71 protein-coding genes and 1 other annotated feature (1 of these 72 cut by a window edge) are annotated in these 54,244 nt (G+C 54.5%); of the genes, 68 read left to right on the top strand and 3 right to left on the bottom strand.

Annotated features, from left to right (window positions below):
* From radA to pssA, 3 genes are all read left to right on the top strand, one after another.
* Nucleotides 1-338, top strand: the end of a protein-coding gene (radA, locus tag ACI5FR_RS31550) for a DNA repair protein RadA (RefSeq protein ID WP_405461944.1). It extends 1,069 nt beyond the left edge of the window; the window shows 338 of its 1,407 coding nt (coding positions 1,070-1,407); its start codon lies off the left edge, out of view; its stop codon occupies nt 336-338.
* 103 nt (nt 339-441) lie between these two features.
* On the top strand, nt 442-1,521 hold the full coding sequence (gene disA / locus ACI5FR_RS31545; RefSeq protein ID WP_405461942.1) for a DNA integrity scanning diadenylate cyclase DisA: 1,080 nt from the start codon (nt 442-444) through the stop codon (nt 1,519-1,521).
* A gap of 114 nt (nt 1,522-1,635) precedes the next feature.
* Complete coding sequence (gene pssA, locus ACI5FR_RS31540) at nt 1,636-2,391, top strand: CDP-diacylglycerol--serine O-phosphatidyltransferase (protein WP_405461941.1); 756 nt, start codon at nt 1,636-1,638, stop codon at nt 2,389-2,391.
* 105 nt (nt 2,392-2,496) lie between these two features.
* Here the strand turns inward: pssA and ACI5FR_RS31535 are convergent, their stop codons facing one another.
* Nucleotides 2,497-2,892, bottom strand: coding sequence for a DUF1573 domain-containing protein (locus tag ACI5FR_RS31535; RefSeq protein ID WP_405461939.1), 396 nt, complete (start codon nt 2,890-2,892; stop codon nt 2,497-2,499).
* A 234-nt stretch (nt 2,893-3,126) separates the two neighbouring features.
* Here ACI5FR_RS31535 and ACI5FR_RS31530 point away from each other — a divergent pair, with 234 nt between their 5' ends.
* The 62 genes from ACI5FR_RS31530 (at nt 3,127) to ACI5FR_RS31225 (ending at nt 50,519) form a co-directional block, all read left to right on the top strand.
* Complete coding sequence (locus tag ACI5FR_RS31530; protein ID WP_405461936.1) at nt 3,127-4,212, top strand: PIN/TRAM domain-containing protein; 1,086 nt, start codon at nt 3,127-3,129, stop codon at nt 4,210-4,212.
* 99 nt (nt 4,213-4,311) lie between these two features.
* Nucleotides 4,312-4,968, top strand: a complete 657-nt coding sequence (ispD, locus tag ACI5FR_RS31525) for a 2-C-methyl-D-erythritol 4-phosphate cytidylyltransferase (protein ID WP_405461954.1) — start codon at nt 4,312-4,314, stop codon at nt 4,966-4,968.
* Entirely contained in the window at nt 4,965-5,447 is a 483-nt protein-coding gene (ispF, locus tag ACI5FR_RS31520) for a 2-C-methyl-D-erythritol 2,4-cyclodiphosphate synthase (RefSeq protein ID WP_405461934.1), read from the top strand. Before ispD ends, ispF begins: the two co-directional genes overlap by 4 nt.
* Before the next feature lie 54 nt (nt 5,448-5,501).
* Nucleotides 5,502-6,965 (top strand): glutamate--tRNA ligase, encoded by a 1,464-nt coding sequence (gltX, locus tag ACI5FR_RS31515; protein WP_405461932.1) that lies wholly within the window; start codon nt 5,502-5,504, stop codon nt 6,963-6,965.
* 495 nt (nt 6,966-7,460) lie between these two features.
* On the top strand, nt 7,461-8,156 hold the full coding sequence (gene epsC / locus ACI5FR_RS31510; protein ID WP_405461930.1) for a serine O-acetyltransferase EpsC: 696 nt from the start codon (nt 7,461-7,463) through the stop codon (nt 8,154-8,156).
* On the top strand, nt 8,128-9,543 hold the full coding sequence (gene cysS / locus ACI5FR_RS31505; protein WP_405461929.1) for a cysteine--tRNA ligase: 1,416 nt from the start codon (nt 8,128-8,130) through the stop codon (nt 9,541-9,543). Before epsC ends, cysS begins: the two co-directional genes overlap by 29 nt.
* Complete coding sequence (locus ACI5FR_RS31500; RefSeq protein ID WP_405461926.1) at nt 9,540-10,046, top strand: Mini-ribonuclease 3; 507 nt, start codon at nt 9,540-9,542, stop codon at nt 10,044-10,046. The genes cysS and ACI5FR_RS31500 overlap by 4 nt, the downstream gene beginning before the upstream one ends.
* Nucleotides 10,047-10,077: 31 nt before the next feature.
* Nucleotides 10,078-10,821, top strand: a complete 744-nt coding sequence (gene rlmB / locus ACI5FR_RS31495; RefSeq protein WP_405461924.1) for a 23S rRNA (guanosine(2251)-2'-O)-methyltransferase RlmB — start codon at nt 10,078-10,080, stop codon at nt 10,819-10,821.
* 19 nt (nt 10,822-10,840) lie between these two features.
* Nucleotides 10,841-11,365, top strand: a complete 525-nt coding sequence (locus ACI5FR_RS31490) for an NYN domain-containing protein (RefSeq protein ID WP_405461922.1) — start codon at nt 10,841-10,843, stop codon at nt 11,363-11,365.
* A 91-nt stretch (nt 11,366-11,456) separates the two neighbouring features.
* Nucleotides 11,457-12,101, top strand: coding sequence for an RNA polymerase sporulation sigma factor SigH (gene sigH / locus ACI5FR_RS31485; RefSeq protein WP_405461919.1), 645 nt, complete (start codon nt 11,457-11,459; stop codon nt 12,099-12,101).
* A 329-nt stretch (nt 12,102-12,430) separates the two neighbouring features.
* Nucleotides 12,431-12,643 carry a preprotein translocase subunit SecE gene (gene secE / locus ACI5FR_RS31480; RefSeq protein ID WP_405461918.1) on the top strand — a complete coding sequence of 71 codons (213 nt, stop codon included), beginning with the start codon at nt 12,431-12,433 and terminating at the stop codon, nt 12,641-12,643.
* Nucleotides 12,644-12,663: 20 nt separating this feature from the next.
* Nucleotides 12,664-13,197, top strand: a complete 534-nt coding sequence (gene nusG, locus ACI5FR_RS31475) for a transcription termination/antitermination protein NusG (RefSeq protein WP_405461915.1) — start codon at nt 12,664-12,666, stop codon at nt 13,195-13,197.
* A gap of 133 nt (nt 13,198-13,330) precedes the next feature.
* Complete coding sequence (gene rplK, locus ACI5FR_RS31470) at nt 13,331-13,756, top strand: 50S ribosomal protein L11 (protein WP_405461913.1); 426 nt, start codon at nt 13,331-13,333, stop codon at nt 13,754-13,756.
* A gap of 71 nt (nt 13,757-13,827) precedes the next feature.
* A complete protein-coding gene (rplA, locus tag ACI5FR_RS31465) occupies nt 13,828-14,520 on the top strand; it encodes a 50S ribosomal protein L1 (protein ID WP_405461910.1) in 693 nt (230 codons plus the stop codon).
* Nucleotides 14,521-14,582: 62 nt separating this feature from the next.
* Nucleotides 14,583-14,711: a sequence feature (ribosomal protein L10 leader region), on the top strand.
* Nucleotides 14,712-14,777: 66 nt separating this feature from the next.
* Complete coding sequence (gene rplJ / locus ACI5FR_RS31460; protein ID WP_405461907.1) at nt 14,778-15,284, top strand: 50S ribosomal protein L10; 507 nt, start codon at nt 14,778-14,780, stop codon at nt 15,282-15,284.
* Nucleotides 15,285-15,367: 83 nt separating this feature from the next.
* Nucleotides 15,368-15,733, top strand: a complete 366-nt coding sequence (gene rplL / locus ACI5FR_RS31455) for a 50S ribosomal protein L7/L12 (protein WP_405461905.1) — start codon at nt 15,368-15,370, stop codon at nt 15,731-15,733.
* Nucleotides 15,734-15,827: 94 nt separating this feature from the next.
* Nucleotides 15,828-16,424: a class I SAM-dependent methyltransferase gene (locus ACI5FR_RS31450; RefSeq protein WP_405461903.1), complete on the top strand. Its 597-nt coding sequence runs from the start codon at nt 15,828-15,830 to the stop codon at nt 16,422-16,424.
* Between the two features lie 331 nt (nt 16,425-16,755).
* Complete coding sequence (gene rpoB, locus ACI5FR_RS31445; RefSeq protein ID WP_405461900.1) at nt 16,756-20,292, top strand: DNA-directed RNA polymerase subunit beta; 3,537 nt, start codon at nt 16,756-16,758, stop codon at nt 20,290-20,292.
* Between the two features lie 76 nt (nt 20,293-20,368).
* A complete protein-coding gene (rpoC, locus tag ACI5FR_RS31440; protein WP_405461899.1) occupies nt 20,369-23,989 on the top strand; it encodes a DNA-directed RNA polymerase subunit beta' in 3,621 nt (1,206 codons plus the stop codon).
* Nucleotides 23,990-24,118: 129 nt separating this feature from the next.
* Nucleotides 24,119-24,370, top strand: a complete 252-nt coding sequence (locus ACI5FR_RS31435; protein ID WP_405461896.1) for a ribosomal L7Ae/L30e/S12e/Gadd45 family protein — start codon at nt 24,119-24,121, stop codon at nt 24,368-24,370.
* A gap of 151 nt (nt 24,371-24,521) precedes the next feature.
* Nucleotides 24,522-24,941, top strand: coding sequence for a 30S ribosomal protein S12 (gene rpsL / locus ACI5FR_RS31430; protein WP_405461894.1), 420 nt, complete (start codon nt 24,522-24,524; stop codon nt 24,939-24,941).
* Nucleotides 24,942-24,992: 51 nt separating this feature from the next.
* Entirely contained in the window at nt 24,993-25,463 is a 471-nt protein-coding gene (rpsG, locus tag ACI5FR_RS31425; protein ID WP_405461892.1) for a 30S ribosomal protein S7, read from the top strand.
* 136 nt (nt 25,464-25,599) lie between these two features.
* Nucleotides 25,600-27,675: an elongation factor G gene (gene fusA / locus ACI5FR_RS31420; protein ID WP_405461890.1), complete on the top strand. Its 2,076-nt coding sequence runs from the start codon at nt 25,600-25,602 to the stop codon at nt 27,673-27,675.
* Nucleotides 27,676-27,714: 39 nt separating this feature from the next.
* Nucleotides 27,715-28,905 (top strand): elongation factor Tu, encoded by a 1,191-nt coding sequence (tuf, locus tag ACI5FR_RS31415; RefSeq protein ID WP_405461887.1) that lies wholly within the window; start codon nt 27,715-27,717, stop codon nt 28,903-28,905.
* A 287-nt stretch (nt 28,906-29,192) separates the two neighbouring features.
* Nucleotides 29,193-29,501 (top strand): 30S ribosomal protein S10, encoded by a 309-nt coding sequence (gene rpsJ / locus ACI5FR_RS31410; protein ID WP_009589214.1) that lies wholly within the window; start codon nt 29,193-29,195, stop codon nt 29,499-29,501.
* Between the two features lie 56 nt (nt 29,502-29,557).
* On the top strand, nt 29,558-30,184 hold the full coding sequence (gene rplC / locus ACI5FR_RS31405; protein WP_405461883.1) for a 50S ribosomal protein L3: 627 nt from the start codon (nt 29,558-29,560) through the stop codon (nt 30,182-30,184).
* 25 nt (nt 30,185-30,209) lie between these two features.
* Nucleotides 30,210-30,836: a 50S ribosomal protein L4 gene (gene rplD, locus ACI5FR_RS31400; protein ID WP_405461881.1), complete on the top strand. Its 627-nt coding sequence runs from the start codon at nt 30,210-30,212 to the stop codon at nt 30,834-30,836.
* Nucleotides 30,833-31,123, top strand: coding sequence for a 50S ribosomal protein L23 (gene rplW, locus ACI5FR_RS31395; protein ID WP_405461878.1), 291 nt, complete (start codon nt 30,833-30,835; stop codon nt 31,121-31,123). The genes rplD and rplW overlap by 4 nt, the downstream gene beginning before the upstream one ends.
* 26 nt (nt 31,124-31,149) lie before the next feature.
* Nucleotides 31,150-31,980: a 50S ribosomal protein L2 gene (rplB, locus tag ACI5FR_RS31390; RefSeq protein ID WP_405461876.1), complete on the top strand. Its 831-nt coding sequence runs from the start codon at nt 31,150-31,152 to the stop codon at nt 31,978-31,980.
* Between the two features lie 39 nt (nt 31,981-32,019).
* On the top strand, nt 32,020-32,298 hold the full coding sequence (gene rpsS / locus ACI5FR_RS31385; RefSeq protein ID WP_405461873.1) for a 30S ribosomal protein S19: 279 nt from the start codon (nt 32,020-32,022) through the stop codon (nt 32,296-32,298).
* 44 nt (nt 32,299-32,342) lie between these two features.
* Nucleotides 32,343-32,678, top strand: coding sequence for a 50S ribosomal protein L22 (rplV, locus tag ACI5FR_RS31380; RefSeq protein ID WP_405461871.1), 336 nt, complete (start codon nt 32,343-32,345; stop codon nt 32,676-32,678).
* Between the two features lie 13 nt (nt 32,679-32,691).
* On the top strand, nt 32,692-33,354 hold the full coding sequence (gene rpsC, locus ACI5FR_RS31375) for a 30S ribosomal protein S3 (protein WP_405461869.1): 663 nt from the start codon (nt 32,692-32,694) through the stop codon (nt 33,352-33,354).
* Nucleotides 33,355-33,356: 2 nt separating this feature from the next.
* A complete protein-coding gene (gene rplP / locus ACI5FR_RS31370; RefSeq protein ID WP_405461866.1) occupies nt 33,357-33,794 on the top strand; it encodes a 50S ribosomal protein L16 in 438 nt (145 codons plus the stop codon).
* Nucleotides 33,781-33,978, top strand: a complete 198-nt coding sequence (gene rpmC, locus ACI5FR_RS31365; protein ID WP_405461865.1) for a 50S ribosomal protein L29 — start codon at nt 33,781-33,783, stop codon at nt 33,976-33,978. Before rplP ends, rpmC begins: the two co-directional genes overlap by 14 nt.
* A gap of 24 nt (nt 33,979-34,002) precedes the next feature.
* On the top strand, nt 34,003-34,266 hold the full coding sequence (rpsQ, locus tag ACI5FR_RS31360; RefSeq protein WP_405461862.1) for a 30S ribosomal protein S17: 264 nt from the start codon (nt 34,003-34,005) through the stop codon (nt 34,264-34,266).
* Nucleotides 34,267-34,302: 36 nt separating this feature from the next.
* Nucleotides 34,303-34,671 (top strand): 50S ribosomal protein L14, encoded by a 369-nt coding sequence (gene rplN, locus ACI5FR_RS31355; protein WP_405461859.1) that lies wholly within the window; start codon nt 34,303-34,305, stop codon nt 34,669-34,671.
* A gap of 47 nt (nt 34,672-34,718) precedes the next feature.
* Nucleotides 34,719-35,072: a 50S ribosomal protein L24 gene (rplX, locus tag ACI5FR_RS31350; protein WP_405461857.1), complete on the top strand. Its 354-nt coding sequence runs from the start codon at nt 34,719-34,721 to the stop codon at nt 35,070-35,072.
* A 31-nt stretch (nt 35,073-35,103) separates the two neighbouring features.
* Nucleotides 35,104-35,646, top strand: coding sequence for a 50S ribosomal protein L5 (gene rplE, locus ACI5FR_RS31345; RefSeq protein ID WP_405461855.1), 543 nt, complete (start codon nt 35,104-35,106; stop codon nt 35,644-35,646).
* Nucleotides 35,647-35,739: 93 nt separating this feature from the next.
* Nucleotides 35,740-35,925 carry a type Z 30S ribosomal protein S14 gene (locus ACI5FR_RS31340; RefSeq protein WP_405461854.1) on the top strand — a complete coding sequence of 62 codons (186 nt, stop codon included), beginning with the start codon at nt 35,740-35,742 and terminating at the stop codon, nt 35,923-35,925.
* 30 nt (nt 35,926-35,955) lie between these two features.
* Nucleotides 35,956-36,354, top strand: a complete 399-nt coding sequence (rpsH, locus tag ACI5FR_RS31335) for a 30S ribosomal protein S8 (protein WP_405461853.1) — start codon at nt 35,956-35,958, stop codon at nt 36,352-36,354.
* Between the two features lie 30 nt (nt 36,355-36,384).
* Nucleotides 36,385-36,927 (top strand): 50S ribosomal protein L6, encoded by a 543-nt coding sequence (gene rplF / locus ACI5FR_RS31330; RefSeq protein WP_405461851.1) that lies wholly within the window; start codon nt 36,385-36,387, stop codon nt 36,925-36,927.
* Between the two features lie 52 nt (nt 36,928-36,979).
* Nucleotides 36,980-37,345, top strand: coding sequence for a 50S ribosomal protein L18 (rplR, locus tag ACI5FR_RS31325; protein WP_405461849.1), 366 nt, complete (start codon nt 36,980-36,982; stop codon nt 37,343-37,345).
* Nucleotides 37,346-37,372: 27 nt separating this feature from the next.
* Entirely contained in the window at nt 37,373-37,870 is a 498-nt protein-coding gene (rpsE, locus tag ACI5FR_RS31320; protein ID WP_405461847.1) for a 30S ribosomal protein S5, read from the top strand.
* 12 nt (nt 37,871-37,882) lie between these two features.
* The gene (rpmD, locus tag ACI5FR_RS31315) at nt 37,883-38,065 is read left to right on the top strand and encodes a 50S ribosomal protein L30 (RefSeq protein WP_405461845.1); all 183 of its coding nucleotides are present in this window, start codon (nt 37,883-37,885) and stop codon (nt 38,063-38,065) included.
* A gap of 69 nt (nt 38,066-38,134) precedes the next feature.
* Complete coding sequence (gene rplO / locus ACI5FR_RS31310) at nt 38,135-38,575, top strand: 50S ribosomal protein L15 (protein ID WP_405461843.1); 441 nt, start codon at nt 38,135-38,137, stop codon at nt 38,573-38,575.
* Nucleotides 38,575-39,882 carry a preprotein translocase subunit SecY gene (secY, locus tag ACI5FR_RS31305; RefSeq protein ID WP_405461840.1) on the top strand — a complete coding sequence of 436 codons (1,308 nt, stop codon included), beginning with the start codon at nt 38,575-38,577 and terminating at the stop codon, nt 39,880-39,882. Before rplO ends, secY begins: the two co-directional genes overlap by 1 nt.
* A gap of 100 nt (nt 39,883-39,982) precedes the next feature.
* Nucleotides 39,983-40,636: an adenylate kinase gene (locus ACI5FR_RS31300; RefSeq protein WP_405461838.1), complete on the top strand. Its 654-nt coding sequence runs from the start codon at nt 39,983-39,985 to the stop codon at nt 40,634-40,636.
* Entirely contained in the window at nt 40,633-41,394 is a 762-nt protein-coding gene (gene map, locus ACI5FR_RS31295; RefSeq protein ID WP_405461836.1) for a type I methionyl aminopeptidase, read from the top strand. The genes ACI5FR_RS31300 and map overlap by 4 nt, the downstream gene beginning before the upstream one ends.
* A complete protein-coding gene (locus ACI5FR_RS31290; RefSeq protein WP_405461834.1) occupies nt 41,391-41,705 on the top strand; it encodes a hypothetical protein in 315 nt (104 codons plus the stop codon). Before map ends, ACI5FR_RS31290 begins: the two co-directional genes overlap by 4 nt.
* 2 nt (nt 41,706-41,707) lie before the next feature.
* Entirely contained in the window at nt 41,708-41,926 is a 219-nt protein-coding gene (gene infA, locus ACI5FR_RS31285; RefSeq protein ID WP_127583972.1) for a translation initiation factor IF-1, read from the top strand.
* 98 nt (nt 41,927-42,024) lie between these two features.
* Nucleotides 42,025-42,138 (top strand): 50S ribosomal protein L36, encoded by a 114-nt coding sequence (gene rpmJ / locus ACI5FR_RS31280; RefSeq protein WP_022738894.1) that lies wholly within the window; start codon nt 42,025-42,027, stop codon nt 42,136-42,138.
* Between the two features lie 17 nt (nt 42,139-42,155).
* Nucleotides 42,156-42,524 carry a 30S ribosomal protein S13 gene (gene rpsM, locus ACI5FR_RS31275; protein ID WP_405461829.1) on the top strand — a complete coding sequence of 123 codons (369 nt, stop codon included), beginning with the start codon at nt 42,156-42,158 and terminating at the stop codon, nt 42,522-42,524.
* Between the two features lie 18 nt (nt 42,525-42,542).
* Nucleotides 42,543-42,941 (top strand): 30S ribosomal protein S11, encoded by a 399-nt coding sequence (gene rpsK, locus ACI5FR_RS31270; RefSeq protein ID WP_405461826.1) that lies wholly within the window; start codon nt 42,543-42,545, stop codon nt 42,939-42,941.
* Nucleotides 42,942-43,073: 132 nt separating this feature from the next.
* A complete protein-coding gene (locus tag ACI5FR_RS31265) occupies nt 43,074-44,018 on the top strand; it encodes a DNA-directed RNA polymerase subunit alpha (protein WP_405461822.1) in 945 nt (314 codons plus the stop codon).
* 21 nt (nt 44,019-44,039) lie between these two features.
* Entirely contained in the window at nt 44,040-44,408 is a 369-nt protein-coding gene (gene rplQ / locus ACI5FR_RS31260) for a 50S ribosomal protein L17 (RefSeq protein ID WP_405461819.1), read from the top strand.
* Between the two features lie 240 nt (nt 44,409-44,648).
* Nucleotides 44,649-45,404 (top strand): tRNA pseudouridine(38-40) synthase TruA, encoded by a 756-nt coding sequence (gene truA / locus ACI5FR_RS31255; protein WP_405461817.1) that lies wholly within the window; start codon nt 44,649-44,651, stop codon nt 45,402-45,404.
* A gap of 155 nt (nt 45,405-45,559) precedes the next feature.
* Entirely contained in the window at nt 45,560-45,997 is a 438-nt protein-coding gene (rplM, locus tag ACI5FR_RS31250; protein ID WP_405461814.1) for a 50S ribosomal protein L13, read from the top strand.
* 20 nt (nt 45,998-46,017) lie between these two features.
* On the top strand, nt 46,018-46,410 hold the full coding sequence (rpsI, locus tag ACI5FR_RS31245) for a 30S ribosomal protein S9 (RefSeq protein ID WP_405461813.1): 393 nt from the start codon (nt 46,018-46,020) through the stop codon (nt 46,408-46,410).
* 219 nt (nt 46,411-46,629) lie between these two features.
* Nucleotides 46,630-47,322 (top strand): phosphoadenylyl-sulfate reductase, encoded by a 693-nt coding sequence (locus ACI5FR_RS31240; RefSeq protein ID WP_405461811.1) that lies wholly within the window; start codon nt 46,630-46,632, stop codon nt 47,320-47,322.
* Nucleotides 47,323-47,334: 12 nt separating this feature from the next.
* Nucleotides 47,335-48,519, top strand: a complete 1,185-nt coding sequence (gene sat, locus ACI5FR_RS31235) for a sulfate adenylyltransferase (protein WP_405461809.1) — start codon at nt 47,335-47,337, stop codon at nt 48,517-48,519.
* An 86-nt stretch (nt 48,520-48,605) separates the two neighbouring features.
* Nucleotides 48,606-49,352 carry an N-acetylmuramoyl-L-alanine amidase CwlD gene (cwlD, locus tag ACI5FR_RS31230; protein WP_405461808.1) on the top strand — a complete coding sequence of 249 codons (747 nt, stop codon included), beginning with the start codon at nt 48,606-48,608 and terminating at the stop codon, nt 49,350-49,352.
* A gap of 75 nt (nt 49,353-49,427) precedes the next feature.
* Nucleotides 49,428-50,519 (top strand): Mrp/NBP35 family ATP-binding protein, encoded by a 1,092-nt coding sequence (locus tag ACI5FR_RS31225; protein WP_405461806.1) that lies wholly within the window; start codon nt 49,428-49,430, stop codon nt 50,517-50,519.
* An 80-nt stretch (nt 50,520-50,599) separates the two neighbouring features.
* Here the strand turns inward: ACI5FR_RS31225 and gerD are convergent, their stop codons facing one another.
* Nucleotides 50,600-51,265, bottom strand: coding sequence for a spore germination lipoprotein GerD (gene gerD, locus ACI5FR_RS31220; RefSeq protein ID WP_405461804.1), 666 nt, complete (start codon nt 51,263-51,265; stop codon nt 50,600-50,602).
* A gap of 204 nt (nt 51,266-51,469) precedes the next feature.
* Between gerD and ACI5FR_RS31215 the strand changes: the two genes are divergently transcribed.
* Complete coding sequence (locus ACI5FR_RS31215; RefSeq protein ID WP_405461802.1) at nt 51,470-52,069, top strand: KinB-signaling pathway activation protein; 600 nt, start codon at nt 51,470-51,472, stop codon at nt 52,067-52,069.
* A gap of 54 nt (nt 52,070-52,123) precedes the next feature.
* Here ACI5FR_RS31215 and pdaB read toward each other — a convergent pair whose 3' ends face one another.
* Nucleotides 52,124-52,903, bottom strand: a complete 780-nt coding sequence (gene pdaB, locus ACI5FR_RS31210) for a polysaccharide deacetylase family sporulation protein PdaB (RefSeq protein WP_405461801.1) — start codon at nt 52,901-52,903, stop codon at nt 52,124-52,126.
* Between the two features lie 139 nt (nt 52,904-53,042).
* Between pdaB and ACI5FR_RS31205 the strand changes: the two genes are divergently transcribed.
* Complete coding sequence (locus ACI5FR_RS31205) at nt 53,043-53,657, top strand: stage II sporulation protein M (RefSeq protein ID WP_405461799.1); 615 nt, start codon at nt 53,043-53,045, stop codon at nt 53,655-53,657.
* 112 nt (nt 53,658-53,769) lie between these two features.
* Entirely contained in the window at nt 53,770-54,003 is a 234-nt protein-coding gene (locus ACI5FR_RS31200) for a hypothetical protein (RefSeq protein WP_405461797.1), read from the top strand.
* Nucleotides 54,004-54,244: the final 241 nt, after the last annotated feature.

Here is a 54,244-nt window from a genome sequence, read left to right as displayed (position 1 = left end):
ACGTAGCCGGCGGGGTGAAGCTGGATGAGCCTGCGGTCGACCTGGCCGTCGCCGTCGCCATCGCTTCGAGCTTCAAGGATACTCCGGTCAATCCATACGACGTGTATATCGGCGAGGTCGGGCTGACTGGGGAAGTGCGAGGCGTATCGCGTCTCGACGCGAGGGTCAAGGAGGCGCAGAAGCTCGGCTTCAAGCGGGTCATCTTACCGGCGAAGAGCGTGAAAGGCTGGACGCCGCCCAAAGGCGTCGAAGTGATCGAAGTGAACACGGTCGCCGAGGCGCTTAAGGCTGCCCTGAAGGAAGACACATTCCGTCCGAAGAAGCGGGATCAGGCATAGATGTATTTTGCTCCTGGGGTACACTACTGGGGTCCCCGCAAAGTACTAGGAATACGCTCCAGAGCCCTACTTCACTTTGTGGGGTATAAGTTAGGAGGCACACTTGGTGAAAGAAGAAGCAACACGCGATAAAATGAGTCAAATCCTTCAGCTGGTGGCCCCGGGTACGGCGTTCCGCGAAGGGTTGGAAAACGTGCTCCGCGCGAAGACGGGAGCGCTGCTGGTGGTCGGGTACAGCCCCGAAGTGATGGAGCTTGTGGACGGGGGCTTCTCGATCAACTGCGATTTCTCGCCCAACTACTTGTACGAGCTGGCCAAGATGGACGGGGCAATCATTCTCAGCGAGGACATCAAGCGGATTTTATTCGCCAATACCCAGCTCATCCCGGATTCGTCCATCAGCTCGATCGAGACCGGGATTCGGCACCGCACGGCGGAGCGGGTCGCCAAGCAGACCGGCAAGCTCGTCGTATCGATCTCCCAGCGCCGGAACGTGATCACGGTGTATCAGGGCAACCTCCGGTATTCCCTGAAGGATATCGGGGTCATTCTGGCCAAGGCGAATCAGGCGATTCAGACTCTGGAGAAATATAAATCGGTTCTCGACCAATCGCTCACGAATCTGGGTGCCTCCGAATTCGAGGAGCTCGTCACCCTTCAGGAGGTGACGGGTGTCATCCAGCGGTTCGAGATGGTGCTGCGCGTGAAGACCGAGATCAAGCGCTATATCAACGAGCTGGGCACCGAGGGCCGGCTGATCCGGATGCAACTGGATGAGCTCGTGGCCACGACGGATTACGAAGCGCTGCTGCTCGTGAAGGATTATTGCAAAGATCCGGCCGAGGAGAAGATCAAAGAGGTGCTCGCAGGGCTGAAGAAGCTGAGCAACGACGAGCTGCTCGATCATCAGCATTTGGTCCGGCTGCTCGGCTATCCATCGTCCAACTCGATGCTGGAAGAGCCGGTCTCGCCGCGCGGCTATCGGATGCTGAACAAGCTGCCTCGTCTGCCGTCCATGATCATCCACAACTTGGTCGAGCGATTCGCCCATCTGCCCCATATGGTCATGGCGACCATCGAGGAATTGGACGAAGTCGACGGCATCGGCGAAGTCCGGGCCCGGGCGATCAAGGAGGGCCTGAAGCGAATCCAAGAGCAATTGTTCATTGACAGACATATTTAAAACGCATACAATCATAAAATAGATTTGATTGCGTTGCTTGATGCTGCCTCTTCCATGATACAGCAACATGGATAGTTGTGATTCGGGGCAAAGTACATGAAGAGGTGGAGCGGTATGATTAAGAATTCCATTCCCAGCATGTTTACGGTAGGTAACTTGTTCTTGGGGATTGTCGCTATAATTCTGGCCTTCAATTCCAATATCGATAATACGAACGCAGAGCTCGCGGCGATCTTCGTGATCGTCGCGATGCTGCTCGACGGATTGGACGGGAGAGTCGCCCGCGCCTTGAACGCGCAGAGCGAATTCGGCAAGGAACTCGATTCCTTGTCCGACGTGATCTCCTTCGGGGTCGCGCCGGCGTTCATCATGTATGTCGTGGCGTTCCAAGAGATGCAGACGTCCGCGCTCGCCTGGATCGTAACCGCGATCTTCCCGATCTGCGGCGCACTTCGTCTCGCTCGGTTCAATGTGATTACGGGAGCGCCCGGTTATTTCATCGGGCTGCCGATTCCGGCGGCCGGCAGCGTCCTCAGTACACTCGCGCTGTTCCACGAGGAGATATCGACCCCCATCTTGCTCGCCAGCACGCTCGTGTTGTCGTTCTTGATGGTCAGCACGGTCCGCTATCCGAATTTCAAGAAGGTGGGCATCCCTAAGGCGGCGATCTGGGTTACGCCGATCATTATCGTCGTTGTTGTCGTACTCGCTGTGGTGTACAAGAGCATTCTGACGAAGCTGCTGTTCATCCCGCTGGTGATCTACGCCTTGTATGGCTTGAATGGCTTAAAAAAAAACGTTAGGGTTATCTCCCGGAAAAGAAGCCGCAATCAGTCGGGCTACGATGAACCGGAGAAAAAACACGGGTAATCCGCTTGGACTGCGCATAGCCATCTGACCGAAAATAAAAAGCATTTATTTTCCCTTAACCGGAAAATAAATGCTTTTTTTTGTTGAATCCGAAGCTGTGAAGACCTAAGACAAGTTGAAAATCCCGAGGGTGGAACACTTCTGGGATTCCTTCTCCAGAATGTCGTCCAAGTTCAATTCGAGCAAGTTGCAGAGGGCCGACATGTAGAACAAATTTTTCCCGAGCTGGACGGAGATGGCGTCTATGCAGTTCTCGCACAACTGACCGTTCACGTGGGTTTGGGCCAAAGATTTGGCGGCTTCGAGGGACAGTTCGGCGGGAGTAGGCTGCTTGTTCGCTTGCAGGCTGATACAGCCGCATTCGGTGATGGCTTTGATCACGCTGCGGTTCACGGAAGCACTCGATTGCTGCGTCTTGGACAGCACATCCAGCAAGCTGCGGTGACGGAGCAGCAGTTCGGACACTTGTTCTTGAAACTGTTTCAAGGTTAAGTCGCTCATTCTTCCATTCACCTCAAGTCATTATCCTCGTGCCTCAATTATAAAAGAAATGGAAGCATTATTCAATTTGTAAATCCCCACCGTGGAATATGCAAAAAAGTTCATCCCTTGAGATTAGTAGACGCGAAATTGGACCATAATTGGAAATAGAGACATATTCCCGGATTGGTTGCAAGCTGAATTAAGGCGAGTACGCCTGCGCGGGATGGTCCGTTATATGGAGGTGAAGAATAGATGGCACTACGGTATACAAGACTGCTGATGGCACTCATCGGCGGCATGATCGGATACCAGGGGAATGAAGCGATAGGGCAATTGTTCTTATTCTTGGCGAATCTGTTCGTAGAAGTAGACTCGTGGGCAACGCAAGCTTACTGGTGTACGGGACTGATGGCGCTTTTGTTCTACGGCATGACGACCGGACTGATTCGGATGGGGCAGCGGAGGCTGTCCGATTGGGAAGAGCGGGTGGCGCGCATCCCTTCTCCCGAGCTGTTCGCGGGTACCGCGGGCATGATCGTGGGGCTCGTCATCTCGGCGCTGCTGTCGCCGGTGTTGTCGAAGGCCGGATGGCTGGGAAGCGCGGTAGCGGTGGCCCTGACGGTATTGCTGGGCTATACCGGGCTGCGGCTCGGACACAAACGCAAGGACGACGTGATGGAGCTGCTGGCCTCACGCGGCGACAGACCGAAGCGGAGCGGGGCTTCCGCGGATATTCACAAAATTTTGGACACGAGCGTTATCATCGATGGGCGTATCGCCGACATTTGCAAGACCGGGTTCATCGAAGGCATCCTCGTCATTCCCGAATTCGTGCTGGAGGAGCTGCAGCATATCGCCGATTCCTCGGACCTGCTGAAGCGGAACCGGGGACGTCGGGGGCTCGATATTCTGAACAAAATTCAGAAGGAGCTTGACGTGAAGGTGCTGATCTACGAAGGCGACTTCGAGGAAATCTCCGAGGTCGACAGCAAGCTGGTGCGGCTCGCCAAGGTGCTGCAGGGCAAAGTGATCACGAACGATTTCAATCTGAATAAAGTGTGCGAGCTGCAAGGCGTCTCGGTGCTGAACATCAACGATCTCGCCAATGCCGTGAAGCCGGTCGTGCTGCCGGGAGAAGAGATCCTGGTGCAGGTCATCAAGGACGGCAAGGAGCATGGCCAAGGCGTCGCCTATCTCGATGACGGCACGATGATCGTCGTGGAGGGCGGCCGGGAGTACATAGGCGCTACGATCGAAGTGCTCGTGACGAGCGTGCTGCAAACGTCCGCGGGGCGCATGATTTTCGCCAAGCCGAAACTATTGGAAAAAGCGCAGTGAAACGGTTAAGATAGAAGACATGGAATCGTTTTACGGCGGGAGTGGTCAGGCGTGGGAGGAACAGGCGTCATCGTAGTTGCGGCCGGCACCGGCTCGCGTATGAAAACGCCGGAGAGCAAGCAGTACTTGATGCTAGGCGACAAGCCGATTCTGGCGCATACGCTGGAGCGGTTCCAGGCAATGGCATGCGTCGACGCGATCGTGCTGGTCGTCGGAGCGGGCGATGTCGCCCGCGGGGAAGCGTATGTGAGCCGCTACGGGCTCACGAAGGTGGCGGCCGTCACTGCAGGCGGCGCCGAACGGCAAGCCTCGGTGCGGGAAGGCCTCCGGGCTCTGCCGGAAGGCACGGCCTGGGTCGCGGTCCACGACGGCGTGAGGCCCTTCATCGGCGAAGCGCTCGTCCGGCGCTGTCTGCAGGAAGCGAGACAGACGGGCGCGGCGGTGCTCGCGGTACCGGTGAAGGATACGATCAAGGTGGCCGACTCGAACGGAGTCATTCAATCTACGCCAGACCGGCGAAGCTTGTGGGCGATCCAGACCCCGCAGGCTTTTCGTCTTGATTTGCTGCGCGATGCGCATGAGCGGGCGGTCCGGGACGGATTCACGGGCACGGACGATTCCATGCTCGTGGAACGCCTGGGAGTCGACGTGCGGATCGCCGAGGGAGCGTACACGAACATTAAAATTACGACGCCGGAGGACCTGCTCTGGGCGGAGACGATTGCAACACGGTATGGGGGAGAGGGACTCACATGATACGAGTAGGACAAGGCTTCGACGTACATCAGTTGGTAGAAGGGCGCAAGTGCATCATCGGAGGTGTGGACATTCCGTTCGAGTTAGGGCTGCTGGGCCACTCGGATGCGGACGTGCTGCTTCACGCGATCAGCGACGCCATTCTGGGCGCACTGGGGCTAGGCGACATCGGCAAGCACTTTCCCGACACGGATGCGGCGTTCAAGGACGCGGACAGCTTGAAGCTGCTGGAGCGAGTCTGGGCACTTGCCCGGGAGAGAGGCTACAAGCTCGGTAATGTGGATTCGACGATTATTGCCCAACGGCCGAAGATGGCGCCGTATATTCCTCAGATGACGGCGATTATCGCGCAGGCGCTGGAGGCGGAGCCGGAGCAAGTGAACGTGAAGGCGACAACAACGGAGCAGCTCGGCTTCACCGGGCGGGGCGAAGGCATTGCCGCACAATCGGTTGTCTGTTTGGTGCGGGATGTGCTATGATAGCAACTAATATTTTTTAGCGATGACGATCGTACGCTGGAGAGGGGTAGTCTCATGAGCAAGGAAATCCGCGTCCGCTATGCGCCCAGCCCGACCGGGCACCTGCATATCGGGAATGCGCGCACGGCGCTGTTCAACTATTTGTTCGCCCGCCATCATAAGGGAGCTTTCATCATTCGGATCGAGGATACGGACGTGAAGCGCAACGTCGCCGGCGGCGAGGAGAGCCAGCTCAAATATTTGAAATGGCTCGGCATCGACTGGGAAGAGAGCGTGGACGTCGGGGGACCGTACGGACCTTATCGCCAGACCGAACGCCTCGACATCTATAAAACGTACTGGCAACAGCTGCTCGATTCCGGCCGCGCCTATTTGTGCTACTGCACGGAGGAAGAGCTGGAGCAGGAGCGGGAAGAACAGACGGCGCGCGGCGAGATGCCTCGCTACTCGGGCAAGCATCGGAACTTGTCGGCGGAGCAGCGGGCCGCCTACGAGGCGGAGGGCCGCATCCCGAGCGTGCGCTTCCGGGTGCCGGAAGGCCGAACGATCGCCTTCACCGATATGGTGAAGGGCGACATCGCCTTCGAGTCGGACGGCATCGGCGATTTCGTCATCGTGAAGAAAGACGGGATCCCGACCTACAATTTCGCCGTCGTCATCGACGATTATTTGATGAAAATCAGTCACGTGCTGCGCGGGGAAGACCACATTTCCAACACGCCCCGCCAGCTGTTGATCTATGAAGCGCTGGGCTGGGAAGCTCCGGCATTCGCGCACATGACCTTGATCGTGAACGAGCAGCGGAAGAAGCTCAGCAAGCGCGACGAGTCGATCGTACAGTTCATCGAGCAGTACGACAAGCTCGGCTACTTGCCGGAGTCGCTGTTCAACTTCATCGCGCTTCTGGGCTGGTCCCCGGAAGGCGAGAACGAGATGCTGACCCACGACGAGCTGATCGCGGCGTTCGACGAAGAGCGCCTGTCCCGCAGCCCGGCCGTGTTCGATACGGATAAGCTCAAGTGGATGAACAACTATTACATCAAGAAGGCTGACCTGGGCCGTCTCACGGAGCTGGCCATTCCGTTCCTGCAGCAGGCGGGGCGCATTCCGGCCGAATTGGACGACGCCGCTAGGGCATGGGTAACGGCACTCGTAGGCCTCTATCAGGAGCAGCTGAACGCGGTCTCGGAGATCGTGGAGCTGTCGGAGATGTTCTTCACCGAGACCCTGACGGTGGAAGCGGAGGCCGAGGCCGTGCTTCAGGAGGAGCAGGTGCCGACGGTGGTGGGGCATTTCCTGAAGCTGATCGAGCCGCTGGCCGAATCCGAGCTTACGCCGGACATCGTTCAGCAAATGCTGAAGACCGTGCAGAAGGAGACCGGCTTCAAGGGCAAGGCGCTCTTCATGCCGATTCGCGTCGCCCTGACCGGGCAGATGCACGGCCGCGACTTGAACCAGACGGTCGTCCTGCTCGGCAAACGCAAAATTGTCGAACGGCTCAGCCGGTTGTTGTCATAAGCGAGTCCTATGATGTATACTAATCAATAATTTAGTTGACACAAAAGCATCGATCAGGAGAGTACGTGTCAATCGGGTTTTCAGAGAGGATCCCGCTTGCTGCCCCATCGGGACGGCAGGCTGCTGGAAGGGTTCCATTCCCGCTGATTCGGAAATGCGCCTGTGAGCTGCGCGACTGATACGGAAGTTCGGATCGCAGAGCGGATTGCATAAGTCCGCTGCGCCCCGCACCCCGTCTAGGCCGCGCCGGATCGTCCGCGTTAAGGACGCCTAAGAGGGGGAGTCGGCCGCCACCGTGTTTTGAGAATGACAGGCACCGGCAAGGCAGGACGACAACCCAAGCAGAGTGGAACCGCGATTCGACGTCTCTGCAGCTTCGGCTGCAGGGGCGTTTTTTGTTGATAGGCAAGTTATTTCTGGGGTCCCCGCAAAGTAATCGGAGTAAGCTACGAAGGGCTCGCTTCACTTTGTGGGGTTCAGATAGGGGGGATTGAAATGTTCAGCCGTATGAGATCCGATATAGCCACGGTATTTGAAAATGATCCGGCCGCGAGAAGCTTGTTCGAAGTGGTTTTTACGTATTCGGGGCTTCATGCGATCTGGGCGCATCGCATCGCACATCGGTTCTATAAGCGTAAATGGTTCACTGTGGCGAGAGTCATCTCCCAGATCAGCCGGTTCTTCACCGGGATTGAGATCCACCCGGGCGCGCGAATCGGCGACCGGTTGTTCATCGACCACGGGATGGGCGTCGTAATCGGGGAGACGTGCGAGATCGGCGACGATGTGGTGCTGTATCAGGGAGTCACGCTCGGAGGCACCGGCAAAGAGAAGGGCAAGCGACACCCGACCATTGGCAACAATGTCGTCATCTCGGCCGGAGCCAAAGTATTAGGCTCGTTCACCGTGGGCGATAATTCGAAAATAGGGACCAATGCCAACGTGGTGCAGGAGGTGCCGCCGAACAGCACGGTAGTCGGATTCAAAGCCCGGATCGTAAAAAGGGACGGCGTCAGCGTGAACCGGCTCGATCACGACAAAGTCCCCGATCCGCTGCTTGATATTTTCCAGAAGATGGAGAAGAAAATTGCAGAGTTGAAGCAAGAGGTGCACCTGCTGAAGCAGCAGGGCGAACGCCAACGAGTGGATGGAGGTCCGAAGCATGCGCAAGAACAATCTGAGATTGTATAACACCCTGACCCGAACGAAGGAAGGGTTCGAGCCGCTCACGCCAGGGAAGGTCAATATGTACGTGTGCGGACCGACGGTCTACGATTATATTCATATCGGCAACGCCCGTCCGGCGATCTTCTTCGACGTCGTACGCCGCTACTTAACCTGGCTGCAGTACGAAGTGAAGTATGTCGTGAATTTCACAGACGTCGACGACAAGCTGATCCGCAAAGCCGAGCAATCCGGCGACACCGTCCCCGAGATCGCGGAGCGGTTCATCGCGGCGTACTTCGAGGACGTGGAGGCGCTCGGCATTGAGCGGGCTACGGCTCACCCTCGGGTGACGGAGAATATGCCGGAGATCATCGCCTTCATCGAAGAGCTCGTTCAGGGCGGATACGCCTATGAGAGCGGGGGCGACGTCTACTTCCGGACGGCGAAATTCCCCGAGTACGGCAAGCTGTCGCATCAGAATCTGGAGGAGCTGCAGTTCGGCATCCGGGTTGAGGTCGACGAGCGGAAGGAGAACCCGCAGGACTTCGTCCTGTGGAAGGCGGCCAAGCCGGGCGAGATTTTCTGGAACAGTCCATGGGGGGATGGGCGTCCGGGCTGGCATATCGAGTGCTCGGCCATGGTGCGCAAGTATGTGGGCGAGACGCTCGACATACACGGCGGCGGCCAGGATTTGCAATTCCCGCACCATGAGTGCGAGGTGGCCCAATCCGAATGCGTAACCGGCAAGCCGCTCGCGAAGTACTGGATGCACAACGGCTACATCCACATCAACGACCAGAAGATGTCGAAATCGCTGGGCAACGGGGTGAATGTGAAAGAGCTGCTGAAGGAGATCGAGCCCGAGACGCTTCGTTACTTCATGTTGTCGACCCATTACCGCAACCCGGTCAACTTCAACGATGAAGCGATCGAGCAGGCGAAGAACGGATTGACGCGGCTGAATAACAGTGTAGGCAACTTGAAGCATAGGTTGGCCGATCTGCCGGAAGTCGAAGGAGAGCGGGCGGATACGTCCATCGTGACGCCGGTCACCCTCGTCTATGACAACTTCCAATCCAGCATGGACGACGATTTCAATACGGCGGATGCGATTACGGCGATGTTCGAGCTCGCGACGCTGGCCAATCAGTATTTGGCCCGGCCGGAGATCGACCGGTCGACGGTGCAATTCTTGCTTCAGACGTTCAAAGATTTGGACAGCGTCCTGGGCATACTAGCGGAAGAGCGGAACGAGCTGCTCGATGCGGACATCGAGCGTCTGATCGTAGAACGGACAGAAGCAAGAAAGGCCAAAAACTGGGCGCGGGCTGATGAAATTCGGGATTTGTTGACCGAGCAGGGTATTTTCCTGGAAGACACCCCGCAAGGCATTCGCTGGCGCCGCAAGTGAAGGAGGGAACGGCGACGTTTACCGAAACGAACGCAGGAAGCGATCGGAACGAGCAACCGGGGGTAACGGAAGGCTTGTTCACGATCGCTCCCTCCAAGCCTTATAAGCAGTTGAGCCCCCTGGTGCTCGCCTACCTGGGCGATGCCGTCTATGAAGCCTATGTACGGCAATTCGTCATCGCCCAGCCGAATCACCGGCCTCACCACATGCACCGCGAGTCGGTGAAGTACGTGTCCAACCGCGCGCAGGCGAAAGCGCTCGAGACGTGGGTGCCGCTCCTCACGGAGGAGGAGGTGGACGTCGTGAAGCGGGGACGGAATGCCAAGTCCGGTACCGTCCCCCGCAATGCGGACGTGCTCGATTACCGGCACAGCACCGCGTTCGAATGCCTGGTAGGCTACTTGTACTACCAGGGAAGCTACGCCAGATTGCAGATGCTGATGGATCTGGCGTTGAAAACCTTAAGCGGCGGGGACACAGAGCGGGAGCGCAAGAAGCCGTAGGAACGATGGAACGAAAGGAGTCGAATGGACGATGGAAGAATATATTGGCGGGCGGCATTCGGTGCAGGAGGCGCTCCGGTCCGGCCGTACGATCCACAAGCTGTTCGTCGCCGAGCAGGCGCAGAAGCAGCAGCTCTCGCCGGTCTTCAGTGAAGCGAAGAAGATGGGCATCGTCATTCAAGTGGTGGACAAGCGCAAGCTGGACCAGCTCATGCCGAACGTGCCCCACCAGGGCGTAGTCGCTCAAGTGACGGCCTATGAATATATGGAGCTCGAAGACATGATCGCCCAAGCGCAGAATAGCGGACAGCCGCCGTTCCTGCTCATCCTGGACGAGATTGAGGATCCTCACAACCTCGGCTCGATTCTGCGTACGGCCGATTGCGCCGGCGTGCACGGCGTGATCATCCCGAAGCGCCGTTCGGTCGGCTTGACGGCCACCGTCTCCAAGACGTCGGCCGGCGCCATTGAATACGTACCGGTCGCACGGGTGACGAACTTGGCGCAGACGATCGAAGAACTGAAGGAAGCGGGCATCTGGATAGCGGGCGCGGACGTATCGGGAGCGCAAAGCGTGTATCAGACTGACTTCCGAATGCCGATCGCGATCGTCATCGGCAATGAAGGCAAGGGCATCGGCCGGCTGATCAAGGAGAAGTGCGATTTCCTCGTCACCCTGCCGATGCATGGGCAGATCAATTCGCTGAACGCCTCGGTAGCCGCCTCGGTGCTGATGTACGAAGTCGTCCGGCAGCGCTCGATTCCCGTTTCCTGATGCGGGAGTCGCGCGTTTCATGAAGCAGATTATTATCGTCGACGGCTATAACATCATCGGAGCGTGGCCCGAGCTGAGCAAGCTGAAGGAGATCAGCCTGGAGGAAGCGCGCGACAAGCTGATCGGCCTGCTCGCCGAGCATCAATCCTACTCCGGGAAGCGGATCATCGTCGTCTTCGATGCCTACCAGGTGCCGGGGATCGGCGGCAAGTACTGGCAGAGCGCGCTCGAGGTGCAGTATACGAAGGAGAAGGAAACGGCCGACGCGCTCATCGAGCGTCTCGTAGGCGAGCTCAGCAGCCGGCGCACCCAAGTCTACGTAGCGACTTCCGACTTCGTCGAGCAGAGCGTGACGTTCGGACAGGGCGCCCTGCGGCTGCCTGCACGGGAGCTGCTGTACAGCGTGCGGCAGAGCGTGAAGGAGATGAAGCACCGGATGGAGGAGCAAGCCTCGTCCCGAATCCGCAACTCCTTCGACAGCAAGCTGACGCAAGAGCAGCTGGACATGCTCGAAAGATGGCGCCGCGGCAACGGTCCCCGTTGACGATCTTCCATGCGGTCATGTATACTAAGGCTAACTTTATCAAGCTAAATGGGTTTTGCGTAGCCTTGCAGGCAAGCCGGAGGGATTGTTGGTGAGCATCGACCTCAAAGAAATGAGAATGCGCGACTTTGACCTCAAGACAGATGAAGAGAACGTCGAATCGGTCCGCGATGGCAGCAGCGAGGCGCTGGAATATTTGATCAACAAATACAAGAACTTCGTTCGGGCCAAGGCTCGTTCTTATTTCCTCATCGGAGCCGACCGCGAAGATATTGTGCAAGAAGGCATGATCGGCTTGTACAAGTCCATCCGGGACTTCAAAGAGGACAAGCTGTCAACGTTCAAAGCCTTCGCCGAGCTGTGCATCACCCGCCAGATCATTACGGCCATCAAGACCGCAACCCGCCAGAAGCATATTCCGCTTAACTCCTATGTTTCCCTGGACAAGCCTATCTATGACGAAGATTCCGACCGGACGCTACTCGATGTCATCTGCGGTTCCCGCATGACCGACCCGGAGGAACTCATTATCAACCAAGAAGAGTTCAGCGGCCAGGAAGACAAAATGGGCGAGATTCTGAGCGACCTGGAGCGCAAGGTGCTCATGCTTTATTTGGACGGGCGCTCCTACCAGGAGATTGCCGTCGATCTGGATCGGCATGTGAAGTCCATCGACAACGCGCTGCAGCGGGTGAAGCGGAAGCTGGAACGGTATTTGGAAGTACGAGATTTGTGAGAGCATTCTTCTTTGGCTAACGGCAGAGAGGAATGTTTTCTAATTTTGTCCGTTTTGACAACCCTCATTTCCTCTAGATTTCTATTACTGTTGCCTCCCCTCGATCTTCCATTGTTTCTCGCTCTTCCTTTTCATAGGTTTAGGTCCCCGGTCCGCTGGCAACACTAGAAGGCAGGCAGGTTGACCCAAGAGATGGCAGGCCGCGCGGCGGCGGGGTTTGTTGACACGTCCGGTACTCTGTGATAAAGTAGTTCAGGTAGCCCTACGCTTTCGGGGGTTTTTGGTGTTCCCGAATTTGGGACTCGGGCTCCATTTTTGGAGGTGTAGTTGTGTCGTATTTGCAAAGAGTGAAGCAAGGGTTCGGGTCCATGACTGGATTCTTCACCGACAGCTGGTCGGAGCTCAAGAAGGTCAAGTGGCCGACCCGCAAAGAATTGACCAGTTATACGATCGTTGTACTTGTGACCGTCGTGTTCGCTACCATCTACTTTTGGGTCATCGACCTTGGGCTAACCGAATTGCTGCGCTTTTTCAAAGTATAAGGAAAACCAGGTGACGGATGATGGAGAAACGTTGGTACGTCGTACATACCTATTCCGGGTATGAAAACAAAGTAAAAGCCAATCTCGAGAAACGCGTCGAGTCCATGAACATGGCCGACAAGATCTTCCGCGTGCTTGTGCCGATGGAAGAAGAGATTGTGAACAAAGACGGCAAGCGCAAGAGCGTGATGCGCAAAGTGTATCCGGGCTATGTGCTAGTAGAGATGATTCAGACGGACGATTCCTGGTATGTGGTTCGCAATACGCCGGGGGTAACCGGCTTTGTCGGATCGACCGGTTCGGGCTCCAAGCCTACGCCGCTATTGCCGGAAGAGGTCGACAGCATTCTCAAGCATATGGGCATGGAAGAGCCGAAGCCGAAGATCGACTTTACTCTGAAGGAGACGGTGCGCGTCAAGGTCGGGCCATTCGCCAACTTTGTCGGCACGGTGGAAGACATCCTGATGGAGAAAGCGAAGCTGAAGGTGCACGTCAACATGTTCGGTAGGGAAACCCCGCTGGAGTTGGAATATACTCAGGTGGAAAAAATATAAAATCGATCGGTGCTTCTATCGGTCTGATTTCGTAAATGGTTTCTAGCGGCCTTACTCGGTGCAGAGTGGGGCTCGCGCAAGTGGGAGGGAAACATCCCGTTCTTACCACATTATGGGCAAGGAGGTGTGTCACATGGCTAAAAAGGTTATCAAAATGGTGAAGCTGCAAGTTCCGGCAGGCAAAGCGAATCCGGCTCCTCCGATCGGTCCAGCACTCGGTCAGGCAGGGGTCAACATTATGGCTTTCTGTAAGGAATTTAACGCGCGCACAGCCGATCAAGCCGGTCTGATCATTCCGGTTGTGATTACGGTGTTCGAGGATCGTTCGTTTACGTTCGAGACCAAGACTCCTCCGGCTGCTGTATTGCTTCGCGTCGCGGCTAACGTACCGAAAGGTTCCGGCGAACCGAACAAGAAGAAGGTTGCAACTGTGAAACGTTCCAAAGTTCGTGAAATCGCGGAGCAAAAAATGCCTGACCTGAACGCGGCGTCTGTAGAAGCTGCTATGCGGATGGTAGAAGGTACGGCTCGCTCGATGGGCATCGTCATCGAAGACTAATCGCAAGACCGCGGCCTCGCGTGCCGCACAGTGGGAGGATATTCCGCTAATACCACAAAGGAGGATGGAACATGGCAAAGCACGGAAAGAAATGGCAAGAAGTTGCGAAGCTGGTTAATCCAGAGTCCAGCTACGAGCCGGCTGAAGCGATGGAGCTTGTGAAGAAAATGGCTCCGGCTAAGTTTGATGAAACCGTGGAAGTCGCTGTTCGCCTGGGCGTAGACCCGCGCAAACAGGACCAAGCCGTACGCGGTGTGGTCGTGCTTCCGAACGGAACAGGGAAAAGCAAGCGAGTTCTCGTATTCGCCAAAGGCGACAAAGCCAAAGAAGCCGAAGCCGCTGGCGCGGACTTCGTAGGCGATGCAGACATGATCAACAAAATCCAACAAGGATGGTTTGATTTCGACGTCTGCGTAGCTACGCCGGATATGATGAGCGAAGTTGGTAAATTGGGTCGTCTGCTCGGGGGTAAAGGTCTTATGCCGAACCCGAAAGCCGGCACCGTCACGTTCGATGTTACGAAGGCCGTTCAAGAAATCAAAGCCGGTAAAATTGAATTCCGTCTGGACAAAGCCGGACAAATTCATGCTCCGATCGGCAAAGTTTCTTTCGACGCCGACAAGCTGGGCGAGAACTTCAAGGCGTTGGTCGATGCTCTGAACCGGGCGAAGCCAGCCGCTGCGAAAGGCGTCTACTTGCGCAACATCGCCGTATCTTCGACTATGGGTCCTAGCGTACGGGTGAACCTGCAATCCTTCCGTTAATCCGATTTTCCTGACATTGCACTTTGCATTTTTCGGGAATCCGTGATAAGCTGTTGAAGGTTAACAAACGAATATGCGAACCGTAGACAGTAGGTGCCGCTTGCGGCTTAATTTCCTACCGAGGTGTTGTGATACATGTAACGTAATCATGCCCCCGTCTGTCTATGGACGGGGGCTTTTTTCGTACAACTGCAGAACAACATCCAACCCTGGGTGATTCAAGTCTGGAAGCGACCAATCATATAGGAGGTGTGAACATGGCAAACGCGAAAGTACTGCAAGAGAAACAGCAAGCGGTTGAGGAAGTATCGGCGAAGCTGCGCGAGAACAGCTGCTCGATCGTAGCCGACTACCGCGGCCTGAACGTGGCGCAAGTGACCGATCTTCGGAAGAAGCTGCGCGAAGCGGGTGTCGAGTTCCAAGTAATCAAGAATACGATCGCTCGTCGCGCGACGGCTGCAGCTGATCTGAGCGCGTTGGATTCGGCACTGACCGGACCGACGGTTATCGCCTTCAGCAAAGACCCGGTAGCGGGTGCGAAGATTCTGACCGAATTCGCTAAGAAAAACGACAAGCTGCAAGTGAAAGCCGGCGTGGTAGAAGGTAAAGTCGTAGACTCCGCCCAAATCAAAGCCCTGGCCGAACTGCCTTCCCGCGAAGGCATGCTGTCGATGTTGCTCAGCGTGCTTCAAGCTCCGATCCGGAACTTCGCCCTTGCGGTTAAAGCCGTCGCCGAGAAGCAAGAAGGCGGCGCACAAGCGTAAGCAAGCCGGGTTTTCTTACAAGCAAGAATCATTCGATCGGCATAATGCCGAACCACTAATATACCTTAATGGAGGGTTATCAAATGAGCACAGCGCAAATTTTGGAAGCGATCAAAGGCATGACGATCTTGGAACTGAACGACCTCGTAAAAGCAATCGAAGAAGAGTTCGGCGTAACCGCAGCAGCTCCGGTAGCAGTAGTAGCCGGCGGCGGCGCAGCGGCTGAAGTGGAAGAGCAAACCGAATTCGACGTGATCCTGATGAACGCAGGCGCTTCGAAGATCAACGTCATCAAAGTCGTTCGCGAAATCACAGGCCTCGGCTTGAAAGAAGCAAAAGACCTGGTTGACGGCGCACCGAAGCCGATCAAAGAGCGCGTCTCCAAGGACGATGCAGCTGCAGTAAAAGCGAAGCTCGAAGAAGCAGGCGCAACGGTAGAAGTGAAGTAATCTCGATTGGCAAGCAATCGAGCCGATCTCGAATCAAATCCCCTTTTGAAGCGGTCGCTTCAAAGGGGGTTTGTTCATATACGGAGGGTGCGGCGTGGCGGATCATTATTACACGGAAAAACCTACGGCGGAAAGCGATCGGGGAGTAGTGGAAGCGAACCTGCGCGGGAAGGCTTTTACCTTCGTCACCGATGCGGGCGTGTTCTCGAAGCGGGGACTCGACTTCGGCAGCCGCCTCTTGATCGAGACGATGGCGATCGCGCCGGATGACCGGGTGCTGGATGTCGGCTGCGGCTACGGTCCGATCGGACTGACCGCCGCCTGGCTGGCCAAGCAGGGAGAGGCCGTCTTGGTCGACATCAATGAAAGGGCGATCGGGTTGGCGAAGGAGAATCGGCGACGCAACGGCATCGTCAATGCGGAAGTGCTGCAGAGCGACCGGCTGCTAGCCGTTCAGGACCGGAGCTTCACGAAGATCTTGACCAATCCGCCGATCCGGGCCGGCAAGCAAGTCGTGCACTCGATTTTCGAGCAGGCACATGAACGTCTAGTGGAAGGCGGCGAGCTGTGGGTCGTCATTCAAAAAAAGCAGGGGGCGCCTTCGGCTTGGACAAAGCTCGAGGAAATGTTCCGCGGCGTGGAACTGGTTGAGAAGGACAAAGGCTACTGGATCATTAAAGCAGTGAAATAAAGTGTCAAAGTCTATGAAAATATTTTGAAAACAATTTGACTACGATATCCTGGTGTGGTATCATTATAAAATGTCAGTATTAGGATGGGCGATGTGTCTTTACTTCGCTAAAATGTCAAGAACATTTTTTCTAACATGCCATGCATAAATTTTTGCCGAATGACGTATAATGTTTACATTTTGGGAAAATCTACATGGTATGAACTCTGGCAACTGCTACCATGCTTCCTTATGAAAAAGGTCTCACTGCAACGCCCTTACGGCGATCAACCGAGGCTTTTCTTCTTTTTGTTTCACGGATTTCCGAGTCAATGTGAGGGGTGAATGAAAGTTGGCGGGTCATAACGTTCAATACGGTCGGCGACAACGCCGGACTTATGCACGAATTAATGAGGTGCTGGAGGTCCCTAACCTGATTGAGATCCAGCAGAAATCGTATCAGTGGTTTCTGGATGAAGGATTGCGCGAGATGTTCCAGGATATCTCCCCGATCCAGGATTTCACGGGCAACTTGGTCCTGGAGTTCATCGATTACAGCTTGGGCGAACCGAAGTATTCGGTCGACGAGTCCAAAGAACGCGATGTAACGTATGCGGCCCCATTAAGAGTCAAAGTTCGTTTAATTAATAAAGAGACGGGCGAAGTGAAAGAGCAGGAAGTGTTTATGGGAGATTTCCCGCTCATGACCGAGACCGGTACCTTTATTATTAACGGTGCGGAACGGGTTATCGTCAGTCAGCTAGTTCGTTCCCCTAGCGTTTATTTTAGCACAAAAGTCGACAAAAACGGCAAGAAAAGTTACACGGCTACCGTGATTCCGAACCGCGGCGCCTGGCTCGAGCTGGAGACGGATGCGAAGGACATCATCTATGTCCGGATTGACCGCACCCGGAAGATCCCGGTTACGGTGCTGCTGCGTGCGCTGGGCTTCGGCACGGACGCCGAGATTATTGACTTGCTTGGCGATGACGAATATATTCGCAATACGCTAGATAAGGATAACACCGACTCTACGGAGAAGGCGCTGATCGAGATTTACGAGCGTCTGCGTCCGGGCGAGCCGCCTACGCTGGATAACGCCAAGAGCTTGCTCATCGCGCGGTTCTTCGATCCGAAGCGGTACGATCTAGCGAATGTTGGACGGTACAAGATTAATAAGAAGCTTCATATTAAGAACCGGTTATTCAACCAACGTCTGGCTGAGACGCTCGTGAACTTGACGACCGGCGAAATCCTGGCGGAAGCCGGGCAAATGCTCGATCGCCGTGTTCTCGATGAGCTGCTGCCGCACTTGGAGGAGGGCGTGGGCTACGCCGAGTATGGCGTTAGCAACGGCGTGCTGGACGCGGATCGCATTCCGCTTCAGACGGTCAAAGTATTCTCCCCGCTGGAAGACGGCAAGGTCGTGAAGCTGATCGCCAATAGGAATATCGATAAATCGGTCAAGAACATTACGCCGGCCGATATCATTTCGTCCATCAACTACTTCATTAACTTGCTGCACGGCATCGGCAGCACGGACGATATCGACCACTTGGGCAACCGGAGACTGCGTTCCGTCGGCGAGCTGCTGCAGAACCAGTTCCGGATCGGTCTGTCCCGGATGGAGCGCGTCGTGCGCGAGCGGATGTCGATTCAGGACGCCAACGTCATTACGCCGCAGGCGCTCATCAACATTCGTCCTGTTATCGCGTCCATCAAAGAGTTCTTCGGCAGCTCCCAGCTGTCGCAGTTCATGGACCAGACGAACCCGCTGGCGGAGCTGACGCACAAGCGTCGTCTGTCGGCCCTCGGTCCAGGCGGTCTGACTCGTGAGCGCGCGGGCTTCGAAGTCCGCGACGTGCATCACTCTCACTATGGCCGGATGTGCCCGATCGAGACGCCGGAAGGTCCGAACATCGGTCTCATCAACTCATTGTCCAGCTTCGCGCGGATCAATGAGTACGGTTTTATCGAAGCGCCGTATCGCTGGGTCGATCCGAAGACGGGCGTGGTTACCGATCAAATCGCCTACTTAACGGCGGATGAAGAGGATAACTACGTTATCGCTCAGGCGAACGCCAAGCTAGACGAAGCCGGCGCGTTGGCGGAAGAAGCGGTTATCGTCCGGTTCAAGGACGACAACTTGATCATGCCGCGCGAGCGCGTCGACTATATGGACGTCTCGCCGAAGCAAGTCGTGTCCGTGGCAACCGCGCTGATCCCGTTCCTCGAGAACGACGACTCCAACCGCGCGCTCATGGGCTCGAACATGCAGCGGCAAGCGGTACCGCTCCTCATTCCGAAGTCTCCGCTCGTCGGAACCGGCATGGAGCACAAGTCGGCGAAGGACTCCGGGGTCTGCATTGTGAGCAAGCACCACGGCGTAGTGGAGCGCGTCTCCGCGAACGAAGTGTGGGTGCGCCGCCAAGAGATGGTGGACGGCAAGATGGTCAAGGGCGACTTGATCAAGCACAAGCTGCACAAGTTCATGCGCTCGAACCAAGGCACGTGCATCAACCAACGGCCAATCGTGAAGTACGGCGAAGTGATCAAGCCCGGGGACATCCTGGCGGACGGTCCGTCGACCGAACAAGGCGAGCTGGCGTTGGGACGCAACGTCGTCGTAGCGTTCATGACCTGGGAAGGGTACAACTACGAGGATGCGATTCTCTTAAGCGAGAAGCTGGTCAAAGAGGACGTCTACACCTCGATTCATATTGAAGAATACGAGTCCGAAGCCCGCGATACGAAGCTGGGACCCGAAGAAATCACCCGCGACATCCCGAACGTCGGCGAGGACGCGCTCCGCAACCTCGACGAGCGCGGCATTATCCGCGTCGGTGCGGAGATCGGTGCAGGCGACATTCTCGTCGGGAAGGTTACGCCGAAGGGCGTGACCGAGCTGACCGCGGAAGAGCGACTGCTCCATGCCATCTTCGGGGAGAAGGCGCGCGAAGTGCGCGATACGTCGCTCCGCGTCCCTCACGGCACCGACGGGATCGTCGTTGACGTGAAGGTGTTCACCCGCGAGAACGGCGACGAGCTGCCTCCGGGCGTGAACCAGCTGGTGCGCGTCTACATCGCGCAAAAGCGGAAGATCTCCGAGGGCGACAAGATGGCCGGACGCCACGGGAACAAAGGGGTTATCGCCCGCATCCTGCCTGAGGAAGATATGCCGTTCCTGCCGAACGGTACTCCGGTCGAAGTCGTGCTTAATCCGCTTGGCGTTCCTTCCCGGATGAACATCGGCCAGGTACTGGAGGTTCACTTGGGCATGGCAGCCAAGCTGCTGGGTATCCACACCGCTACGCCGGTATTCGACGGCGCGAATGAGTATGACGTGTTCGACACGATGGAGGAAGCCGGCATGCAGCGGAACGGCAAGACCGTTCTGTACGACGGCCGTACCGGCGAACCGTTCGAGCGTGAAGTCACCGTCGGCGTCATGTACATGATCAAGCTGGCGCACATGGTCGACGACAAGATCCACGCCCGTTCGACCGGGCCGTACTCGCTCGTGACACAGCAGCCACTGGGCGGTAAAGCCCAATTCGGCGGCCAGCGCTTCGGGGAGATGGAAGTGTGGGCGCTCGAAGCTTATGGCGCGGCCTATACGCTCCAAGAAATTCTTACCGTCAAGTCCGACGACGTGGTCGGCCGCGTGAAGACGTACGAATCGATCGTCAAAGGCGAGAACGTGCCGGAGCCTGGCGTTCCGGAGTCGTTCAAGGTTTTGATCAAGGAGCTTCAGAGCTTGGGCATGGACGTGAAGATCCTGGCGGAAGACGAGCAAGAGATCGAAATGAAAGAACTGGATGACGAAGATGACGTCGCCGGCGACAAGTTGAATCTCAATCTAGAAGGCAGCGAGGTCGGAGTCGAGTAATCGACCCGGCCCGGCCTGTTCATTGGCACGATAGATTCCTACAGTACAACAGTACAATCTAGAGGAGGGTTGCTCCTTGTTGGACGTAAACAATTTCGAGTACATGAAGATTGGTCTCGCATCCCCGGACAAGATTCGTTCCTGGTCCCGCGGGGAAGTGAAGAAGCCGGAGACGATCAACTACCGTACCCTGAAGCCCGAGAAGGAAGGGCTGTTCTGCGAGAAAATTTTCGGTCCTACGAAAGACTGGGAATGTCATTGCGGCAAGTACAAGCGCGTTCGCTACAAAGGCGTCGTGTGCGATCGATGCGGCGTTGAGGTAACTCGCGCCAAAGTTCGCCGCGAGCGGATGGGCCATATCGAGCTGGCCGCGCCGGTATCGCATATTTGGTATTTCAAAGGCATCCCGAGCCGAATGGGCTTGGCGCTCGACATGTCTCCGAGATCGCTCGAGGAGATCATTTATTTCGCTTCCTATGTTGTGACGGATCCGGGCGACACGCCGCTGGAGAAGAAGCAACTGCTGTCCGAAAAGGAATACCGCAGCTACCGCGAGAAATACGGCTATGCATTCCAAGCCGGCATGGGTGCGGAAGCCGTGAAGAAGCTCCTGCAGGATATCGATATCGACAAAGAAGTTGAGATGCTGAAGGAAGAGCTCCGCACGGCCCAAGGCCAACGCCGCAACCGCGCGATCAAGCGTCTGGAAGTGATGGAAGCGTTCCGTCATTCCGGCAACGAACCGGAGTGGATGGTCCTGGACGTGCTGCCGGTCATCCCGCCGGAGCTGCGTCCGATGGTGCAGTTGGACGGCGGCCGGTTCGCCACGTCCGACCTGAACGACCTGTACCGCCGCGTCATCAACCGGAACAACCGGTTGAAGCGTCTGCTCGACCTGGGCGCGCCGGACATCATCGTACAAAACGAGAAGCGGATGCTCCAGGAAGCCGTCGACGCTCTGATCGACAACGGCCGCCGCGGCCGTCCGGTTACCGGCCCGGGCAACCGCCCGCTCAAATCCCTCAGCCATATGCTGAAAGGGAAGCAAGGCCGCTTCCGTCAAAACCTGCTCGGGAAGCGTGTAGACTACTCCGGCCGTTCCGTTATCGTCGTCGGGCCTAGCCTGAAGATGTACCAATGCGGATTGCCGAAGGAAATGGCGCTCGAATTGTTCAAGCCTTTCGTCATGAAAGAGCTTGTGAATAAAGGGCTCGCCCACAACATCAAGAGTGCGAAGCGCAAGGTTGAACGCGTCAGCCCGGAAGTGTGGGACGTGCTCGAGGAAGTCATCAAGGAGCATCCGGTTCTGTTGAACCGTGCCCCCACGCTTCACCGTCTCGGGATCCAGGCGTTCGAGCCGATCCTCGTGGAAGGCCGCGCGATCAAGCTGCATCCGCTCGTCTGTACGGCGTACAACGCCGACTTCGACGGCGACCAGATGGCCGTGCACGTGCCGCTGTCGGCGGAAGCCCAAGCCGAAGCCCGCATCCTGATGCTGGCATCGGGCAACATCCTGAACCCGAAGGACGGCAAGCCTGTCGTTACTCCTTCTCAGGACATGGTCCTCGGCAGCTTCTATTTGACGATGGAGAACATGGACGCGCCCGGTACCGGCATGCTGCTTCGCAATGTGCATGAAGCGATCTCGGCCTACCAACGCGGCCTGGCTTCCCTGCATGCGAAGGTCGCCATTCCGGCGCGCGCGCTGAACAAGACGAGCTTCACCGAGCAGCAGCAGCAGTCGCTGCTCGTGACGACGATCGGCAAAATCATTTTCAACGAGATTTTCCCGGAAGATTTCCCTTACATCAACGAAGCTACGAAGGCTAACTTGTTCCAGGGGATTTCGGACGAATATTTCATGTTCGAAAAAGGCGGCGACATCCAATCCTTCATCCGCAAAGCTCCGTCCCGGGGCGCGGTCGGCAAGGAGTACTTGGGCACCCTCATCGGGGAATGCTTCCGCCGTTACCATACGACCCGGACTTCGGTCATTCTCGACCTGATCAAGCAGAACGGCTTCACGTATTCGACGAAAGCCGGGATCACGGTCGCCGTGTCGGACGTTATCGTGCCGAAAGAGAAGGATACGATCCTCAAGGATTCCGAAGACAAGGTCAAGACCGTTACGCATCAGTTCCGTCGGGGTCTTATCACAGACGAAGAGCGGTATGACCGCGTCATCGGCATCTGGGGCAAGGCGAAGGACGAGATTACGGATATCCTGATGAAATCGCTCGACAAGTTCAATTCCATCAACATGATGGTCGAGTCGAAGGCGCGGGGTAACAAATCGCAAATCACCCAGCTTGGCGGGATGCGCGGCCTGATGGCCAACCCGTCCGGACGGATTATCGAGTTGCCGATCAAATCGAACTTCCGCGAAGGCTTGACCGTCTTGGAGTACTTCATCTCCACGCACGGCGCGCGGAAAGGTCTTGCCGATACCGCGCTTCGGACGGCGGACTCGGGTTACTTGACCCGTCGTCTCGTCGACGTAGCCCAAGATGTGATCGTACGCGAGGACGATTGCGGTACGGATAAAGGCTTTGTCGTCACAAAGATCCAAGATGGCAAGGAAGTTATCGAGGATCTGTACGACCGGATCGAAGGCCGCTATGCGTTCGAGACTGTTCGTCATCCGGTCACGGGCGAAGTGCTCGCGAGCCGCAACGAGCTGATCGAGTCGAGCAAGGCCGACGCGATCATCGCAGCGGGCGTAGAACGTCTGCAGATCCGTTCGGTTCTGAGCTGCCGCACGCGTCATGGCGTGTGCAAAAAGTGCTACGGCCGCAACCTGGCGACCGGTACCCACGTCGAGATCGGGGAAGCGGTCGGTATCATCGCCGCCCAATCCATCGGCGAGCCGGGGACCCAGCTGACGATGCGTACGTTCCATACCGGGGGCGTTGCGGGCGATGACATCACGCAAGGTTTGCCGCGGATTCAGGAGCTCTTCGAAGCCCGGAACCCGAAAGGCCAAGCGATCATCACCGAGCTCGAAGGCAAGATCAAGGAGATCCGCGAAGCGAAGGATCGCCGCGAGATCGAAGTCGAGGGCGAAGCCGAGTCCAAAGTGTACGCTGTTCCATACGGTTCGCGGATCCGCGTATCCGTCGGCCAGACGGTCGATGCGGGCGACGAGCTGACGGACGGTTCGATCGACCCGAAGGAAATGCTGCGCATCAAGGGCATCCGAGGCGTGCAGAACTACATCCTGCAGGAAGTTCAGCGCGTTTACCGGAACCAGGGCGTAGAAATCAACGACAAGCACATCGAGGTTATGATCCGGCAGATGCTGCGTAAGATCCGGATCGTCGACAGCGGCAATACGACATTGCTGCCAGGTTCGTTCGTGGACATCCACGAATACGAGGAAGCGAACAAGACCGCGCTGTTCTCGGGCAAAGAGCCTGCCGTGGCCAAGCCGGTGCTGCTCGGGATTACGAAGGCGTCCCTCGAGACCGATTCGTTCTTGTCGGCGGCTTCCTTCCAGGAGACGACCCGCGTATTGACCGACGCCGCGATCAAGGGCAAGGTCGATCAGTTGCTCGGTCTGAAGGAGAACGTCATTATCGGGAAGCTCATTCCGGCAGGTACGGGCATGTCGCGCTACCGCAACATTCGCCTCGTCGATCCGCTGGAGGAAGAAGCCGAAGAAGAAGCGGAACTCATGGAAACCGTCGCGGTGGAATAAGGCTTTCGCCTTTACCAAAAAAACAATATCTGCCTGACGTTCCTTTCTTGACACCGATTTTTCAAAATGCTACTATATCAAAGTGTGCCAAAACCTAGTTTTCACACCTGCGCTTTGGAGGTCATGCAAATGCCTTATGAAAAAGTGAAACAGGCTGCGAAAATCTCGATAGGCACGAAACAGACCACGAAGATGATAGAGCAAGGGCTCGTGGGCGAAGTGTTTGTGGCGAAAGATGCAGATCCAAGAATTACGATGAAAATCGTGAATCTTTGTAAAAAGATGGGCGTCCTAGTGACCTATGTCGATTCGATGAAGCTGCTTGGGAAAGCATGCGGCATTGAAGTCGGGGCTGCCGTGGCCGCTACTGTGAACGAATGAATGCAACTGTTTTTGTTGCGGGTCGATTCGGATTATTTCGGATGGACTCGCGACAAAAACATTTCGTTTGCCTAATTGCGAACCACCTGGATCTGTGGGCTTGAAATCTGGAGCCTGCACAGCATGATAAGATGAGGAAGGAGGTTGCGACATGCCAACAATTAACCAATTAGTACGCAAAGGCCGTGAGGCCAAAATCACGAAGTCCAAGTCGCCGGCTCTGCAAAGAGGGTTCAACGCCCTGAAGAGAGAGCAAACCGAATTGAGTGCGCCTCAAAAACGCGGTGTCTGCACGCGTGTAGGCACAATGACTCCGAAGAAGCCGAACTCGGCGCTTCGCAAATACGCTCGCGTGCGCTTGACGAACCGTGTTGAGGTTACGGCTTACATTCCGGGAATCGGGCACAACCTGCAAGAGCACAGCGTCGTATTGATCCGCGGCGGACGGGTAAAGGATTTGCCAGGGGTACGTTATCACATCGTACGCGGCGCGCTGGATACGTCCGGCGTCAACAACCGCAAACAAGCTCGTTCCAAGTATGGTACGAAGCGTCCGAAGGTCAAGAAATAAGCATGAGACTTCATTTATATCGAATGATTTCTATAAGAAAGGGGGATAACTATGCCTCGTAAAGGTCCAGTTACTAAGAGAGACGTTCTGCCGGATCCGATTTACAGCAGCAAATTGGTTACCCGACTCATTAACCGACTCATGATCGATGGAAAGCGCGGTGTTGCGCAAACCATTCTTTATGACGCGTTTAACCTGATTCAAAGCCGTACCGGCAAGGAACCAATGGAAGTGTTCGAAACCGCGATCAAGAACATCATGCCGGTGCTTGAAGTTAAAGCTCGTCGTGTGGGTGGCGCCAACTACCAAGTGCCGATCGAAGTGAAGCCGGAGCGCCGTACTTCGCTTGGTCTGCGCTGGTTGGTGAACTACTCCCGCTTGCGCGGAGAGAAGACGATGGAAGAGCGTCTGGCCGCCGAAATCATCGACGCCAGCAACAACACGGGTTCGTCGGTGAAGAAGCGCGAAGACACGCATAAGATGGCGGAAGCGAACAAAGCGTTCGCGCACTACCGTTGGTAGGACCGGCATCTACCCAGCGGTACTGGTGTACCGCACTACCGCTGGTAGTAGTAGCATGGGAAAGGCTGCTTGAACGTATTCATGCAAGTCTTTCCTCGATTAAAGACATGTGCCATCACAGGAAGGAGACGTTCCAATGCCAAGAGAGTTCTCCTTGAAGGACACGCGGAATATCGGGATCATGGCGCATATTGACGCTGGGAAAACGACGACGACGGAACGGATTCTGTTCTATACCGGCCGTACCCACAAAATCGGAGAGGTCCATGAAGGGGCCGCTACGATGGACTGGATGGAGCAGGAGCAAGAACGCGGAATCACCATCACGTCGGCTGCAACCACTTGCCAGTGGAAAGGCCACCGCATCAATATTATCGACACCCCGGGGCACGTTGACTTCACCGTTGAAGTTGAACGTTCCCTGCGCGTACTGGACGGAGCGGTTGGTGTATTCAGCGCGAAGGAAGGCGTTGAACCCCAATCCGAGACCGTATGGAGACAAGCGGACCGTTACCACGTTCCGCGGATCGCCTACGTGAACAAAATGGATATTATCGGCGCAGACTTTTTGGGCGTAATCGACCAAATGCGCGATCGTTTGGGAGCCAATGCGGTTGCCATTCAATTGCCGATCGGCGCCGAGAATGACTTCAAAGGAATTATCGACTTGATCGAGCGCAAAGCGTATATGTACAAGGACGACTTGGGCAAAGACATCGAGCAAGTGGACGTTCCTGCAGAATTCGGCGACAAGGTAGAAGAGCTCCGCAACGAGCTGGTCGAAAAGGTCGCTGAATTGGACGAAGAGTTGACCATGAAGTACCTGGAAGGCGAAGAAATTTCCATTCCGGAACTGAAGGCTGCACTTCGCAAAGGCGTAACGGAAGTGAAGATCTTCCCTGTTATCTGCGGATCTTCGTACCGGAACAAGGGTGTTCAGCTGATGCTGGATGCAGTCGTTGACTTTTTGCCGGCTCCGATCGACGTTCCGGACATCAAGGGTACCCTCGAAGACGGAACCGAGACCACTCGCAAATCGGCAGACAACGAGCCATTCGCAGCTCTTGCTTTCAAGATTGCTACCGACCCTTATGTGGGTAAGTTGACATTCTTCCGCGTGTATTCCGGCGTATTGAACTCCGGTTCTTATGTCTTGAATGCCACGAAGGGCAAGCGCGAGCGCATCGGCCGGATTCTGCAGATGCACGCGAACAGCCGCCAAGAGATCAGTGAAGTGTATGCCGGCGATATCGCCGCTGCCGTAGGTCTGAAGGACACCATCACGGGCGACACGCTCTGCGATGAGAAGCATGTAGTTATCCTGGAATCCATGAACTTCCCGGATCCGGTTATCTCCATTGCGGTTGAACCTAAGACGAAGGCCGACCAGGACAAGATGGGCGTAGCGCTCTCCAAGCTGGCTGAGGAAGATCCGACTTTCCGTTACTACACGGACGAAGAAACCGGTCAAACGATCATTCAAGGGATGGGCGAGCTCCATCTGGAGATCATCGTGGATCGGATGCTCCGCGAGTTCAAGGTAGAGACAAATGTAGGTAAACCTCAAGTTGCTTACCGCGAGACGTTCAAGGCTGCAGCGAAGGTTGAAGGCAAGTTCGTTCGCCAGTCCGGCGGACGCGGTCAATACGGCCACTGCTGGATCGAGTTCACGCCTCTGGAGCCGGGTACCGGCTTCCAGTTCGAGAACAAGGTTGTCGGCGGCGTAGTACCGAGAGAGTTTATCGCTCCGGTACAAGCCGGTATCGAAGAAGCCATGAAGAACGGCGTGCTCGCCGGATTCCCTCTGGTGGATATCAAAGCTACGATCTTCGACGGATCTTACCATGACGTCGACTCCAGCGAAATGGCGTTCAAAATTGCCGGTTCGATGGCCCTCAAGGCCGCGAAAGACAAGTGTAACCCAGTTCTGCTCGAGCCGATCATGAAAGTCGAAGTTACCGTACCGGAAGAATACATGGGCGACGTTATGGGCGACTTGAACTCCCGTCGCGGACGCATCGAGGGTATGGACGCACGCGCAGGCGCGCAAATCATCCGCTCGAAGGTGCCGCTCTCCGAGATGTTCGGGTACTCCACGACTCTCCGGTCGCGTACGCAAGGCCGCGGCGTGTATTCGATGGAAATCTCTCACTATGAAGAAGTGCCTAGAAGCATCGCAGAAGAAATCGCAGCTAAGAATAAAGGCGCATAATCAAATACACTTTCTTATTATAAGGAGGAATAGCAAGTCATGGGAAAAGCGAAATTTGAACGTAACAAACCCCACGTAAACATCGGTACAATCGGTCACGTCGACCATGGTAAAACAACCCTGACAGCTGCTATCACGACCGTTCTTTCCAAGAAGTACGGCGGCGCAGCCGTAGCATTCGACCAAATCGACAAGGCTCCGGAAGAGCGCGAGCGCGGGATCACGATCTCGACCGCACACGTTGAGTACGAAACCAACAACCGTCACTACGCACACGTTGACTGCCCTGGACACGCCGACTATGTTAAAAACATGATCACCGGCGCAGCGCAAATGGACGGCGCGATCCTGGTTGTATCCGCAGCGGACGGCCCAATGCCGCAAACGCGCGAGCACATCCTGCTCTCCCGCCAAGTAGGCGTTCCTTACATCGTCGTATTCTTGAACAAATGCGACATGGTGGAAGACGAAGAGCTCTTGGAACTGGTTGAAATGGAAGTACGCGACCTTCTGAGCGAGTATGAATTCCCTGGCGACGACACTCCGGTTATCCGTGGTTCCGCTCGTGAAGCTCTGCAAAACCCAGATGGCGAATGGGCTCAAAAGATCGTTGAACTGTTCGAGCAAGTCGACACGTTCATCCCGACTCCTGAGCGCGACACCGCTAAGCCATTCTTGATGCCAGTCGAAGACGTGTTCACGATCACCGGTCGTGGTACGGTTGCTACGGGCCGCGTAGAACGTGGTACGATTAAAGTATCTGAAGAAGTTGAAATCGTGGGTATCGCTGAAGAAACTCGCAAGAGCGTCGTTACGGGCGTAGAAATGTTCCGCAAATTGCTCGACTCCGCACAAGCGGGCGACAACATCGGCGCATTGCTCCGCGGCGTAGAGCGTAAAGACATCGAGCGCGGCCAAGTATTGGCTAAGCCGGGTTCCGTTAAGCCGCACACGAACTTCACCGCTCAAATCTACGTTCTGACCAAAGAAGAAGGTGGCCGTCACAAGCCTTTCTTCACAGGGTACCGTCCTCAGTTCTACTTCCGGACGACTGACGTTACTGGCGTCATCACGCTTCCAGAAGGTACTGAAATGGTTATGCCTGGCGACAACATCACGGTTACGGTTGAGCTGATCGCCCCGATCGCGATCGAAGAAGGTACTCGCTTCGCGATTCGCGAAGGCGGCCGTACGGTAGGCGCTGGCGCGGTAGCTTCGATTCAAAAATAAGTCCTTCTATAATAGAAGAAACGCAGAAGAGCCCTCGACTTGGTTCAAGTTGAGGGCTCTTTTTCTTAACATAGGCAGCAATGTAGAGAATTCCTGCATTTGCCTAGAAAATTTCTTGCTTTTGTTTTTCATTTTTTATATAATAGTGAGCGTTGGTCTGTGACTGTGCGATGATGTGAGAGGTTGCTGACACACCCGGCCCCTTTGCCATGAGGAACCGGTTGCTGTCAGGGGATTTTCACGGAGTATGTCCGATACTAAATTGGGCGATAGAAGGAGGGACTTATATGGCAAAGCAAAAGATTCGTATTCGCTTGAAAGCATACGATCACAGAGTTCTTGATCAATCCGCTGAGAAAATCGTGGAAACCGCTAAACGTTCCGGTGCAGGTGTATCCGGGCCGATTCCGTTGCCGACGGAAAAGCAGGTTATTACGATTCTGCGCGCGGTTCACAAGTACAAGGATTCCAGAGAACAGTTCGAAATGCGTACGCACAAGCGTCTGATCGACATCGTGAATCCTACACCGCAAACGGTCGATGCTTTGATGCGCCTCGATCTGCCATCCGGCGTAGATATCGAAATCAAGCTGTAATTCGCATTAGCCAGAAGTTATCCACACAAGAAACGTAAAGGGAACGAGGTGTCAACATGAAAGGTATCTTAGGGAAAAAACTGGGCATGACCCAAGTATTCGCCGCTGACGGATCGGCAGTACCGGTAACCGTGATCGAAGCAGGTCCTTGCGTGGTTCTTCAAAAGAAGGATCAGGCGAACGACGGCTACGAGTCCATCCAGATCGGCTTTGGCGATAAGAAAGAGCACAACGCAAACAAACCTGAGCTGGGCCATGCCAAGAAGGCAAGCACAGCGCCTAAGCGCTACATTAAAGAAATTCGCGGTGTCAATGTTGGCGAGTATGAAGTAGGCCAAGAGCTGAAAGCCGACATTTTCGCAGAGGGCGAATATGTTGACGTGACGGGCATTTCCAAAGGTAAAGGGTTCGCAGGCGCAATCAAGCGTTGGGGTCAATCCCGCGGTCCGATTACGCACGGTTCGAAATATCATCGCGGTGTAGGCTCCATGGCCGTTATCCGTACAGGTAACCGAGTACCGAAAGGCAAGCGCATGCCAGGCCATATGGGCAGCGACACGATCACGATTCAGAAGCTGCAAGTCGTGAAAGTAGACGCGGAGCGAAATGTCATTCTGGTCAAAGGTTCCATACCGGGCGCCAACAACAGCTACGTCACCGTGAAGTCTACTGTGAAGAAGTAAGAGATCAGAGAAAGGAGGAACAAACATGCCAAAAGTAGCACTGTATAACGTTAGCGGAGCGCAAGTGGGCGAAGTGGATCTGGCGGATTCCGTATTCGGGATCGAGCCGAACAAAACCGTTCTCCATGAAGCGGTTGTCAACCAGCAAGCTACGCAACGTCAAGGAACGCATAAAACGAAAGGCCGTTCGGAAGTTCGCGGCGGCGGTCGTAAGCCTTGGAAGCAAAAAGGAACCGGCCGTGCGCGTCAAGGCAGCATCCGTTCGCCGCAATGGAAAGGCGGCGGGATCGTCTTCGGACCGACTCCTCGCGATTATGGCTACAAGCTGCCTAGAAAGATTCGCCGTCTGGCGATCAAATCCGCTCTGTCGTCCAAAGTGGTCGAGAACAGCATCATCGTCTTGGATCAACTGAGCATGAACCAGCCGAAGACCAAGGAATTCGCAGCGATCTTGAACAACCTGAAGGTTGACCGCAAGGCGCTCGTAGTAGCGGCTTCTTACGATGATAATGTTGCCCTGTCCACTCGGAATATCCCGAACGTCAAGTTCTTGACGGCCGACGGAATCAACGTACTGGACGTACTTGTCTATGACAAGCTCATCATTACGAAGGACGCTGTGCAGAAAGTAGAGGAGGTGCTTGCACAATGAAAAATCCTCGCGATATAATCAAGCGCCCGATCATTACGGAACGTACGAGCGATCTGATGTCGAACAACACGTACGTGTTTGAAGTCGACAAGCGCGCGAACAAGACCGAAATCAAGCTGGCGATTCAAGACATTTTCAAAGTGAAAGTATCCAATGTGAACACGATGAACGTCCCTGCCAAGCCGAAGCGTTACGGTCGTTACAACGGATATACATCCGAGTGGAAAAAGGCGATTGTTCGTCTGACTGCAGACAGCAAGCCGCTCGAGTTTTTCGAATCGGTATAAATTCTTAAAGTAAGGAGGGACACGTTGTGCCAATCAAATCATTCAGACCTACGACGGCTTCGAGACGTCAAATGACGGTTTCCACGTTCGAAGAGATTACCACTTCGACACCGGAGAAATCGTTGCTCGCTCCTCTGAAAAACAAAGCAGGTCGTAACAACCAAGGTAAAATCACCGTTCGTCATCAAGGCGGCGGACACAAGCGCAAGTACCGGATTATCGACTTCAAGCGTAACAAAGACGGCATTCCGGGCCGCGTTGCTACAATCGAGTATGATCCGAACCGTACGGCGAACATCGCGCTCATCGTATATGCGGACGGCGAGAAGCGCTACATCTTGGCTCCGAAAGGACTCAAAGTGGGCGATCAAGTCAACTCCGGCCCTGACGCGGATATCAAGGTGGGCAATGCATTGCCGCTCGAGAACATCCCGGTTGGTACGGTTATCCACAACATTGAACTGAAGCCGGGCAAAGGCGGCCAAATGGTACGCGCAGCCGGTACGGAAGCTCAATTGCTGGGTAAGGAAGAAACTTACGTCTCCATTCGTCTGTCTTCGGGCGAAGTACGCCGTGTACTCAAAGTATGCCGCGCTACGATCGGTTCCGTAGGGAACGAAGACCACGAGCTGATCAATGTCGGTAAAGCCGGCCGCAGCCGCTGGTTGGGCAAGCGTCCTACCGTCCGCGGTGTCGTCATGAACCCGGTTGATCACCCGCACGGTGGTGGTGAAGGTCGCGCTCCGATCGGACGCAAATCGCCAATGTCTCCATGGGGTAAACCTACGCTTGGTTACAAAACCCGTAAGAAGAGCAAAGCTTCTGACCAATATATTATTCGTCGCCGCACGAAGTAATAACACGATCAGCAAGGTTGCATGAAAGGAGGACGGACGATGGGCCGCAGTTTGAAAAAAGGACCTTTTGTAGACGATCACTTGATGAAAAAAGTAGAGGCTCTGGGCACCGGCAAGAAAGTGGTAATCAAGACCTGGTCGCGCCGCTCTACGATTTTCCCGCAATTCGTTGGGCATACATTTGCTGTTTATGATGGCAAGAAGCATGTACCTGTATACGTAACGGAAGACATGGTTGGACATAAGCTCGGTGAGTTTGCTCCTACCCGTACGTACAAAGGACATACCGACGACGACAAGAAAACCGGTAAGCGATAAAAACACGTCGAGAGACATCTTATGCTTGAGAGGAGGGTGCTACCATGCAACAAGCGAAGGCACACGTGAGTCACGTTCGCATCTCGTCGCGTAAAGTCAAGCTCGTGATTGACTTGATCCGCGGCAAGAAGGTGGGCGATGCGGTTGCGATTCTGCGCAACACGCCGCGTTCCGCGTCTCCTGTAGTGGAGAAGCTGCTCAATTCCGCGATCGCCAATGCGGAACACAACTTTTCGCTCGATCCGAACAAGTTGGTTGTATCGGAAGTGTATGTCAACCAAGGACCTACGATGAAGAGATTCCAACCCCGTTCGCAAGGACGCGCGTTCAGCATATTCAAACGTACCAGCCACATCACACTAGTGGTATCTGAGAAATAAGGAGGGATAACGTGTGGGTCAAAAAGTAAATCCCGTCGGCCTGAGAATTGGAATCATCCGTGACTGGGAGTCCAAATGGTATGCGGACAAAGAGTTCGGTACCCTGCTGATGGAAGACGTCAAGATTCGTGAATACTTGAAGAAAAAGCTGAAGGATTCGGCTGTTTCCCACTTTGATATTGAGCGTGCAGCTAACCGTGTCAACGTCACGATTCACACCGCGAAGCCGGGTATGGTAATCGGCAAAGGCGGCGCTGAAGTAGAAGTGATTCGGAACCACATCGCGCAATTGTCGGGGAAGAAAGTCCACATCAACATCGCCGAGATCAAAAATCCGGAATTGAACGCTACCCTCGTGGCTGAGAGCATCGCGCAGCAGCTGGAGCGCCGCGTATCGTTCCGTCGTGCGATGAAGCAATCGATCCAACGTTCGATGCGTGCCGGCGCCAAAGGGATCAAGACGGGCGTGAGCGGTCGTCTGGGCGGCGCGGAAATCGCCCGTAGCGAGAGCTACAGCGAAGGAACAGTGCCTCTCCACACCCTGCGTGCGGACATCGACTACGGGACGGCAGAAGCGCACACGACTTATGGCCGGATCGGCGTGAAAGTTTGGATCTACCGTGGCGAAATTCTTCCGACAGCGAAGAAGAAGGCTGTACAGGAAGGAGGAAACTAATCATGTTGATGCCTAAACGCGTTAAACATCGGAAAGAACACCGCGGCACCATGGCGGGGAACACCAAGGGCGGTGCCGAAATCGCCTTCGGCGAATACGGATTGCAAGCGACTGAGCCGGCATGGGTGACGAACCGTCAGATCGAAGCGGCTCGTATCGCGATGACTCGCTACATCAAGCGGGGCGGTAAAGTTTGGATCAAAATTTTCCCTTCCAAGCCGGTTACGCAAAAACCTCTTGAGGTGCGGATGGGTAGCGGTAAAGGTAACGTCGAGAAGTGGGTAGCCGTTGTAAAACCGGGCAAGATCATGTTCGAATTGGCTGGGGTGAGCGAAGAAATCGCACGCGAAGCGATGCGTCTGGCCTCCCACAAGCTCCCGATCAAGACGAAATTTGTGAAACGAGAAGAAGTAGGTGGTGAAGCAAATGAAAGCAAGTGAATTTCGCAACTTAACCACTGCTGAGCTAGAGCACAAAATTTCCGGCTTCAAGGAAGAACTCTTCAACCTCCGTTTTCAACTGGCTACCGGGCAATTGGACAATCCGGTCCGGCTTCGGGAACTTCGCAAGGAAATCGCTCGCGCGAAGACGATCATTCGGGAAAGAGAACTCGGGATCAGCTAAAGAACCTAGAGAGGAGGGCACGCTATGGAACAGCGCAATGAACGTAAAGTTCAGGTCGGCAAAGTCGTCAGCGACAAAATGGAAAAGACCATTGTTGTAGCGGTAGAGACTTACAAGAAGCATGACCTGTACCACAAGCGCATCAAATACACGAAGAAATTCAAAGCTCATGACGAGAACAACGAAGCTCAAATCGGTGATGTCGTGAAGATCATGGAAACCCGCCCCATTTCCAAAGACAAGCGTTGGAGATTGGTCGAGGTTGTTGAAAAAGCGGTCATCATCTAACTGGGTCGGCACAATATCGAAAGGAGGGCACTTTAAATGATTCAACCATTTACAAGACTGCAATCGGCTGACAACTCCGGTGCGAAGCAACTGATGTGCATTCGCGTGCTTGGCGGTACGGGACGTCGCGTTGGCGCCATCGGCGACTTGATCATCTGCTCCGTGAAAGAAGCAACACCAGGAGGCGTTGTCAAGAAAGGCGATGTAGTCAAGGCGGTTATCGTTCGGACTAAGCGCTCGACTCGCCGGAAGGACGGTTCCTACATCCGTTTCGACGAGAATGCAGCGGTTATCGTGAAAGACGACAAGAGCCCGCGCGGCACGCGTATCTTCGGACCAGTGGCTCGCGAACTTCGCGACAAGGATTTCATGAAGATCGTCTCGCTCGCTCCAGAAGTAATCTAATCAACTTTCCGGTCGTTACCGGGTCCGCGAAAAGTGAGGTGTAACGAATGCCTAGAACGAAAAAACGACTTGAGTCGCATAACAATAAGCTTCATGTAAAGAAAGAAGATACCGTCATCGTGATTACGGGGAAGGACAAAGGGAAGAAGGGCCGCATCATCGCTGCTTACCCTCGTCAAAACCGTGTGTTGGTGGAAGGCGTGAACATGGTGAAGAAGCACCAAAAGCCTACCCAACAAAATCCGCAAGGCGGCATCCTGGATCAAGAAGCGCCGATTCACGTGTCCAACGTGATGCTGCTCGATCCTAAGAGCGGCAAACCGACTCGGATCGGTTACAAAGTGCTTGAGAACGGCAAGAAAGTGCGCGTCGCCAAAAAATCCGGCGAAGTGATCGATTAATTGACCCGAACGGAAAGGAGGTCCATGTAAGATGGCAGTAAGAATGAAAGATCGTTTCTTGAATGAAGTTACTCCTGCCTTGATGCAGAAGTTCAACTATACATCGGTTATGCAAGTGCCGAAAATCGAGAAAGTCGTAATCAACATGGGTGTAGGTGACGCGGTAGGCAACTCCAAGATCATCGACGCTGCGGTGCAAGACATGCAAATCATCGCTGGTCAAAAGCCGGTGGTCACTCGGGCGAAAAAGTCCATCGCAGGCTTCAAGCTTCGTGAGAACATGCCGATCGGGGTAAAAGTAACGCTGCGCGGCGAGCGCATGTACTACTTCCTGGATAAGCTGTTCAACATCGCGCTTCCTCGTGTCCGCGACTTCCGCGGCATCTCGAACAAAGCGTTCGACGGTCGCGGCAACTATACGCTTGGTCTGAAGGAGCAGCTCATCTTCCCTGAGATTGAGTATGATAAGGTGGACAAAGTCCGCGGGATGGATATCGTGATCGTAACTACGGCCAAATCGGATGAAGAATCCCGTGAGCTGCTGACGCAGCTGGGAATGCCATTCGTAAAATAATTGAAGCGTTTCGCAGAAACGCACTTCGTAAGCATACGCTAGGCGTCCCGCCTATCGAAACTAACGCTGAGGAAACCGGAGGTGTATCGTTCAGTGGCAAAAACTTCGATGATCGTCAAGCAACAGCGCCAACCGAAGTTCAAGGTTCAAGCCTATACTCGTTGTGAGCGCTGCGGTCGTCCGCATTCCGTGCTGCGCAAATTCAAGATTTGCAGAATTTGTTTCCGTGAACTGGCTTACAAAGGTCAGATTCCCGGCGTGAAGAAAGCAAGCTGGTAATAACCCTACTTCGGGAAGGAGGTTCGCTAAATGGTAATGTCAGATCCAATTGCAGACATGCTTACTCGCATCCGCAATGCCAATATCGTTCGTCACGAAACGGTGGAAGTGCCTGCTTCCAAGATCAAGAGAGAAATCGCTGAAATCTTGAAAAAAGAGGGCTTCATTCGTGACGCTGAATATGTTGACGACAGCAAGCAAGGGATTATCCGCATTTTCTTGAAATACGGACCCAACAACGAGCGCGTCATCACAGGACTCAAAAGAATCAGCAAGCCTGGTCTTCGCGTGTACACCAAGAGCCTGGAAGTGCCTAAGGTACTCGGGGGCCTGGGGATCGCGATCATCTCGACGTCGCAAGGCGTAATGAGTGACAAAGACGCTCGTCAAGCTAAATCCGGCGGAGAAGTCGTCTGCTACGTTTGGTAATATACAGTCCGTAAGAATGGAGGTGCAACAATGTCTCGTATTGGTCGTAAAACGATCGTAATCCCGAGCGGCGTAGATGTGAAGCTCGACAACACTAACATTACGGTAAAAGGACCGAAAGGTACTTTGTCCCGCGAATTGCATAAAGACATGAAAATTGTTGTGGAAGGTACGGAATTGAACGTTGAGCGTCCGTCCGACAACAAGCTTCATCGTTCTCTTCACGGTACGACCCGCAGCGTCATCAACAACATGGTGAACGGTGTAACGGTTGGATTCGCGAAGAACCTGGACCTGGTTGGCGTAGGTTACCGTGCGAACAAGTCCGGCGAAAAGCTGGTGTTGAACGTAGGGTACTCCCACCCGGTAGAATTCGTTCCGGAGAAAGGCATCGAATTCGAAGTGCCTACGAACACGAGGATCATCGTTAAAGGGATCGACAAAGAGCTGGTAGGCGCTACTGCCGCTAAGATCCGTGCCGTACGCGAGCCTGAGCCGTATAAGGGCAAAGGGATCAAGTACGAAAACGAGAAGATCCTTCGCAAAGAAGGTAAAGCCGGTAAGAAGAAATAATCCACTAAGAAACCGACTGCGTTTCTTGGCTTAGGGAAGGAGTGAACAACCGATGATTACTAAAGGCGATAAGAATAAAGCCCGTGTGAAGAGACACCTGCGTGTACGTAAAACCATCAAAGGGACGACTGAGCGTCCGCGGCTGAATGTTTTCCGTTCCTCCAAACACATGTATGCCCAACTCATTGACGACGTTAAAGGCATCACGCTCGTATCGGCTTCTACGCAAGACAAAGAGCTGAACGAAGTCGCAAACGGCGGCAACGTGGAAGCGGCATCGCAAGTAGGCGCCCTGATCGCGAAGCGTGCGAAGGAAGCCGGCGTCAGCAAAGTGGTATTCGACCGTGGCGGTTATCTGTATCATGGACGCATTCAAGCATTGGCGGATGCGGCTCGTGAAGGCGGACTTGAATTCTAAAAATTTCTCAATAAGGAGGTTAACGACTTGCGTGTAGATCCCAATACGTTAGAGCTGACGGAAAAGGTTGTCAACATCAACCGCGTAGCGAAAGTAGTAAAAGGTGGTCGTCGGTTTAGCTTCAGCGCGCTGGTAGTTGTCGGCGACGGCAATGGCTGGGTTGGAGCCGGAATCGGCAAAGCAGCCGAAGTACCGGATGCGATTCGCAAAGGTATTGAAGATGCTAAGAAAAATCTGATCCACGTGCCGATCGTAGGAACTACGATTCCTCACTTGGTCACCGGTCAATTCGGCGCAGGACGCGTGCTGCTGAAGCCGGCTTCCAAAGGTACGGGCGTAATCGCCGGCGGTCCGGTTCGCGCGGTTCTCGAGCTGGCAGGCGTAGGCGACATTCTGACGAAATCGCTTGGATCCTCCAACTCCATGAACATGGTGAACGCAACCCTGGAAGGATTGCAGCGTTTGAAAAAAGCGGAAGAAGTTGCGAAGCTTCGCGGCAAAACCGTTCAAGAGCTTTTAGGTTAGGAGGGGGATACGATGGCGAATCAATTGCAAGTTACCCTCAAGCGCAGTTTGATCGGACGTCCTGAAACCCAACGAGTGACGGTAAGAACGCTTGGCTTGCGCAAGCTGCATCAAACCGTCGTTCACAATGACAGCCCCGCTATCCGTGGGATGATCAATCAAGTGAGCCATCTCGTGGAAGTAAAAGAAGTTTAATCGATCGACTCGAACGGGTGTACCCGATAGACAGCTTAAGATTTACAAATCTTTTAAGGAGGTGCAACGATGAAGTTACATGAACTGGCTCCAGCCCCTGGTTCCAAGAAAGAGCGCAACCGCGTGGGTCGCGGGATCGGGAGCGGCAATGGCAAAACGTCCGGTCGCGGTCACAAAGGTCAAAATGCACGTTCCGGTGGCGGAGTGCGTCCTGGTTTCGAGGGCGGACAAAATCCCCTGTATCGTCGTTTGCCGAAGCGTGGCTTCACGAATCGCAATCGCGTTGAGTATGCATTGGTCAACCTGCAACAATTGAACCAATTCGCAGCAGGAACCGAAATCACTCCGGAATTCCTGATTGAGTCCGGACTTGTCAAAAATCCTAAAGACGGTATCAAGGTTTTAGGAACCGGCGATCTTACTGTACAACTGACAGTGAAGGCGAACAAGTTCTCTCAATCTGCGGTAGATAAGATTCAAGCTGCCGGCGGTAAATCCGAGGTGATTTAATGTTTAAAACATTGTCCAACATCATGAAAGTGAACGATCTGCGAAGAAGAATCCTTTTCACGTTAATGATTCTAATCGTTTACCGGATCGGCGCTTTTATCCCCGTGCCTAACATCGATAACGATATTTTGACCAGTATCGATCAAAGCAACAGCGGCGGGGTGTTCAACCTGTTGAACACCTTCTCGGGCGGCGCTTTGTTCAAATTCTCGATTTTTGCCATGGGGATCATGCCGTATATTACGTCCTCGATTATCGTACAGCTGTTGTCGATGGACGTGATTCCCAAGTTTACGATGTGGGCAAAGGAAGGCGAAGTTGGACGGAAGAAGCTGGCCCAAATCACTCGGTACGGAACGATCATTCTTGGTTTAGTCCAAGGCTTTGGCGTTGCTTTCGGTTTTAACCGGTTATACAGCATGCAGCTCGTGAAGGATCCCGGATTTACGACTTACGTGCTGATCGCGATCGTCTTGACCGCTGGAACCGCGTTTCTGATGTGGCTCGGGGAGCAGATCACGGAGCACGGCATCGGCAACGGGATCTCGGTCATTATCTTCGCGGGGATCGTAGCTGCCTTTCCTAACGGGATTAATCAAATCTACCTTCGTCTGTTCGCAGAAGGATCCGAGGGTGCCTTGTTCCTCAACATCCTGAAGGTCGTGCTGATTGTGCTGGCGATCGTCCTGATCGTGGTCGGAGTTATCTTCGTTCAGCAGGGCGTACGCAAAATTCCGGTGCAATATGCGAAGCGCGTAGTCGGTCGCAAAATGTATGGCGGCCAATCGACGCACATTCCGCTGAAAGTGAATGCGGCTGGTGTTATTCCCGTAATCTTCGCACTGTCGCTGCTCGTGTTCCCGCCCACCATTGCGCAATTCTGGCGCGGCAACGTCGTAGCGGACTGGATCATCAACAACTTGACCTACACCGCAGCTTTCGGCATGGTCCTGTATGTGCTGATGATTATCGGGTTCACGTACTTCTACACCTTTGTACAGATCAATCCGGTGCAGATGGCCGATCAGATGAAGAAGAACGGCGGATACATTCCGGGGATTCGTCCCGGGAAGATGACTTCCTCTTACTTGACGAGAGTCATGACCCGCATCACGCTTTCGGGCGCGATCTTCTTGGCGGCAATATCGATTCTGCCGGTGTTCTTCAGTAAAGCGGCCGGCTTGCCGCAAACCGTGACTATCGGGGGCACCTCGCTCTTGATCGTGATCGGGGTCGCGCTGGAGACAATGAAGCAGATCGAGAGCCAGCTGATCAAACGCCACTACAAAGGGTTCATTAATAAATAATCGGATAGCATGATGACAAGGTACTGATGGCTCGCGCTCCATCGCCGTCGGTTCCTCTCCTGCTGTTCGGTCCTTCATAATCGGGGGAGGGGGCGTACAAATGAATATTCTTTTCATGGGTCCTCCTGGGGCCGGTAAAGGCACGCAAGCTGAAAGGATCGTAGAACAGTTCGGCATCCCGCATATCTCGACAGGCGACGCGTTTCGCTTGGCGATGAGCCAAGGCACTCCGCTGGGTGTGCAAGCGAAGAGCTATGTTGACCAAGGTTTGCTGGTCCCGGATGAAATTACGAACGGCATTGTAAAGGAACGGTTGCAAGCGCCCGATTGCGGCAAAGGCTTTTTGCTCGACGGGTTCCCGCGCACGCTCTCCCAAGCGGAAGCGCTGGACGATATTCTGGCTTCGCTCGGCAAGCGCATCGATCATGTGATCAACCTCGTGGTGGATCGCGATCTGCTCCTCGGGCGACTGACGGGTCGTCGCATTTGCAAATCCTGCGGTGCTACTTATCATGTCATGTTCAATCCTCCGAAGGTCGAGAACGTCTGCGACAAGTGCTCCGGCGAATTGTACCAGCGTTCGGACGACAATGAAGAGAAGGTGGGCACTCGGCTCGACGAATATACGAACAAAACGGCGCCTCTGCTCGAGTATTACTCGAAGAAAGGGCTGCTGCGCGAAGTGAACGGCGAACAGGATATCGATGTGGTCACGTCCGACATCTCCCATTTATTGCGAGGGCAAGCGGAATGATCATTTGTAAGTCCGAGGCTGAACTGAACCTCATGCGAGAAGCCGGCCGCATCGTGGCCGATACGCACCGCCTGATGGCTCAAGCGGTAAAGCCCGGTATTACGACCCGGCAGCTCGATCGCATCGCGGAAGATTATATTCGCAGTCAGAAGGCCATCCCGTCTTTCAAAGGCTACAACGGTTTTCCTGGAAGCATCTGTACGTCAGTCAACGAAGAGCTGGTACATGGTATTCCCGGGGACAGAAAGCTGCAAGAGGGAGACATCATCAGCATCGATATCGGGGCCCAGTTCCAAGGATATCACGGCGATTCCGCCTGGACGTATCCGGTAGGCCAAGTGTCCGACACGGCCCGCCAGCTGTTGGAGGTCACGGAGCGATCGCTGTACGAGGGTCTCGCCCTGGCTAAGGCAGACATCCGGCTGTTTACGATCTCGCACGCCATTCAGCAGGTTGTCGAAGATCATGGGTTTTCCATCGTTCGCGAGTATGTCGGACATGGAATCGGTCAAAACTTGCATGAAGAACCGCAAATACCGAACTACGGGCTGCCCGATCGGGGACCTAGGCTGAAGCCGGGCATGGTGCTCGCGATTGAGCCGATGGTGAACGTAGGCGAACGGTATGTCAAAACGCTGCAGGACAATTGGACGGTAGTAACCGTGGACGGTTCGCTGTGCGCGCATTTCGAGCACACGATCGCCATAACGGCAAGCGGCTATGAAATTCTCACCCGAAGCGAGGGTAATGGACTATGACGATAGACGCCACCAAGCAACCGGCGCTCGGTCAAGTAGCCAAAGTGCTGCGTGGGCGGGAGCAGGATCAGTATGCGATCGTGGTACGCCTGGAAGATAGTCGATTCGTCTGGATTGCAGACGGAGATAAGCGCAAATTCGACCAACCCAAGAAAAAAAACATCCTTCACCTCGACCTGCTCAGCTACATTAGCAGCGAGGTTGCTGACAGCTTAAACGAAACCGGTCGTGTTACCAACGCAAAGCTTCGTTATGCACTGAATAAGTTTGTTGAACTTCAACAATCGGATGCGCAGCAGAAAGGAGAATGACGGTGGCAAAAGAAGATGTAATTGAAGTGGAAGGCACGGTGATTGAGCCGCTACCGAATGCCATGTTCAAGGTGGAACTCGAGAACGGGCACAAAGTATTGGCGCATGTCTCCGGTAAAATTCGGATGCACTTTATTCGGATCCTGCCAGGTGATAAAGTTACGGTAGAGCTGTCGCCTTATGATTTGACTCGAGGGCGGATCACCTACCGCTTTAAATAGCAGCTGTCAACTAGGCATTACGGGGCCCCCGAAAAGGATTCGGACCGAGCTCCGAAGACGTACCAACACTTTTTGGGGTGAATTAGGAGGTAATAACCATGAAGGTAAGACCGTCGGTCAAACCGATTTGTGAAAAATGCAAAGTCATTCGTCGCAAAGGCGCCGTAATGGTGATTTGCGAAAATCCGAAGCATAAACAAAAACAAGGATAAGGAGGTGCATTGATTCAATGGCTCGTATAGCTGGTGTAGACTTGCCTCGTGACAAACGTGTCGTTATCGCGCTCACGTACATCTATGGAATTGGGAACACTACTGCCCGCAACATTCTGGCTTCGACCGGAATCAGCGAATCCACTCGCGTGCGCGACCTGACGGAAGACGAAGTCAGCAAGCTGCGTGACGCAATTGACAAGAACGTCAAAGTGGAAGGCGATCTTCGTCGTGAAATCGCGCTGAACATCAAGCGTCTGGTGGAAATCGGCTGCTACCGCGGGATCCGCCATCGTCGCGGGTTGCCGGTACGCGGACAACGTACCAAGACCAATGCTCGTACCCGTAAAGGTCCTCGCCGTACCGTGGCGAACAAGAAAAAATAATAAGGGGGGATAACTCTCATGGCTAAACCGAAAAAAGCGGCAGTCCGGACGAAACGTCGTGACCGCAAAAATATTGATTCCGGAGTTGCTCATATCCGCTCTACGTTTAACAACACGATCGTAACGATCACTGACCCTCATGGCAATGCGATCTCTTGGGCAAGCTCCGGTAACCTGGGCTTCAAGGGCTCCCGCAAGAGCACCCCTTATGCGGCGCAAATGGCTGCGGAGTCGGCTGCGAAAGCGGCGATGGAGCATGGCATGAAGAGCGTGGAAGTTATGGTTAAAGGTCCTGGCGCAGGTCGCGAAGCGGCTATCCGTTCGCTCCAAGCGGCAGGTCTCGAAGTGAACTTGATCAAAGACGTCACTCCCATTCCTCACAATGGTTGCCGTCCGCCTAAACGTCGTCGTGTCTAATAGGATTAACGGGCAGGTATAGTATAAATATCCCAAACATGTGAATAATGAATGTGAACGATAGGCATACTATAACTTTTTGCGTTTTCAGTATCCAGAGGGAAACGACGTTTTTCAGGGAGGGTTAAGTTCATGATTGAAATCGAAAAGCCAAAAATTGAAACCGTACAGCTGAACGAAGACGGCACATATGGCAAGTTCATTATTGAGCCGCTGGAGCGAGGCTACGGTACAACGTTGGGCAACTCCTTGCGCCGCATCTTGCTCTCCTCACTGCCGGGTGCAGCGGTCAATTCCGTTCAAATCGACGGAGTGCTTCACGAGTTCTCGACGATCCCCGGTGTGATGGAAGATGTCACGGAAGTGATCATCAACCTGAAGGGGCTCTCATTAAAGATTCATTCCGACGAGGAAAAGGTGCTTGAGATCGATGCCGAAGGCGCTGGTAATATCACCGCAGGAGATATTCGCGCAGACAGTGATGTCGAGATTCTGAATCCGGACCTGCACATCGCTACGCTGGCAGCCGACGCAAGATTGCATATGCGCATTCATGCGAACCGCGGCCGCGGCTATGTACAAGCGGATAAGAACAAGAGGGATGATCAACCGATCGGCGTTATTCCGGTAGACTCCATCTACACTCCCATTACTCGCGTGAACTACAGCGTAGAGAATACCCGTGTCGGCCAAGTCACGAACTACGACAAACTAACCCTCGAAGTGTGGACCGATGGAAGCATTCGCCCTGAAGAAGCGGTCAGCCTGGGCGCCAAGATCTTGACGGAGCATCTGATGCTGTTCGTAGGATTGACGGACGAGGCGAAGGACGCCGAAATCATGGTGGAGAAAGAGGAAGATAAGAAAGAGAAAGTGCTCGAGATGACCATCGAAGAGCTCGATCTTTCGGTTCGTTCCTACAACTGCTTGAAACGGGCGGGCATCAATACAGTCCAAGAGCTGATCACGAAGACGGAAGAGGATATGATGAAGGTCCGGAACCTGGGCCGCAAATCCTTGGAAGAAGTGCAAGAGAAGCTCGAAGAGCTGGGCCTCGGCCTGCGTACGGAAGATTAATTACAGAAGGAGGGCTTGGAAATGGCTGCTTACCGAAAGTTAAATCGTGACTCCAGCTCGCGTAAAGCACTTTACCGTGACCTGGTAACCGATCTTTTCTTATATGAACGCATTCAAACGACTGAGACCAAAGCGAAAGAAGTCCGCGGCATCGCCGAGCGACTCATTACGTTAGCGAAACGCGGAGACTTGCACGCTCGCCGTCAAGCGGCCGCTTTTGTTCGCCGGGAGTCGATCACGGAAGATCAAGACGCGATCCAAAAGCTGTTCTCGGATCTGGCTACTCGCTACTCGGAGCGTCCGGGCGGATATACGCGCATCTTGAAGCTGGGACCCCGCCGTGGAGACTCAGCTCCTATGGTGTACTTGGAACTAGTAGATCGCGCCTAATACGCACGAAGGGGAAAGGGTGGACAGAATCCTAGGATTCTGCTGAAGCCCTTTTTTTATAGGAATATCCCCGGGGTCCCCGCAAAGTAACTGGATAAACTCCGGAGGCTCTCGTCACTTTGTGGGGTGTTTATGTTAGGGCCGATGCCGAACGGATGCCGTCTATTGAGGACGGCTATCGTTTGGTTTCGGGCGAACGTGGGAAGTACAAGAGACCGCAGCTAGGAATCGAGGCTTTTCATGAGAAACATACGTATGGTTGTCAGTTACGAAGGGACGCGCTACTACGGGTTTCAGATTCAGCCCGGAGGGAACACGATTCAGGACGAGATGGAAGCTGCCCTGAAGCTGTTGACCGGGGAGCAAATGGAAGTCATCTCCTCGGGGCGCACCGATGCGGGCGTACATGCCCGGCATCAAATCGTCAACGTGCGGACCGAGTCTCCGATCCCGATCGGGCGTTGGGCGATGGCGCTTAACTCGCGGCTGCCCGACGACATCGTCATCCTGCAAGCGGAGGAAGTCCCGCTCGACTTTCATGCCCGCCATTCCGCCAAGCGGAAAACATACCGATATACGATCAATTGCAACCGCCAACCCGATGTGTTCGCCCGTCGCCTGCAATTTCATCATCCGACGCCTTTGAACGTCAAGGAGATGAGGGCCGCGATGGAGTGCTTGCTCGGGGAGCATGATTTCACGTCGTTCTGCTCGATCCGGTCCACGAAGAAATCGCATGTCCGGACGCTTTATGAGGCTTATTTGGAGCACCGGGAGGAAGAGGGCCTCATTCATCTGGTTTTTACCGGCAACGGCTTTCTCCAGCACATGGTGCGCATCTTAGTCGGAACATTGATCCAGATCGGAGAAGGAAAGCGTAAGAGTGCCGACATGCAGCGGATTTTGCAAGGCCGGAAGCGGAGTTTAGCGGGTCCGACCGCCATGGCGCACGGGCTGATGTTATGGGAAGTGTACTACACAGAGGCCCACAAATAATCCTTGCTTCCGTTCTTGATTTCATGTAATATATAAGTTGGCTTTTCAAAGCTGGCACTCCCACTGCCCCGAGTTTTGAAGCGAGCCAACCCTAGCAACTTTAACAATGACTATGACAATGTAAGATGGATTTAATTATTAGGAGGATCATGCGAATGCGTACCACATATATGGCGAAACCTCAGCAAGTTGAGCGCAAATGGTACATCGTCGATGCAGCCGGTCAAACGCTTGGACGTCTGGCCAGCGAAGTTGCTTCGATCTTGCGCGGCAAGACCAAGCCGGAATTTACTCCTCATGTAGATACCGGAGATTTCGTAATTGTAATCAATGCAGACCAAGTCGTCCTGACCGGCAAGAAGCTGCAAAAGAAAATGTACTACCGTCACTCTCAATACCCAGGCGGCTTGAAGGTCACTTCCGCTCAAGAAATGCTCGCTAAGCGTCCGGACCGGATGATCGAGCTGGCGGTTTACGGAATGCTGCCGAAGAACCGTTTGGGCGACAAGCTGAAGACGAAGCTGAACGTGTATGCCGGTTCCGAACACCCGCATGCCGCACAACAACCGCAGGTCTGGGAACTTCGCGGATAATTTAGAGGAGGAACGACTTCATGGCACAAGTTCAATACTACGGAACCGGCCGTCGCAAGCATTCCGTTGCACGCGTTCGCCTCGTACCGGGCGAAGGCCGTATCGTAATCAACAACCGTAACCTGGATGAATACTTCGGGCTCGAAACTTTGAAATTGATCGTTAAGCAGCCGCTGAACCTGACCGAGACGCTCGGCAAATACGACATTCTCGTCATTGCGAACGGCGGCGGTACGACAGGACAAGCAGGCGCAATCCGCCACGGGATCTCCCGCGCCTTGCTGAAGGTGGATCCGGAATTCCGTCCGTCCTTGAAGAAAGCAGGCTTCCTCACTCGCGACCCGCGGATGAAGGAACGGAAGAAGTACGGCTTGAAAGCCGCTCGCCGTGCGCCTCAGTTCTCCAAGCGTTAATTTTATCGGCACAGACGCCCCCTTTTCGTCAGAACGACGAGAAGGGGGTTTTTTGTGCTTCGCAGGCACGCACCAAGGGAGACAGTCGCCCATACAATAGTGCGGGAAAGCAAGAAAATATAAGGAAGCAATTGACTTTCCATCAAAATGAATTATACTTGTTTTTATAACGCATAAATCATATCAACTAACTAGGAATTAAAATGGAGGGAAGCCATTATGAACTTGATTGAAAAAGAAGCTTTGATCCAGCGCGCAGCCGAGCAATTCGAGAATGAGTCGCCGGAAGCATTGATCGCCTGGGCCGTCGACACATTTCCGAACATTACGTTCGCCAGCAGCTTCGGGGCCGAAGACGTGGTGCTGATCGATATGCTGCACAAGACACGTCCCGGTACCGATATTTTCTACCTAGACACGAACTTGCATTTCAAGGAAACGTATGAGACTCGGGATCGTCTGGCGCAGCACTACAACCTGACTTTCATCCAAGTGCTTCCGAAGTTGACGGTAGAGGAGCAAGGCGCCCTGCACGGGGAAGAGCTCTGGAAGTCGAATCCGAACGCCTGCTGCAACATCCGCAAGGTCGAGCCGCTGACCGAGATTCTCGGCAAGTACGACGCCTGGATTACCGGGATTCGCCGGGACCAAGCTCCTACACGGGCCAATGCCAAAAAGGTCGAATACGATACGAAGTTCGGTCTCGTGAAGTTCAATCCGCTCGCGAGCTGGACGTCTGAGGATGTCTGGAACTATATCCGTCAGCACAACGTGATCTACAACCCGCTGCATGACAACTATTACCCCAGCATCGGTTGCGAGATGTGCACCCGTCAAGTTCTCCCGGGCGAAGACCCGAGAGCCGGACGTTGGTCGGGCAACGAGAAGACCGAATGCGGGCTGCATAAGTGAGGAGGCATATCCATGGCAGAGACGATTAAACCGCATGGCGGCGTATTGATCAATCGCTTGGCGACGGGAGAGGCACGGGAGGCCCTGCTGAAGCAAGCCGGCACGCTGCGTTCCCTTACGATCACCACTTGGACGTTGTCGGACTTGGATCTGATCGCGATCGGTGCGTTCTCCCCGTTGACCGGGTTTCTCGAGGAGAGCGATTATCGCTCCGTAGTGGACCGGATGCGGCTCGCAGACGGCACGGTCTGGAGCATCCCGATTACGCTCCCGATCGAAGAGGCGTTGGCGAACGAGCTGTCCGTCGGGGAGCAAGTAGCGCTCAAAGGCGAGGACGGGGTCACATACGCGATTCTCGACGTGCGCAGCATTTACCGGGTGAACCTGCAGGACGAAGCGGTGAAAGTGTTCAAGACGTCGGATCCGGAGCACCCGGGAGTGCAAAAGCTGCTGCAGCGCTCGCCCGTGTACATCGGCGGCCCCGTGCAAGTGCTGAATCGGCCGAAGCCGGACAAATTCCAGGATTACTACTTCGATCCCGCAGAGACGCGCAAGCGGTTCGTCCAGAACGGCTGGAAGACGGTCGTCGGGTTCCAGACCCGCAATCCGGTGCACCGGGCCCATGAATACATTCAGAAGACGGCCTTGGAGATCGTGGATGCGCTGTTCCTAAACCCGCTCGTCGGGGAGACGAAGTCGGACGATATCTCCGCGGATGTGCGAATGAAGAGCTACCTGGTGCTGCTCGACAATTATTACCCGAAACAGCGCGTCTTCCTGGGCGTCTTCCCGGCGGCTATGCGCTATGCAGGACCCAGAGAAGCGATCTTCCACGCGATGGTACGCAAAAACTACGGCTGCACCCATTTCATCGTAGGCCGCGATCATGCGGGCGTCGGAGACTACTACGGCACATACGAGGCACAGGAGATCTTCAAAAACTTCACCGCGGAAGAATTGGGCATCACGCCGCTTTTCTTCGAGCACAGCTTCTTCTGCACGAAGTGCGGCAACATGGCGACGACCAAGACGTGCCCGCATGACAAGAACCACCACTTGCATTTGTCGGGGACCAAGGTGCGCGGCCTGCTGCGTGACGGCGTGTGCCCGCCAGCGGAATTTACCCGCCCGGAAGTGGCGAAAGTGTTGATCGATGGCATGGCCGAGGGTGTCGTGCAAGGTAGTGTGAATCCATAATCGAACTGGACTAGTTAGAATATTTGTCCACCCTGTCCCATATAGATTGGAGTAACAGTCTAGGGAACTGGGGTGGATTTTGTCTTATGAAGCGACCGAGAAAACGTGTTGTATTCTGGGTGAACAATCATGGGATGCTGAAGCTGGGTATGATGGCCGTGCTCGTGGGCATGATGGTGTTCTTGTTCACCTACGAGCTTCCGGCCACGCGGACATGGACGTATTGGACCATGCCTTTGTCAGGGAAAGTGATCGCTTTGGATGCCGGCCATGGCGGGCCGGATGGGGGTGCGGTGAGCAAGGACGGCGTGATCGAAAAGCAAGTGACCTTATCGATCGCGTTGTACTTGCGCGACTACTTGCAGCAGTCCGGCGCCGTCGTCATCATGACCCGGGAAGACGATTCCGACTTGGCGGATACGGACACGAAGGGGTACAGCAAGCGTAAAACGCAGGACCTGCTCAACCGGGTCGAGCTCATCGAGAGACAGAAAGCGGATATGCTCGTAAGCATTCACCTGAACAGCATTCCATCGGCCAAATGGACCGGGGCCCAGACGTTCTACTCGACGACGAATGAAGAAAGCCGCAAGCTCGCAACATCCATCCAGGAGGAAATCAAGCGGAGCCTGAACAATACGGAACGGGTGCCCAAGCCCGATTCGACCGTGTATTTGTTAAAGGCATTAAAGATTCCGACGACGCTCGTAGAGGTCGGGTTCCTGTCCAACCCGCAGGAGGCCAAGCAGATGGCGACCGTGCAATACCAGAAGAAAGTGGCGGAATCGATCTACCGGGGCGTCCTGAAATATGCGAGCGAAGAGAAGAAGTAACCGATTTGGTCTCGGGGCAACGTATGCTATAATACATAGCAGATCGCAACTATTCCAATCTTACCGGGGGGCCCCATGATTTCCAAAGATCAAGTAGCGGACATCCTTAGTTTCCTGCAGGATCCTGAATACAAGCAATCGTTCGCGGAGCTGTCATTCATTCGCGACGTCATGGTGAAGGAGAACAGCGTCTCCGTTAGTCTCATCGCCACCCAGACCGACGAAGCCTATATGCAAAGCTTGAAGGACCGGGCGACTCAAGCGCTGCGGGAAGCCGGAGCCGGCGAAGTGCGCGTTCGCGTGAGGGCGATTACCGACTTCGAGCGAGCGGAGTTGGCCAAGCGGACCGGGGCTGGTGCAGGCACATCGGCCGCGCCGACGGCAGCGGCGCCCGCCGTTACGAATATACTCGCGCCGGAGTCCGGCGTCCAATTCATCGCGATCGCGAGCGGCAAGGGCGGCGTGGGCAAATCCACCGTCACGGTGAATTTGGCTGTAGCTCTCGCGCGCAGCGGGAAGAAGGTCGGCATCATCGACGCCGACATCTATGGGTTCAGCATCCCGGATATGCTCGGGATCGAGGAGCGCCCCGAAGTCGTCGACCAGCGCATCGTACCGGTGGAGCGTCATGGCGTGAAGGTCATCTCGATGGGCTTCTTCGTGGAAGACAATGCCCCGATCATCTGGCGCGGTCCGATGCTGGGCAAGATGCTGCGCAATTTCTTCAATGAAGTGGAGTGGGGGCAGCTCGACTACATGCTGCTGGATCTGCCGCCAGGCACGGGCGACGTGGCGCTGGACGTGCACCAGATGATCCCGCAGAGCAAGGAGATCATCGTGACGACCCCGCATGCGACGGCAGCTTTCGTCGCCGCTAGAGCCGGAGCCATGGCGGTGCATACGAACCATGAGATTCTGGGTGTCGTGGAGAATATGGCGTATTACGTCAATTCGAACGGCGAGAAGGATTACGTGTTCGGCCGTGGAGGCGGAGGGAAGCTCGCCGAGGAGCTGCATACGCAGCTGTTGGCCCAAATTCCTCTAGGCGCGCCGGACAATCATCCGTCGGAGCCGGATTATACGCCGTCGGTCTACAAGGCCGACACGGAGCAAGGCCGGATGTACTTGGAAGTCGCCGAAGCGGTCATTCGCAAGTTGGAGAAATAGAGCCTCGAAGGGCTGTGCATGAAAAGGACGATGTCGAATCCTCCCAGGGAACGACACCGTCCTTTTTTGCTTCGGATAACCTACTTGCCTCCGCCGCCGCCCCCCTCCTTGCCGCCTCCTTCGGACTGATCGCCGCCGCCACCGCCACCGCCGCCTTCCTTCTTCTTGGGCGGAACGGGATTCGCTTGCTCCTCGACGACCTTTTTCAGCAGCTCCAGCACTTGGGCCTTGAAAATAGGGTTTTGCATGTTCTCTTGCATAATCGCCAGAGTCTGCTGACGGTACGTCGTGCTCTTCATCACTTCCGTCACCAGCTTTTCGTACTCCGGATTTCTCATGACTTCGATCATCTGCTTTTGATACTCCGGATCCTTCATCAAATCCTTTTGCAGCTGCTTATTTTGCTTCTGAATGGCTTTGGCGAAGTCACCGGCGAACTTCGGTTCCGTCATGAGCTGACGAATGAGAACGTCGGTATCTTGGGCGGTCAAGATGTCCTTCACCGCGATCTGCACCTGCTGGCCGGTATCGGTATTCAACAGCTTCATTTGGCTGTTCTGCTCGCTGAGGGTGGCCTCCATGACGGCCTTTTTGCCTTCGTCCGTCTTCAGGATATCCAGCACCATGGACTTCGTTTCCTTGTAGCCGCCATTGCTCGGTTGCGTGCCACCGCTCGAGCCGGCTCCGCAGGAGGCGAGCAAAGGAAGAAGCAGAACGGGAACCCAGCGTATATGTTTGACTGGCATATGTTTAGGATGCTCCCTTCGATGAATTCGGCCCCTGTCAGAGTACGAAGGAGTTGCATGGCATGCACTTTGACGGGATCAATTTGTCATTAGTATCTGCTGAACGCTTGGGATTATGTTGGGGGATCATTGGCTTTTTGCTGGGCGGCTTGATACAATCGAGGATAGTGCGTAATGTAAGGATGAGTGCGGAGGGGAACGAAGTTGACGCTTAAAAAATGGGGATATTTGTTTTGGACCACTCTCGTGATTGGGACCGTAGTGGGGATGATCGCGGGGGCGATTATGAAAGCCATGGACACCGAGTTCGTATTCTTGGGCGTCTCGGTAGGGGCTTACGAATGGATTTTCATGCTCTTCGGGGCCAGTATGATCAGCGTGCTGAGTCAAATGGGATTTTTCGCTTACTTGACCTTGCGCTTCATCGCTCTCAGCCTGTTCCGGCGGAAAATGGTGTATTGGACCATCCTGCAGGTGCTTTTCGTCGGCATAGCCGTTATCGATCTGGCGTACTTTAGGTATAGCTCTTATGAAGGGACCGACCGGTCGTTTTTGGGTTTTACCGTCTTGCCGGCCATTATTCTGCTGATCTCGCTGGCGGTATCGTATTGGAAGCTACAGCAGACGAACCGCTCCGCCTTCGTGCCGACCTTGTTCTTCATGAGCGTAGTCACCATCATCGAGGCCGTCCCGGCGTTCAATCTGGATGAGACGGGCTATGCGTATGTCATCTTTATGATTGTTCCGCTGCTCGCCTGCAATGCGTGGCAAATTATGCAGCTTCATAAGATTCTGCAAAAATAAAAACCCCGCCAAGGGTTGCTTCGCGGGGGTGTAGCTAGTTTTCTTGAAGGGCCGTCATTTAGGCAGCGACGTTTGCTTTTCGGCTTCCTTTTGGCTCACGTCGGTTTGTTGGATCAGCTGGCTCACCGTTACGAATTCATAGCCTTTGCTCTTCAGCTGATCGAGAATCGTCGGCAACGCTTCATGCGTCTGCTTGACCGAATCGCTGGCGTGGAAGAGGACGATGTCGCCTGGGTGTACTTTCGTCAACACGCGGTTGATGATGTTGTCGGTGCCTTTATTCATCCAATCGAGGGAGTCGGTATCCCATTGAATGACCTTGTAGTTCATCTCATTCGCGATGCGCAATACGCGCTTGTCGAAGTCGCCGTTCGGCAGCCGGATCAGGTTAGGGGATTTCCCTGTTAACCCGGTTAAGATTTCATGCGCCGTTTCGATTTGCTTGCGGATTTCCTCGTCGCTCAGGCCGCTGTAATTCACGTGCTTGTGCCCGTGACTGCCCACCTCGTAACCGGCTTCCACGATCTTTTTCACGATGTCTTGGTGAGTCTGGCTCCAGGGAGAAGAGAGGAAGAAGGTGGCGTTCTTAACCCCTTTTTCTTGCAGGATTTGAAGTATCGGCTCCGCGCGCTTGTCGCCCCAGCTGATGTCGAAGGTGAGTGCGACGACCTTCTTTTCCGTTTCCACGCTATAGATCGCGGAAGGGTCGCCTTGCGAGAACACTGTAATGTTCCCTTTCTCGGAGTACAGAATGCCCGCCGTGAATAAGACGGCAATGCACATAATGAAGACTTGCTTGATTTTCCTGCCGTTCAGGACATAAAAGAAGTTCACGGTAAGAAGGCCTCCTTCACGCTATGGTGCGTCGATCGGGTTCATCGCGCAACAGCTTGTTTATCCATTTACCGAATTTATATGCTCGTACTACTGGCTTCATGCTTGGAAATTGGGACAAAGGGAGGCATGTTCTGGCATGTTTAGCTTTCGGCAGTTGTTCCGTTATATTGCGTCCGGCCCGAAGTATTTGAATGCTGCGGTTCTGGTGTTCGCGGCTGGTATTGTGATGGGGTATGCCTTTTCCGACCGGTTCGACGCCTTCCTGAATAGTCAGTTGGAAGGTTTCCGGCAGCTGAAAGGATTCATCGACAATCAGCCTCATACGCAGTGGTTTCTGTTCGGCATCGTCTTTTTGAACAATGCGATCAAAAGTGTTCTGATCGTATTCGCCGGCGCCTTGCTGGCGTTCATTCCGATCTTCTTCTTGGTGGGCAACGGGTTGGTGATCGGTTACTTGGCCGCTCTACAAGTGAAGGCCGGCCAGTTGGCCTTGCTGCTCAAGGGGATTTTGCCGCATGGGATTATCGAGATCCCGGCCATTTTGCTCGCTTCCGCCTTCGGCATTCGGTTGGGGACGATTGTGCTCAAGGGGCTTGTAACCATGATCAGCTCACCGGGACGCGGGTTGTTCCGCGAGGAAGTGAGGCAATTCCTTAGAGTCACACCGGCGCTGATCGTGCTTCTGGTGGTCAGCCTGCTGGTTGCCGCCGTGATCGAGAGTACCGTTACGCCTTGGTTGATGGAGCTTTAGAAAAATTGTCGAGCATCCGATTCATAAAATTCCCATTTTCTGTGCATAACAGTAAAGCGGCAGAACCTGGCTCTATTATTCTGACTGCCGGCTAAGGGGGCTTGAACGCCGGATGCTCGGTTTTTTGTTCAATCAAAGGGAATGCAAGGAACTCGATTATATGCTGCGCAAAGAGCTGGATGAGATGCTGTATGACTTGAAGGACACGCGGATCGAGGCGCAAGTGAAGGAAGCGATCGAGTCGAGGTACAAGGTGATTTTCCGGATGTACGCCCGTCTGGCATCGCCCAAGGAATTGTCTCGTTACGTGCGCGGACGAGGCGATCGGGGATACCGGAATAATTAATGCGAGAAATTGCGAAAGAAGGCTTGACTTTCTTCGCGGGGGTATGATAAATTAGTCTTCGCCACAAAAAAGCTTGTCCAACAGCGAGCAGTTGGGAATAATTAAATGCTTGCGTCGAGGGTAGCGAATGTGGTATATTCATAAAGTCGCTGTTCGGACGGCTCTGCTGCCGACGACGACGGGATTGTTCCTTGAAAACTGAACAACGAGCGTGCAAGTATAGCGAACTTCGGTTCGCAAA

The sequence above is a fragment of the Paenibacillus sp. HJGM_3 genome (genome assembly GCF_045062745.1).
Classification (GTDB): Bacteria; Bacillota; Bacilli; order Paenibacillales; family NBRC-103111; genus Paenibacillus_AA.
The sequence above is the reverse complement of the archived record's forward strand: the minus strand, read 5'-3'. Positions and strand labels throughout refer to the sequence as shown.

Excerpts from the sequence above, each read along its gene's own strand:
- rpsM (WP_405461829.1), top strand. The coding sequence starts at position 42,156 with ATGGCTCGTATAGCTGGTGTAGACTTGCCTCGTGACAAACGTGTCGTT.
- tuf (WP_405461887.1), top strand. The coding sequence starts at position 27,715 with ATGGGAAAAGCGAAATTTGAACGTAACAAACCCCACGTAAACATCGGT.
- rplO (WP_405461843.1), top strand. The coding sequence starts at position 38,135 with ATGAAGTTACATGAACTGGCTCCAGCCCCTGGTTCCAAGAAAGAGCGC.
- rplL (WP_405461905.1), top strand. The coding sequence starts at position 15,368 with ATGAGCACAGCGCAAATTTTGGAAGCGATCAAAGGCATGACGATCTTG.
- rpmJ (WP_022738894.1), top strand. The coding sequence starts at position 42,025 with ATGAAGGTAAGACCGTCGGTCAAACCGATTTGTGAAAAATGCAAAGTC.
- ACI5FR_RS31535 (WP_405461939.1), bottom strand. The coding sequence starts at position 2,892 with ATGAGCGACTTAACCTTGAAACAGTTTCAAGAACAAGTGTCCGAACTG.
- rlmB (WP_405461924.1), top strand. The coding sequence starts at position 10,078 with ATGGAAGAATATATTGGCGGGCGGCATTCGGTGCAGGAGGCGCTCCGG.
- rplV (WP_405461871.1), top strand. The coding sequence starts at position 32,343 with ATGCAACAAGCGAAGGCACACGTGAGTCACGTTCGCATCTCGTCGCGT.
- rpmD (WP_405461845.1), top strand. The coding sequence starts at position 37,883 with ATGGCGAATCAATTGCAAGTTACCCTCAAGCGCAGTTTGATCGGACGT.
- ACI5FR_RS31490 (WP_405461922.1), top strand. The coding sequence starts at position 10,841 with ATGAAGCAGATTATTATCGTCGACGGCTATAACATCATCGGAGCGTGG.
- rpsJ (WP_009589214.1), top strand. The coding sequence starts at position 29,193 with ATGGCAAAGCAAAAGATTCGTATTCGCTTGAAAGCATACGATCACAGA.
- secY (WP_405461840.1), top strand. The coding sequence starts at position 38,575 with ATGTTTAAAACATTGTCCAACATCATGAAAGTGAACGATCTGCGAAGA.
- epsC (WP_405461930.1), top strand. The coding sequence starts at position 7,461 with ATGTTCAGCCGTATGAGATCCGATATAGCCACGGTATTTGAAAATGAT.
- gerD (WP_405461804.1), bottom strand. The coding sequence starts at position 51,265 with ATGCCAGTCAAACATATACGCTGGGTTCCCGTTCTGCTTCTTCCTTTG.
- rplE (WP_405461855.1), top strand. The coding sequence starts at position 35,104 with ATGGCAGTAAGAATGAAAGATCGTTTCTTGAATGAAGTTACTCCTGCC.
- ACI5FR_RS31265 (WP_405461822.1), top strand. The coding sequence starts at position 43,074 with ATGATTGAAATCGAAAAGCCAAAAATTGAAACCGTACAGCTGAACGAA.
- rplN (WP_405461859.1), top strand. The coding sequence starts at position 34,303 with ATGATTCAACCATTTACAAGACTGCAATCGGCTGACAACTCCGGTGCG.
- rpsK (WP_405461826.1), top strand. The coding sequence starts at position 42,543 with ATGGCTAAACCGAAAAAAGCGGCAGTCCGGACGAAACGTCGTGACCGC.
- ACI5FR_RS31300 (WP_405461838.1), top strand. The coding sequence starts at position 39,983 with ATGAATATTCTTTTCATGGGTCCTCCTGGGGCCGGTAAAGGCACGCAA.
- rpmC (WP_405461865.1), top strand. The coding sequence starts at position 33,781 with ATGAAAGCAAGTGAATTTCGCAACTTAACCACTGCTGAGCTAGAGCAC.
- rplD (WP_405461881.1), top strand. The coding sequence starts at position 30,210 with ATGCCAAAAGTAGCACTGTATAACGTTAGCGGAGCGCAAGTGGGCGAA.
- ACI5FR_RS31225 (WP_405461806.1), top strand. The coding sequence starts at position 49,428 with ATGATTTCCAAAGATCAAGTAGCGGACATCCTTAGTTTCCTGCAGGAT.
- ACI5FR_RS31530 (WP_405461936.1), top strand. The coding sequence starts at position 3,127 with ATGGCACTACGGTATACAAGACTGCTGATGGCACTCATCGGCGGCATG.
- rpsS (WP_405461873.1), top strand. The coding sequence starts at position 32,020 with ATGGGCCGCAGTTTGAAAAAAGGACCTTTTGTAGACGATCACTTGATG.
- ACI5FR_RS31200 (WP_405461797.1), top strand. The coding sequence starts at position 53,770 with ATGCTCGGTTTTTTGTTCAATCAAAGGGAATGCAAGGAACTCGATTAT.
- rplQ (WP_405461819.1), top strand. The coding sequence starts at position 44,040 with ATGGCTGCTTACCGAAAGTTAAATCGTGACTCCAGCTCGCGTAAAGCA.
- fusA (WP_405461890.1), top strand. The coding sequence starts at position 25,600 with ATGCCAAGAGAGTTCTCCTTGAAGGACACGCGGAATATCGGGATCATG.
- rplM (WP_405461814.1), top strand. The coding sequence starts at position 45,560 with ATGCGTACCACATATATGGCGAAACCTCAGCAAGTTGAGCGCAAATGG.
- ispF (WP_405461934.1), top strand. The coding sequence starts at position 4,965 with ATGATACGAGTAGGACAAGGCTTCGACGTACATCAGTTGGTAGAAGGG.
- rplK (WP_405461913.1), top strand. The coding sequence starts at position 13,331 with ATGGCTAAAAAGGTTATCAAAATGGTGAAGCTGCAAGTTCCGGCAGGC.
- rpsG (WP_405461892.1), top strand. The coding sequence starts at position 24,993 with ATGCCTCGTAAAGGTCCAGTTACTAAGAGAGACGTTCTGCCGGATCCG.
- rplP (WP_405461866.1), top strand. The coding sequence starts at position 33,357 with ATGTTGATGCCTAAACGCGTTAAACATCGGAAAGAACACCGCGGCACC.
- rpsL (WP_405461894.1), top strand. The coding sequence starts at position 24,522 with ATGCCAACAATTAACCAATTAGTACGCAAAGGCCGTGAGGCCAAAATC.
- ACI5FR_RS31290 (WP_405461834.1), top strand. The coding sequence starts at position 41,391 with ATGACGATAGACGCCACCAAGCAACCGGCGCTCGGTCAAGTAGCCAAA.
- rplX (WP_405461857.1), top strand. The coding sequence starts at position 34,719 with ATGCCTAGAACGAAAAAACGACTTGAGTCGCATAACAATAAGCTTCAT.
- rplA (WP_405461910.1), top strand. The coding sequence starts at position 13,828 with ATGGCAAAGCACGGAAAGAAATGGCAAGAAGTTGCGAAGCTGGTTAAT.
- cysS (WP_405461929.1), top strand. The coding sequence starts at position 8,128 with ATGCGCAAGAACAATCTGAGATTGTATAACACCCTGACCCGAACGAAG.
- ispD (WP_405461954.1), top strand. The coding sequence starts at position 4,312 with ATGAAAACGCCGGAGAGCAAGCAGTACTTGATGCTAGGCGACAAGCCG.
- sat (WP_405461809.1), top strand. The coding sequence starts at position 47,335 with ATGGCAGAGACGATTAAACCGCATGGCGGCGTATTGATCAATCGCTTG.
- gltX (WP_405461932.1), top strand. The coding sequence starts at position 5,502 with ATGAGCAAGGAAATCCGCGTCCGCTATGCGCCCAGCCCGACCGGGCAC.
- rplW (WP_405461878.1), top strand. The coding sequence starts at position 30,833 with ATGAAAAATCCTCGCGATATAATCAAGCGCCCGATCATTACGGAACGT.
- nusG (WP_405461915.1), top strand. The coding sequence starts at position 12,664 with ATGGAGAAACGTTGGTACGTCGTACATACCTATTCCGGGTATGAAAAC.
- pssA (WP_405461941.1), top strand. The coding sequence starts at position 1,636 with ATGATTAAGAATTCCATTCCCAGCATGTTTACGGTAGGTAACTTGTTC.
- rpsQ (WP_405461862.1), top strand. The coding sequence starts at position 34,003 with ATGGAACAGCGCAATGAACGTAAAGTTCAGGTCGGCAAAGTCGTCAGC.
- rpsI (WP_405461813.1), top strand. The coding sequence starts at position 46,018 with ATGGCACAAGTTCAATACTACGGAACCGGCCGTCGCAAGCATTCCGTT.
- rplF (WP_405461851.1), top strand. The coding sequence starts at position 36,385 with ATGTCTCGTATTGGTCGTAAAACGATCGTAATCCCGAGCGGCGTAGAT.
- rpsH (WP_405461853.1), top strand. The coding sequence starts at position 35,956 with ATGGTAATGTCAGATCCAATTGCAGACATGCTTACTCGCATCCGCAAT.
- ACI5FR_RS31435 (WP_405461896.1), top strand. The coding sequence starts at position 24,119 with ATGCCTTATGAAAAAGTGAAACAGGCTGCGAAAATCTCGATAGGCACG.
- rplJ (WP_405461907.1), top strand. The coding sequence starts at position 14,778 with ATGGCAAACGCGAAAGTACTGCAAGAGAAACAGCAAGCGGTTGAGGAA.
- rplC (WP_405461883.1), top strand. The coding sequence starts at position 29,558 with ATGAAAGGTATCTTAGGGAAAAAACTGGGCATGACCCAAGTATTCGCC.
- truA (WP_405461817.1), top strand. The coding sequence starts at position 44,649 with ATGAGAAACATACGTATGGTTGTCAGTTACGAAGGGACGCGCTACTAC.
- rplR (WP_405461849.1), top strand. The coding sequence starts at position 36,980 with ATGATTACTAAAGGCGATAAGAATAAAGCCCGTGTGAAGAGACACCTG.
- ACI5FR_RS31205 (WP_405461799.1), top strand. The coding sequence starts at position 53,043 with ATGTTTAGCTTTCGGCAGTTGTTCCGTTATATTGCGTCCGGCCCGAAG.
- ACI5FR_RS31240 (WP_405461811.1), top strand. The coding sequence starts at position 46,630 with ATGAACTTGATTGAAAAAGAAGCTTTGATCCAGCGCGCAGCCGAGCAA.
- map (WP_405461836.1), top strand. The coding sequence starts at position 40,633 with ATGATCATTTGTAAGTCCGAGGCTGAACTGAACCTCATGCGAGAAGCC.
- cwlD (WP_405461808.1), top strand. The coding sequence starts at position 48,606 with ATGAAGCGACCGAGAAAACGTGTTGTATTCTGGGTGAACAATCATGGG.